At 73.9% G+C, this 57067-nt stretch carries 48 protein-coding genes and 2 tRNA genes (2 of these 50 only partly in view); 32 read left to right on the top strand and 18 right to left on the bottom strand.

Features of this window, described 5'->3' with window-relative positions; all coding sequences use genetic code 11:
* Positions 1–378, bottom strand: partial view of an ROK family transcriptional regulator gene (locus ACFYMP_RS26495; RefSeq protein WP_388862189.1) — the start only. It extends 771 nt beyond the left edge of the window; the window shows 378 of its 1149 coding nt (coding positions 1–378); the start codon lies at positions 376–378; its stop codon lies off the left edge, out of view.
* Between the two features lie 229 nt (positions 379–607).
* Entirely contained in the window at positions 608–2281 is a 1674-nt protein-coding gene (locus ACFYMP_RS26490; protein ID WP_388862179.1) for a beta-xylosidase, read from the bottom strand.
* A gap of 187 nt (positions 2282–2468) precedes the next feature.
* Between ACFYMP_RS26490 and ACFYMP_RS26485 the strand changes: the two genes are divergently transcribed.
* Both ACFYMP_RS26485 and ACFYMP_RS26480 read left to right on the top strand, forming a co-directional pair.
* A complete protein-coding gene (locus ACFYMP_RS26485; protein ID WP_388862177.1) occupies positions 2469–3266 on the top strand; it encodes a phosphatase in 798 nt (265 codons plus the stop codon).
* Positions 3267–3304: 38 nt separating this feature from the next.
* The gene (locus tag ACFYMP_RS26480; protein ID WP_388862175.1) at positions 3305–6736 is read left to right on the top strand and encodes a tetratricopeptide repeat protein; all 3432 of its coding nucleotides are present in this window, start codon (positions 3305–3307) and stop codon (positions 6734–6736) included.
* On the opposite strand, the gene ACFYMP_RS26475 is transcribed toward ACFYMP_RS26480, so the two are convergent.
* From ACFYMP_RS26475 to ACFYMP_RS26455, 5 genes are all read right to left on the bottom strand, one after another.
* Positions 6714–7793, bottom strand: coding sequence for a cation diffusion facilitator family transporter (locus ACFYMP_RS26475; protein ID WP_388862173.1), 1080 nt, complete (start codon positions 7791–7793; stop codon positions 6714–6716). The genes ACFYMP_RS26480 and ACFYMP_RS26475 overlap by 23 nt on opposite strands.
* 72 nt (positions 7794–7865) lie before the next feature.
* Positions 7866–8744, bottom strand: a complete 879-nt coding sequence (locus ACFYMP_RS26470) for an acyl-CoA thioesterase (RefSeq protein ID WP_388862171.1) — start codon at positions 8742–8744, stop codon at positions 7866–7868.
* A 5-nt stretch (positions 8745–8749) separates the two neighbouring features.
* Entirely contained in the window at positions 8750–9907 is a 1158-nt protein-coding gene (locus ACFYMP_RS26465; RefSeq protein WP_388862169.1) for an acyl-CoA dehydrogenase family protein, read from the bottom strand.
* A gap of 184 nt (positions 9908–10091) precedes the next feature.
* Complete coding sequence (locus ACFYMP_RS26460) at positions 10092–10277, bottom strand: hypothetical protein (RefSeq protein WP_388862167.1); 186 nt, start codon at positions 10275–10277, stop codon at positions 10092–10094.
* A gap of 69 nt (positions 10278–10346) precedes the next feature.
* Entirely contained in the window at positions 10347–10511 is a 165-nt protein-coding gene (locus ACFYMP_RS26455; protein ID WP_388862165.1) for a hypothetical protein, read from the bottom strand.
* On the opposite strand from ACFYMP_RS26455, the gene ACFYMP_RS26450 reads away from it, so the two are divergent.
* The gene (locus ACFYMP_RS26450; protein ID WP_388862163.1) at positions 10501–11151 is read left to right on the top strand and encodes a nucleoside/nucleotide kinase family protein; all 651 of its coding nucleotides are present in this window, start codon (positions 10501–10503) and stop codon (positions 11149–11151) included. The two genes, ACFYMP_RS26455 and ACFYMP_RS26450, sit on opposite strands and share 11 nt — an antisense overlap.
* Positions 11152–11178: 27 nt before the next feature.
* Here the strand turns inward: ACFYMP_RS26450 and ACFYMP_RS26445 are convergent, their stop codons facing one another.
* Positions 11179–11769 carry a TetR/AcrR family transcriptional regulator gene (locus tag ACFYMP_RS26445; RefSeq protein ID WP_388862161.1) on the bottom strand — a complete coding sequence of 197 codons (591 nt, stop codon included), beginning with the start codon at positions 11767–11769 and terminating at the stop codon, positions 11179–11181.
* Positions 11770–11878: 109 nt separating this feature from the next.
* On the opposite strand from ACFYMP_RS26445, the gene ACFYMP_RS26440 reads away from it, so the two are divergent.
* From ACFYMP_RS26440 to ACFYMP_RS26425, 4 genes are all read left to right on the top strand, one after another.
* On the top strand, positions 11879–13549 hold the full coding sequence (locus ACFYMP_RS26440) for a carboxyl transferase domain-containing protein (protein WP_388862159.1): 1671 nt from the start codon (positions 11879–11881) through the stop codon (positions 13547–13549).
* A 70-nt stretch (positions 13550–13619) separates the two neighbouring features.
* The gene (locus tag ACFYMP_RS26435) at positions 13620–15599 is read left to right on the top strand and encodes an acetyl/propionyl/methylcrotonyl-CoA carboxylase subunit alpha (RefSeq protein WP_388862157.1); all 1980 of its coding nucleotides are present in this window, start codon (positions 13620–13622) and stop codon (positions 15597–15599) included.
* Positions 15596–16540 (top strand): hydroxymethylglutaryl-CoA lyase, encoded by a 945-nt coding sequence (locus ACFYMP_RS26430; RefSeq protein WP_388862155.1) that lies wholly within the window; start codon positions 15596–15598, stop codon positions 16538–16540. Before ACFYMP_RS26435 ends, ACFYMP_RS26430 begins: the two co-directional genes overlap by 4 nt.
* 31 nt (positions 16541–16571) lie before the next feature.
* Entirely contained in the window at positions 16572–17744 is a 1173-nt protein-coding gene (locus tag ACFYMP_RS26425) for an acyl-CoA dehydrogenase family protein (RefSeq protein ID WP_388862153.1), read from the top strand.
* A 92-nt stretch (positions 17745–17836) separates the two neighbouring features.
* Here the strand turns inward: ACFYMP_RS26425 and ACFYMP_RS26420 are convergent, their stop codons facing one another.
* On the bottom strand, positions 17837–18730 hold the full coding sequence (locus tag ACFYMP_RS26420) for a UTP--glucose-1-phosphate uridylyltransferase (protein ID WP_388862151.1): 894 nt from the start codon (positions 18728–18730) through the stop codon (positions 17837–17839).
* Between the two features lie 330 nt (positions 18731–19060).
* Between ACFYMP_RS26420 and ACFYMP_RS26415 the strand changes: the two genes are divergently transcribed.
* The 8 genes from ACFYMP_RS26415 to glmS all read left to right on the top strand — a co-directional run bounded on the left by ACFYMP_RS26415 (position 19061) and on the right by glmS (position 28104).
* On the top strand, positions 19061–19396 hold the full coding sequence (locus ACFYMP_RS26415) for a hypothetical protein (protein ID WP_388862149.1): 336 nt from the start codon (positions 19061–19063) through the stop codon (positions 19394–19396).
* A 222-nt stretch (positions 19397–19618) separates the two neighbouring features.
* Complete coding sequence (locus ACFYMP_RS26410; protein WP_388862147.1) at positions 19619–21073, top strand: pyridoxal phosphate-dependent decarboxylase family protein; 1455 nt, start codon at positions 19619–19621, stop codon at positions 21071–21073.
* Between the two features lie 61 nt (positions 21074–21134).
* The gene (locus ACFYMP_RS26405) at positions 21135–22400 is read left to right on the top strand and encodes a lysine N(6)-hydroxylase/L-ornithine N(5)-oxygenase family protein (protein ID WP_388862187.1); all 1266 of its coding nucleotides are present in this window, start codon (positions 21135–21137) and stop codon (positions 22398–22400) included.
* Complete coding sequence (locus ACFYMP_RS26400) at positions 22397–22978, top strand: GNAT family N-acetyltransferase (RefSeq protein ID WP_388862145.1); 582 nt, start codon at positions 22397–22399, stop codon at positions 22976–22978. Before ACFYMP_RS26405 ends, ACFYMP_RS26400 begins: the two co-directional genes overlap by 4 nt.
* Positions 22975–24753, top strand: coding sequence for an IucA/IucC family protein (locus tag ACFYMP_RS26395; RefSeq protein ID WP_388862143.1), 1779 nt, complete (start codon positions 22975–22977; stop codon positions 24751–24753). Before ACFYMP_RS26400 ends, ACFYMP_RS26395 begins: the two co-directional genes overlap by 4 nt.
* A gap of 188 nt (positions 24754–24941) precedes the next feature.
* A complete protein-coding gene (locus ACFYMP_RS26390) occupies positions 24942–25823 on the top strand; it encodes a DUF4429 domain-containing protein (protein WP_388862141.1) in 882 nt (293 codons plus the stop codon).
* Positions 25824–25920: 97 nt separating this feature from the next.
* The gene (locus ACFYMP_RS26385; RefSeq protein ID WP_363144768.1) at positions 25921–26205 is read left to right on the top strand and encodes a hypothetical protein; all 285 of its coding nucleotides are present in this window, start codon (positions 25921–25923) and stop codon (positions 26203–26205) included.
* Positions 26206–26280: 75 nt separating this feature from the next.
* Positions 26281–28104, top strand: coding sequence for a glutamine--fructose-6-phosphate transaminase (isomerizing) (gene glmS, locus ACFYMP_RS26380; protein WP_388862139.1), 1824 nt, complete (start codon positions 26281–26283; stop codon positions 28102–28104).
* Between the two features lie 114 nt (positions 28105–28218).
* On the opposite strand, the gene ACFYMP_RS26375 is transcribed toward glmS, so the two are convergent.
* Positions 28219–28743, bottom strand: a complete 525-nt coding sequence (locus ACFYMP_RS26375; RefSeq protein WP_388862137.1) for a universal stress protein — start codon at positions 28741–28743, stop codon at positions 28219–28221.
* A gap of 1124 nt (positions 28744–29867) precedes the next feature.
* Here ACFYMP_RS26375 and ACFYMP_RS26370 point away from each other — a divergent pair.
* The 3 genes from ACFYMP_RS26370 to ACFYMP_RS26360 all read left to right on the top strand — a co-directional run bounded on the left by ACFYMP_RS26370 (position 29868) and on the right by ACFYMP_RS26360 (position 31905).
* Positions 29868–31109 carry a helix-turn-helix domain-containing protein gene (locus ACFYMP_RS26370; protein ID WP_388862135.1) on the top strand — a complete coding sequence of 414 codons (1242 nt, stop codon included), beginning with the start codon at positions 29868–29870 and terminating at the stop codon, positions 31107–31109.
* Positions 31110–31114: 5 nt separating this feature from the next.
* Positions 31115–31717 carry an oligoribonuclease gene (gene orn, locus ACFYMP_RS26365; RefSeq protein WP_388862133.1) on the top strand — a complete coding sequence of 201 codons (603 nt, stop codon included), beginning with the start codon at positions 31115–31117 and terminating at the stop codon, positions 31715–31717.
* 115 nt (positions 31718–31832) lie between these two features.
* Positions 31833–31905: transfer RNA gene (locus tag ACFYMP_RS26360), tRNA-His, on the top strand.
* Positions 31906–32038: 133 nt separating this feature from the next.
* Here ACFYMP_RS26360 and ACFYMP_RS26355 read toward each other — a convergent pair.
* Entirely contained in the window at positions 32039–32941 is a 903-nt protein-coding gene (locus tag ACFYMP_RS26355) for an NAD-dependent protein deacetylase (protein WP_388862131.1), read from the bottom strand.
* A gap of 122 nt (positions 32942–33063) precedes the next feature.
* Here ACFYMP_RS26355 and ACFYMP_RS26350 point away from each other — a divergent pair, with 122 nt between their 5' ends.
* On the top strand, positions 33064–33699 hold the full coding sequence (locus tag ACFYMP_RS26350; protein WP_388862129.1) for a DNA polymerase ligase N-terminal domain-containing protein: 636 nt from the start codon (positions 33064–33066) through the stop codon (positions 33697–33699).
* Between the two features lie 137 nt (positions 33700–33836).
* Positions 33837–34487 carry an endonuclease gene (locus tag ACFYMP_RS26345; RefSeq protein WP_388862127.1) on the top strand — a complete coding sequence of 217 codons (651 nt, stop codon included), beginning with the start codon at positions 33837–33839 and terminating at the stop codon, positions 34485–34487.
* Between the two features lie 19 nt (positions 34488–34506).
* Here the strand turns inward: ACFYMP_RS26345 and ACFYMP_RS26340 are convergent, their stop codons facing one another.
* Positions 34507–35559, bottom strand: a complete 1053-nt coding sequence (locus ACFYMP_RS26340) for a LacI family DNA-binding transcriptional regulator (protein ID WP_388862125.1) — start codon at positions 35557–35559, stop codon at positions 34507–34509.
* Positions 35560–35796: 237 nt separating this feature from the next.
* Between ACFYMP_RS26340 and aspT (ACFYMP_RS26335) the strand changes: the two genes are divergently transcribed.
* From aspT (ACFYMP_RS26335) to ACFYMP_RS26325, 3 genes are all read left to right on the top strand, one after another.
* A complete protein-coding gene (gene aspT / locus ACFYMP_RS26335; RefSeq protein WP_388862123.1) occupies positions 35797–37473 on the top strand; it encodes an aspartate-alanine antiporter in 1677 nt (558 codons plus the stop codon).
* Positions 37474–37540: 67 nt separating this feature from the next.
* The gene (gene aspT / locus ACFYMP_RS26330; protein WP_388862122.1) at positions 37541–39244 is read left to right on the top strand and encodes an aspartate-alanine antiporter; all 1704 of its coding nucleotides are present in this window, start codon (positions 37541–37543) and stop codon (positions 39242–39244) included.
* A gap of 30 nt (positions 39245–39274) precedes the next feature.
* Positions 39275–40924, top strand: a complete 1650-nt coding sequence (locus tag ACFYMP_RS26325) for a bifunctional aspartate transaminase/aspartate 4-decarboxylase (protein WP_388862120.1) — start codon at positions 39275–39277, stop codon at positions 40922–40924.
* A gap of 215 nt (positions 40925–41139) precedes the next feature.
* Here ACFYMP_RS26325 and ACFYMP_RS26320 read toward each other — a convergent pair whose 3' ends face one another.
* The 4 genes from ACFYMP_RS26320 to ACFYMP_RS26305 all read right to left on the bottom strand — a co-directional run bounded on the left by ACFYMP_RS26320 (position 41140) and on the right by ACFYMP_RS26305 (position 44959).
* The gene (locus ACFYMP_RS26320) at positions 41140–42600 is read right to left on the bottom strand and encodes a HAMP domain-containing protein (RefSeq protein ID WP_388862118.1); all 1461 of its coding nucleotides are present in this window, start codon (positions 42598–42600) and stop codon (positions 41140–41142) included.
* 20 nt (positions 42601–42620) lie between these two features.
* Positions 42621–43349 carry a response regulator transcription factor gene (locus ACFYMP_RS26315; RefSeq protein ID WP_388862116.1) on the bottom strand — a complete coding sequence of 243 codons (729 nt, stop codon included), beginning with the start codon at positions 43347–43349 and terminating at the stop codon, positions 42621–42623.
* A gap of 181 nt (positions 43350–43530) precedes the next feature.
* Positions 43531–44382, bottom strand: a complete 852-nt coding sequence (locus tag ACFYMP_RS26310; protein ID WP_388862114.1) for a spermidine synthase — start codon at positions 44380–44382, stop codon at positions 43531–43533.
* 67 nt (positions 44383–44449) lie between these two features.
* Positions 44450–44959 (bottom strand): hypothetical protein, encoded by a 510-nt coding sequence (locus tag ACFYMP_RS26305; protein ID WP_388862113.1) that lies wholly within the window; start codon positions 44957–44959, stop codon positions 44450–44452.
* Positions 44960–45224: 265 nt separating this feature from the next.
* Here ACFYMP_RS26305 and ACFYMP_RS26300 point away from each other — a divergent pair, with 265 nt between their 5' ends.
* Positions 45225–46691, top strand: a complete 1467-nt coding sequence (locus ACFYMP_RS26300; RefSeq protein WP_388862111.1) for a tetratricopeptide repeat protein — start codon at positions 45225–45227, stop codon at positions 46689–46691.
* Between the two features lie 164 nt (positions 46692–46855).
* On the opposite strand, the gene ACFYMP_RS26295 is transcribed toward ACFYMP_RS26300, so the two are convergent.
* Positions 46856–47467 carry a histidine phosphatase family protein gene (locus ACFYMP_RS26295; protein ID WP_388862109.1) on the bottom strand — a complete coding sequence of 204 codons (612 nt, stop codon included), beginning with the start codon at positions 47465–47467 and terminating at the stop codon, positions 46856–46858.
* A gap of 337 nt (positions 47468–47804) precedes the next feature.
* On the opposite strand from ACFYMP_RS26295, the gene ACFYMP_RS26290 reads away from it, so the two are divergent.
* From ACFYMP_RS26290 to ACFYMP_RS26260, 7 genes are all read left to right on the top strand, one after another.
* Positions 47805–48821, top strand: coding sequence for a phosphatase PAP2 family protein (locus ACFYMP_RS26290; RefSeq protein ID WP_388862107.1), 1017 nt, complete (start codon positions 47805–47807; stop codon positions 48819–48821).
* Positions 48775–49932 (top strand): hypothetical protein, encoded by a 1158-nt coding sequence (locus ACFYMP_RS26285; protein ID WP_388862185.1) that lies wholly within the window; start codon positions 48775–48777, stop codon positions 49930–49932. Before ACFYMP_RS26290 ends, ACFYMP_RS26285 begins: the two co-directional genes overlap by 47 nt.
* 1 nt (position 49933) lies before the next feature.
* Entirely contained in the window at positions 49934–51535 is a 1602-nt protein-coding gene (locus ACFYMP_RS26280) for a hypothetical protein (protein ID WP_388862105.1), read from the top strand.
* Positions 51532–52902 carry an AAA domain-containing protein gene (locus tag ACFYMP_RS26275; protein ID WP_388862103.1) on the top strand — a complete coding sequence of 457 codons (1371 nt, stop codon included), beginning with the start codon at positions 51532–51534 and terminating at the stop codon, positions 52900–52902. The genes ACFYMP_RS26280 and ACFYMP_RS26275 overlap by 4 nt, the downstream gene beginning before the upstream one ends.
* 161 nt (positions 52903–53063) lie before the next feature.
* Positions 53064–53402: a hypothetical protein gene (locus ACFYMP_RS26270; protein ID WP_363144732.1), complete on the top strand. Its 339-nt coding sequence runs from the start codon at positions 53064–53066 to the stop codon at positions 53400–53402.
* Between the two features lie 372 nt (positions 53403–53774).
* Entirely contained in the window at positions 53775–54443 is a 669-nt protein-coding gene (locus ACFYMP_RS26265) for a hypothetical protein (protein WP_388862101.1), read from the top strand.
* Positions 54434–54507: transfer RNA gene (locus tag ACFYMP_RS26260), tRNA-Lys, on the top strand. Before ACFYMP_RS26265 ends, ACFYMP_RS26260 begins: the two co-directional genes overlap by 10 nt.
* A 140-nt stretch (positions 54508–54647) precedes the next feature.
* On the opposite strand, the gene ACFYMP_RS26255 is transcribed toward ACFYMP_RS26260, so the two are convergent.
* On the bottom strand, positions 54648–55994 hold the full coding sequence (locus ACFYMP_RS26255) for a M6 family metalloprotease domain-containing protein (protein WP_388862099.1): 1347 nt from the start codon (positions 55992–55994) through the stop codon (positions 54648–54650).
* Between the two features lie 537 nt (positions 55995–56531).
* Here ACFYMP_RS26255 and ACFYMP_RS26250 point away from each other — a divergent pair.
* A protein-coding gene (locus tag ACFYMP_RS26250; protein ID WP_388862097.1) for a putative bifunctional diguanylate cyclase/phosphodiesterase crosses the window boundary here: on the top strand, positions 56532–57067 show its beginning. The gene runs 1444 nt beyond the window's last position; only the first 536 of its 1980 coding nucleotides appear in the window; it begins with the start codon at positions 56532–56534; its stop codon lies off the right edge, out of view.

Here is a 57067-nt window from a genome sequence, read left to right as displayed (position 1 = left end):
CTCGACCAGCTCCGTCACCGACCGCGCCATCCCGGCCATGACCCGTTCGGTGTCGACGCCGCGCGGGGTGGGCTCGCTGCGGCGGGCGGTGACGGTGCCGAGCAGGTCGAGCAGGACGTAGGTGATGACGGCCGGATCGAGGTGCACGCCGACGGCGTACCGCGCGCCGGGCACGACCTGGAGCAGGGTGCGGGGCTTTCCGCTGCCCATGCTGCGTTTGCCGGACTCCCGGGCGACGCCCTGGTCGATGAGGCGGCGGGTGATGTTGGAGACGGTCTGCGCGGACAGGCCGGTCGCGCGGGCGAGTTCGACCCGGCTGAGCCCCTCCGCGTGCCGGCGGATCGCGTCCAGGACGACGGACTCGTTGAAGTCCCCCATACGCGGGAGGTTGGTGCCCCGCCGGATCGACACCTTCGTGGCGTCGGCGCTCGTGCTCGTCACAGTCCGTCTCCTGGCCCCGGCAGGGGCGGGCGGCCAGTCGCCGACGCCCACGGGGATGCCTCGAATCGATGAGATGTTACCGGCTTGTCCGGAAGCGGGCCGCCCGGCGAGGGCACGGCCCGCCCTCGCCCCCGTACCTCCGCCCCGGGCCCACCCGGCGGCCGGCTCAGCCCAGTTGCTCGATCAGCACGAGCGACCAGGGGCTGAGCACGCGGTCCAGGCGCAGCACCCCGTCCGCGTCCGCCCGTACGGTGGAGACCTCGGTGGCGCGGGCGAGCCGGTCCAGGTGGGCGAGCTGCTCGCGGGTGGGGGCCGCCGGGGAGCCGAGGGCGCGCCAGGCGGCGAGGACGTCGCCGTGCCCGGAGTCGAGCACCTCGACGCGGAAGGGGGCGCCGGGCGCGAGCGCTTCGAGCCGCAGCCGCAGAGGGCGCGGGTGCCCCTTGCCCTGGGTGGCCTCGGCGGTCTCGCGGCCGTCGAAGGAGGCGGGTACCGACTTGGTCTCCTCGGCCGGGTAGTGGTGGACGAGCGCGGTGACCCGGCCGTTCGCGGAGTGCCGGCTGACGACGTGGTCCTCGCCGCGTCCGAGCAGTTCGTCGCCGAGGGCGTGCAGCATGCGGTAGGCGTGGAAGGTGGGCTTGGGTATGCCGGGCAGCGTGATCATGCCGAAGCCGCCGTGGAACAGCTCCTCGCCCGCCCCGCCCTCCTCGAAGACGTCGGTGAACGTCCAGTACGCGAGGGAGTCGACGGTTCCCAGGGAGTGCAGGACGGAGCGGGCGACGTAGGTCGCGGCGGGCAGGGTGTCGTGCGTGTGGTCGCGCGGCGAGGAGGACGAGGACCACTCGGTGAGGTGGATCTCGGCTCGCGGGTAGGGGCTCTTCGCGATCAGCTCGCGCAGCAGCGCGAGGTCGGTGGGGGTGGCGTCCTTGCCCCGGGTGAGCTTCTCGCCCTGCCCGTGCTCGTCCAGCGCCCAGTCGGTGGGGTACGGGTGGGTGGAGACGAAGTCGACGGGGAGCCCGCGTTCGGCGCAGAAGGCGAGGAAGGCGTCCATCCACACGGGCCGCCAGTCGAGTTCGTCGATGTCCTCGCGGCCCGCCACGATCCGGGCGTCGACGTCCTCCCCCTCACCGCCGAAGCGTTCGTCGGGCACGAAGTTGGAGGTCGCGGGGCCGCCGACGCGCAGGTGCGGGTCCACGCCCTTCACGGCGCGCGCGGTCGCCTCGTACAGCGCGAAGTACTCGGAGCGGGTCCCGTGGAAGAAGCCCCACAGGTTGGCCTCGTTCCACACCTCGAAGTACCAGGAGCGGACCTCTTCGAGTCCGTAACGGCCGATCCAGTGACGGGTGATGCTCTCGATGAGCGCCGACCACTTGCCGAGGTCGGTGGGCGGGGCGCCGTGCGCGCCCCACCAGAAGACGGTCTCCGTCTCCCGGGCCAGGGCGCGCGGGCTGAAGCCGAACTCGACGAACGGGCGGACACCGAGGCCGATCAGGAAGTCGAAGAGGGCGTCGACGTACTGGAAGTTGTGGACGGGGCTGCCGTCCTCGCGCTCGGTGTAGACGAACATGTCGTCGTGGAAGAGGCCGTGGAAGCGGACGTACTCGAAGCCGCAGGCCGCGTGGGCCTCGGTGAGCTGCCGCTGCCAGTCGGCGCGCAGCCCCTCGTTGGCCCGGCCCGCGCCCACGACGCGGCTCCAGAAGTGCGTCAGGGGGCTCGCGGGTCCGTCCGCGCGGGCCCGCACGGAGAGGTCGTCCCCGCCGGTGCCCGGCGCCGGGGCCGCCGGTCCTCCCGCGGTCGCCTCCGCCGGCCGGCCCGCCCTCGCGCCCACTGCCTCGCTCGCCATGTGGCCGTCTTCCTTCCGTCGGCTGGTCCGTGTCCTGCGGTACTTGTACGGCGTCATTAAATCAAAATGATGTATGTATGGCGAGGGTGGCCTCCCGGGCGGACGCCCGGGGCCGGGGGGCGCGGAGGCCGCGGCCGGTGCGCCGCGCACGCGGGCCGGTGACGGTGGCTCGCGGCACAATGGACGCATGCCGATACCGAGCCGTGCCGAACTGGTCGACCACCTGATCGAGACCCGTATCTCGGGTGAGGTGGCGACGCCGCGTGAGAACAACCTGGCGCACTACCGCCACCTGGCCAACGGGGACCGCAACTGGTGGCTGGGCCTGGAGCTGGGCGACCGCTGGAGCGACGAGCAGGACGTCCTCGCCGTGATGGCCGAGCGCTGCGGGGTGATCGACGACCCGGAGTTCCGCCAGGGGCAGGACACGATCGACCCCGAGCTGACGGTGGCGGGCCTGGACCGCATGGCCGGGCGCCTGCGGAAGGCGGCCGAGGGCGGGGAGCGGGTCCTGTTCGCGACCGGTCACCCCGGCGCCCTGCTCGACCTGCACCGCCGTACGGCGCAGGCGATGCGCGAGGCGGGCTGCGAGGTGGTCCGCATCCCGGGCGGACTGCACGCCGACGAGGGCTGTGTCGTGCAGTTCGCCGACGTCGCCGTGTTCGAGCGCGGCGCCTCCCTGTGGCACACCCACTCCCCCGAGCCGATGAGCGCGATCCTGGACGGTCTCGACCGGGCGGGCCGTCCGCAGCCGGACCTCGTCGTCGCCGACCACGGCTGGGCGGGCCGCGCCGGGCAGCGGGGCCTGGACTCGATCGGCTACGCGGACTGCAACGACCCGGCCCTGTTCCTCGGCGAGTTGGAGGGCACGATGCAGGTGACGGTGCCGCTGGACGACCACGTGACCGATCCGCGTTTCTACGAACCGATGACCGCCTACCTGCTGCACGCGGCGGGGCTGCCGGGGGCCGACCGGGCGTACTGAGCGCCGGGCGGCCGACTGAGGACGGGGAGGGCACACGCGTGGCGGGACGGGGGGCGGCGGGGCCGTCGCGGCAGGAGCTGATCCGGCGCGGCAGGCAGTCCGGTTTCGTGGGCCGCCGCGAGCAGATCGCCGGGTTCCGCGCCGCCCTGGAGCAGCCGAGGGAGGCCGCCGAGCAGTTCCTCTTCCACGTCCGGGGCCCGGCGGGCGTCGGGAAGTCCACCCTGGTGCGGCAGTTGGAGGCGGCGGCCACGGCGGCGGGCGCCGTGACGGTGTACGCGGACGAGTCGGTGACCGACGCCCTGGAGCTGATGGAGACCGTCGCGGCCGCTCTGGCCCGGTCGGGGCCGGCGCTGAGGACCTTCGAGCGGCGCCTCGCGGAGTACCGGCGGCTGCGCCACGAGGCGGCGGCGGGCCTGGTGCGCTCGGCGGCGGAACCGGAGGACGGCGGGGCCGGGGCCCAGGCCGGTCCTGCGCCCTCCGCGCTCGCGCTGACCGGGGCCCGGCTGGGCCTGGTGGGCCTCGGCCTGGTCCCCGGGGCCGGGGCCTTCGCGGGCGCGCTGGACCCGGCGCAGCTCGCGGCCGGGGCGGACCGGGTACGGGCGCTGCTCAGCGCGCGCCAGCGCGGCCACGAGGACCTGAGCCTGGTCCTGGAGCCGCTGGCCGCCCTCACCCCGGTGTTCCTTGAGGATCTCGCCGAGGCGGCCCGCGAACGCCCGTGGCTGGTCTGGTTCCTCGACACCTACGAGCGCACCGGCCCGGCCCTGGACGCCTGGCTGCGGGACGTGCTGATCACCGGCAGGTACGGCGAGCTGCCGGGCAACGTCCTGGCCGTCCTCGCCGGGCAGTCGCCCCTGGCCCCCGGCTGCTGGGGCGACTACCAGGACCTCGTGACGGACTGGCCGCTGGAGGTCTTCACGGACCGCGAGGCGCGCGATCTGCTGACCGCGCGGGGGGTCGTCGACGAGCGGGTCGTGCGGATGATCCTCGATCTCTCCGGCCGGCTGCCGGTCCTCGTCACGACGCTGGCGCAGAACCGGCCGACGGACGTCGCGGAGCTGGGCGACCCGAGCGGTACGGCCGTCGAACGGTTCCTCAGGTGGGTGCCGGGCCCGGCGCACCGCGAGGCGGTGCTGACCTGCGCGCTGGCGCGCGAGCTGGACGAGGACGTGTACCGCGCGGCGGCGGGCGAGGAGGCGGCCGGCCCGTACGCGTGGCTGCGCGCCCAGCCCTTCGTCACGGACCGCTCGGGGCGCTGCCGCTACCACGAGGTGGTGCGCGCGCCGATGCTGCGGCTGCGCCGCAGGCAGTCCCCGGCCCGCTGGCGCGCCGACCACGAGCGGCTCGCGGCGGCCTTCCGCGCCCGGCGCGAGGCCCTGGGCTCCGGCTGGCGCGACGAGCGGTGGCGCGAGCACCGGCTGGAGGAGACGTACCACCTGCTGTGCGCCGATCCGCGCGGGGCCCGGCTCGCGGCCGTGCGGGAGGTCCTGACGGCGTACGACGAGGCGCCGCGCGGCGCCTCCCTGCACTGGGCGCGCACTCTCGCCCAGGCGGGCCGGGACGCCGGGGACGCGGCGCTGGCCCGCACCGGGGCGGAGCTGCTCGCGGCGTACGAGGAGTCGGAGACGGGCGCGCTGAGCTGGCTGCTCGCGCACGGCGCCCTCGACACGGCGGGGCGGGCGCTCGCGCTGTCCCTGCGCGGCCGGGAGTACCGCGACCTGGAGCGCTTCGCGGAGGCGCTGGCCGACTACGACGAGGCGACCGTCCTCGACCCGGGGCTGGACTGGGCGTGGTCGGGGCGCGGCCGGACCTACCTGGCCATGGACCGCTACGAGGAGGCGCTCGCGGACTTCGACCGGGCGCTGGAGCTGTCCCCGGACATCCCGGTGATCGTGGGCAACCGGGGTGAGGCGCTGCGGCTGCTGGGCCGCGCGGAGGAGGCGGCGCGGGCGCTGACCCGCGCCCTCGCGCTGGACCCGGGCTTCGCGTGGGCCTGGGCCGGGAAGGGCGCGGCGCTGCGGCTGCTGGGCCGGTACGAGGAGGCGGTGCCCTGCCTGGACCGGGCGGTCGCCCTGCGTCCCGAGTACGCGTGGGCGTACCAGCAGCGGGGGCTGGTGCACCGGCTCCTTGAGCACTTCGAACAGGCCCTGGAGGACCACGACCGGGCGGTGGGGCTGAGCCCGGAGAACGCCCGGTTCCACGTCCAGCGGGGCATCACCCTGCGCTTCCTGGGCCGGCAGGAGGAGGCGTTCGCGGAGTTCGACCGGGGTGTGGGGCTACGGCCCCAGGACGGCTGGGGGCTCGCGCAGCGCGGCGAGGCGTACTGGCGGTCGGGGGACACCGATCGCGCCCTCGCGGACCTGCGGCGGGCGGTGGAGCTGGACGGGGGGTACCTGTGGGCGCGCGTCACCCTCTCCGACGTACTCCTCGCCTCCGGGAGGGCGGACGAGGCCCTGGCGGAGCTGGACGGGGCGCTCGCCGTGTCCTCCGGCACGCCCTGGGTCCTCACCCGGCGCGCCCTCCTGCACCGGGCGGCGGGCAGGCCCGAGGAGGCGCTGGCGGACCTCGGCCGGGCGCTGGACCTGGACGGGGAGAACGACCTGGCCCTGACGGTGCGCTCCTCGCTCCTCGTGGACCTCGGGCGTCTCCCCGAGGCGCTCGCGGACCTCGACCGCACGCTGCGGGTACGGCCGCGCTCGGTGCCGGACCTCATGTTCCGGGGCCGGCTGCTGCGCGTCCTGGACCGGCCCGGGGCCGCCCTCGCGGACTTCGGGCGGGTCCTCGCCCTCGAACCGGGACACACCGAGGCGCTGACGGCGCGGGCGGGCGTTCACCGGCTGGTGGGGCGGCACCGCGAGGCGGTCGCGGACCTGACCCGGGTGCTGGGGCACCCGTCGGCGGAGGACCCCGGGGTGCTCGTGTCCCGCGCCGAGTCCCTGCGCCGCCTGGGGCGGTACGAGGAGGCGCTGCGCGATCTGGGGCGGGCGCTGCGCCTGGCGCCCGACTCCGCGACGGGACTGCTGTGCCGGGGTCTGGTCCGGCTGGCGCGTAATGAGCAAGCCGCCGCCGTGGCGGACTTCGCCGAGGCGGCCCGTCTCGCGCCGCTGAACGGCTGGCACGCCTACTGCCTGGCGCTGGCCCTGCGGCGCTCCGCCCCACGCGAGTCCGCCGGGCGCCTGGCGCACGCCGTCGGGCGCTTCACCGTGGACGCCGCCGCTGCGGGGCCCACCGGGCTGATCGGCTCGGGCAACCTCGTCCTCGCGTCCTGCGTGAGCGGCCGTCAGGAGGAGGCGAGGGAGCGCCTGACCGGTTTCCTCGCGCTCGCGCCGCCCGCCCACCGCCTCGCGGAACTGGTCCACGACCTCACCGAACTGACCAGCCTCTTCGGCTTCCCGGCGGGCCCGCTCCTGCCCCACCGGGCCCGGCTGGCGCAGGCCGTGGAGGCGGCCGCTACGCGTCCTGCCACGGACTGAGCCCCGCCCGCCTGCGCTGTCCGCCGCCCGGGGTCGGGTCGAGGTAGACGCGGCGGATCTGCGGGAACCGCTCCCGCAGCCGGTTCTCGGCGTTCTCGCAGGCCCACTCGATCTGCGCGGCCGTCGAGGCGTCCCGGAAGTCGACCTTCGCGGCGACCAGGGCCTCCTCGGGGCCCTGCACGAGGGTGACGAGTTCGAGCACGGCCTCGACGTGGACGGTGGCGAGCAGTTCCTCGCGTACGGCCTGCCGCACCCGTGACGGCAGCGGGCGCCCCACGAGGAGTTCGGCGTTGGAGCGGCCGAGGACCCAGGCGACGTACACGAGCAGCAGGCCGATGAGGATCGAGGCGATCCCGTCGTAGGTGCCGTCCTTCGCGAGGTGGGAGGCGGTCAGCCCGGCGGCGGCCAGGACGAGTCCGGCGAGGGCGGCGGAGTCCTCCAGGACGACGGCCTTGACCGTCGTGTCGGCCGTCCAGCGCAGGTGGCGGCGGAACGGGACGCTGATGGCGCGGGCCTCGCCCGCCATCTGCCGCATCCCGGTGCGCAGGGAGTAGCCCTCCAGGAGGAAGGCGAGGGCCAGCACGACGTACGAGACGACCGGGCTGCCGAGCTGCTCGCCGTGGGTCAGCGTGTGGACCCCGTCGTAGACCGAGAAGACGGCACCCCCGACGAAGGTCGCCACCGAGGCGAGCAGCGCCCAGATGTAGCGCTCGTGGCCGTAGCCGAGCGGGTGTTCCTCGTCGGCGGGTCTGGCGCTGCGTCTGAGGGCGAGCAGCAGCAGGAGTTCGGTGACGGTGTCGGCGACCGAGTGGGCCGCCTCGGAGAGCATCGCGGAGGACCCGCTGATGAGCCCCGCGACGAGTTTGGCGGCGGCGATCCCGAGGTTGGCCCCGGCCGCGACGAGCACGGTGAAGGTGCTCTCACCGGTGCCGCCGGTTCCGGAGGTGCCGCCGGTCCCGGAGGTGCCGCCGGGCGGTGCGGAGCCGGGTCCGTCGGGGCCCTTTCCCGGTTCCGGACGCGTACCCTCGCCGGCCGTTCCGTTTCCCTTGCTGCCCATACTGGCGCAGTATGCCGAGCGGCCGGGGTCACGGGAGGGCGGGACACGCCTGGCGGCCGCGCGGCTCCCGGCTCAGCCCTCGCGCGGGACGCGGATCACGCCCTCCTGGATCACGGAGATCGCGAGTCTGCCGTCCTGGGTGTAGATCCTGGCCTGGCCCAGGCCCCGGCCGCCCGAGGAGCTGGGGGACTCCTGGTCGTACAGGAGCCACTCGTCGGCGCGGAAGGGCCGGTGGAACCACATCGCGTGGTCGAGGCTCGCGCCGACGACGTCGCCCACGACCCAGCCGCCGCGCCCGTGGGCGAGCAGCACGGAGTCGAGCAGCGTCATGTCGGACACGTAGGTGGCCAGGCACACGTGCAGCAGCGGGTCGTCCGCGAGTTTGCCGTTGGTGCGGAACCACACCTGGGAGCGGGGCTCGCGGGGCTGCCCGGCCGTCGCGTACGGCGGGGCGTCGACGTAGCGCAGGTCGACGGCCTCCCGGGCCTGGAGCAGTTTGCGCACGACCTCCGGGGAGCCGATCGCGTCGCCGTAGCGCGGCAGCAGCTCCTGCGCGGTCGGCAGCGTCTGTGGCCCGGGGGCGGGCGGCATGGGCGCCTGGTGCTCCAGCCCCTCCTCGTACGTCTGGAAGGAGGCGGACAGGTGGAAGATCGGCTGGCCGTGCTGGATCGCGACGACCCGCCGCGTCGTGAACGAGCGCCCGTCCCGGATGCGGTCGACGGTGTAGACGATCGGCGCGCCCGGGTCGCCCGCGACCAGGAAGTAGGCGTGCAGGGAGTGCGCGAACCGGTCGGCGGGCACGGTACGGCCGGCCGCGACGAGCGCCTGCGCCGCGACCTGCCCGCCGAACACGCGGGGCACGAGGGCGGGCCGGGACTGCCCCCGGAAGATGTCCTCCTCGATCCGCTCCAGGTCGAGCAGATCGAGGAGATCGTCGAGTGCTTCGCTCACCGCTGTCAGAGACCCATGCTCTTGGCGATGATCATCTTCATGACCTCACTGGTGCCGCCGTAGATCCGGTTGACGCGGTTGTCGGCGTACAGGCGGGCGATCGGGTACTCGTTCATGTAGCCGTAGCCGCCGTGGAGCTGGAGGCAGCGGTCGATGACGCGGGCGGCGACCTCGGTGCAGAACAGCTTCGCGCTCGCCGCCTCGGCGGCGGTCAGCTCGCGGCGGTCGTGCGCTTCGAGCGCCCGGTCCACGACGGCCTCGGCCGCGTCGACCTCGGCCTTGCACGCGGCCAGCTCGAACTTCGTGTTCTGGAAGGCGGCGACCGGCTTGCCGAAGACCGTGCGCTCCCGCACGTACTCCTGGGCGAAGCGGATGGCGGCGGCGGCCTGCGCGTAGGCGCCGACGGCGATGCCGAGGCGCTCCTGCGGGAGGTTCTGGCCGAGGTAGGAGAAGCCCTTGTTCTCCTCGCCGAGCAGGTCCTCGACGGGGACCTTGACGTCGCTGAACGACAGCTCGGCGGTGTCCGAGGTCCGCAGGCCCAGCTTGTCGAGCTTGCGGCCCACCGCGTAGCCCTCGGACTTGGTGTCCACGACCAGCAGCGAGATGCCGAAGCGGCGGTCGTCCTCCTTCGGCGGGGCGGTGCGCGCGCACACGATGACGCGGTCGGCGTGCACCCCGCCGGTGATGAAGGTCTTCGCGCCGTTGAGGACGTAGTGCGTGCCGTCCTCGGAGAGCTTCGCCGTCGTCTTCATCCCGGCCAGGTCGGAACCGGTGCCGGGCTCGGTCATGGCGATGGCGAACATCGTGCGGCCCGACACGAAGTCCGGCAGCCAGCGCTTCTTCTGGTCCTCGGTGGCGTACGCCTTGAGGTAGGGCAGGCACAGCGCGACGTGCACGCCGGAGCCGCCGAAGGACACGCCCGCGCGGGCCGTCTCCTCGCTCAGGATCGCCTGGAACTTGAAGGACTCCTCGCCGGCCCCGCCGTACTCCTCGGGCACCTCGATGCCGAAGATCCCCAGCTCACCGAGCTTGTAGTAGAAGTCGCGCGGCGCCTGCCCGGCGGCCAGCCACTCCTCGTGGACCGGGACGACCTCGCCCTCGATGAAGGCGCGGATGGTCTCCCGGAACGCCTCGTGGTCCTCGTTGTAAACGGTACGGCGCACTGACGCCACCCTCCTTCGGCGGCCGACGGGGCCGGTCCGCGCGGTACGTGCACAGGCGGGACGCCGGACATACTAAGCGCCCGCTCATCTTGAAGTTACCCGTACGTATTGCGGGTGTCCAGACCGGACGGCGGCGGCACGCGGACCCTCGGGGGCGGGCGCCCGGCGAGGGCACGCGCCCTCGTCACACCGAGCAGGCCCCGTCCCCGCCACGCATCCGCTGCGCCCGGGTGGACACCATGAGCGCGGCCCGCTCGTCCTCGTCGAACTCGTCCTCGCCGTCCACGGCGGGGTCCATCCCCACGGGCTCGGGCTCGGCCTGTGGCGGCGGACCGGCCTTCAGCTCCCCGAGCGGGATGAAAGCGGTCATGGGGCACCTCCGGGGGTGGTGAATCGGGCCGGGACCGACTCTACGCGCGGGGGCAGTCGCGGTACCCGCCTACGAGGGATCGCCCGCGCCGGGTTCTCGCGGGAGATCCCTCGTACGCGAGATCGCCCGCGCCGGGTTCTCGCGGGAGATCCGGGCCGGGGCCCCCTGCCCCGGGGCGAGCCGGACCCGGCCGTGCTGACGCGCGAGCGGTCCGGCGGGCACAATGCCGCGCATGGCCCCCTCCCCCTCTCCCTCTCCCGGCTCTCCCGACCATCTGGTGGACCGCGCCCGCCGTCTCGTCGTCCCCGGGCGGCGGCGGGTGCTGGGGATCGCCGGGGCGCCCGGGGCGGGGAAGTCGACGCTCGCCGAGCGGGTCGTAGCGCGGCTGGGCGGGGACGCGGTGCTCGTGGGGATGGACGGGTTCCATCTCGCGCGGGCCGAGCTGGAGCGGCTGGGGCGGGCCGGGCGGAAGGGCGCGCCCGACACCTTCGACGCCGCCGGGTACCTGGCCCTGCTGCGGCGGCTGCGTACGCCGGTCCTGGGCGAGGTGGTGTACGCGCCCGCCTTCGACCGCGCCCTGGAGGAGCCCGTGGCCGGGTCCGTGGCCGTCCCCGCCGAGGTCCCGCTCGTCGTCACCGAGGGCAACTACCTGCTCGTGGACGAGGGGCCCTGGGCCGGCGTGCGGGGCCTGCTGGACGAGGCGTGGTTCCTCGACCCGGAGCCGGCCGTCCGGGTACGGCGGCTCGTGGCCCGCCACGTGCGCTTCGGGAAGTCCCCGGCGCAGGCCGAACGCTGGGTCGCCCGGTCCGACGAGGTCAACGCGCGCCTCGTGGAGCGGTACCGGGAGCGGGCGGACCTCCTCGTGCGGGGGTAGGCCCGGCACCGTACGGGCGCGAGCCCCTCACACCACCCCGAAGGCCCCCCGCGCCAGCCGGTGCAGCAGGGCCGCCATCGCCTCGCGCCCCATCGCCTCGCCGCCCGCCTGGTGCGGGGTCGAGTTGAGCAGGCCGAAGACCGCGTGGACGCTCGCGCGGGCGGCGGGTTCGCCGGTGCCGGGGCGGGCCTCGCGCAGCGCCTCGACCCACAGTTCGACGTACTCGCGCTGGAGGCGGCGCACGCGGCGGCGGTCCTCCTGCCGGAGGCGGTCGAGTTCCCGGTCGTGCAGGACGATCAGGGCGCGGTCGTCCAGGGCGAAGTCGATGTGACCGGCGATGAGCGAGTCGAGGACCGCTTCGGGCGGGCCCCCGGTGGAGCCGAAGCGGGCCCGGCCGCCCGCGAGGAGGCGTTCGCTGATGCCGACCAGCAGTTCGGCGAGCATCGCGTCCTTGCCCGGGAAGTGCCGGTAGAGCGCCGGGCCGCTGATGCCCACGGCGGCGCCTATCTCGTCGACGCCGACCCCGTGGAAGCCGCGCGCGGCGAAGAGGCGGGCCGCCTCCTGGAGGATCTGGTCCCGTCTCGTCGGCGCGTCGGCGCCCACTGGCCTGGTGCTCATGAAAAGCCATCCTAGACAAGGCCGTTAGCGCTCGTTAACCTGAGCGCCGTACGTTAACGCTCACTAACCGCCGGGCGGCGCGGCCCGGCCAGCGAGGGGGCTCGACCGCATGGCGGAACAGACGACGGCAGAGCGCTCTCCTTGGGGGGGCGCCGGGGGGCGGGCCCCTGTGCTGGGCACCGCCGCCGATCCCTCCTCCGAGACCTGGCGGGCCAACGAGGCCGCGCACACCGCGCTCGTCGAGGAGCTGCGCGGCCGGCTCGCGCGGGCCAGGCTCGGCGGCGGGGAGCGGGCCCGCGAGCGGCACGTGGCGCGCGGGAAGCTGCTGCCGCGCGACCGGGTGGACGGACTGCTCGACCCCGGCTCGCCCTTCCTGGAGCTGGCCCCGCTCGCGGCCGAGGGCCTGTACGGGGGCGCCGCCCCCGCCGCCGGGGTGGTGGCCGGGATCGGCAGGGTCTCGGGGCGGGTGTGCGTGGTCGTGGCGAACGACGCGACGGTCAAGGGCGGCACGTACTACCCGATGACCGTGAAGAAGCACCTGCGCGCGCAGGAGGTGGCGCTGGAGAACCGGCTGCCCTGCGTGTATCTGGTGGACTCGGGCGGCGCCTTCCTGCCGATGCAGGACGAGGTGTTCCCCGACCGTGAGCACTTCGGGCGGATCTTCTACAACCAGGCGCGTATGTCGGCCGCGGGCATCCCGCAGATCGCCTCGGTGATGGGCTCGTGCACGGCGGGCGGGGCGTACGTCCCGGCGATGAGCGACGAGGCCGTCATCGTGCGCGGTCAGGGCACGATCTTCCTGGGCGGCCCGCCGCTCGTGAAGGCCGCCACCGGCGAGGTCGTCACGGCGGAGGAGCTGGGCGGCGGCGAGGTCCACGCGCGGGTCTCGGGCGTCACCGACCACCTGGCCGAGGACGACGCGCACGCGCTGCGCATCGTGCGCGACATCGTCGCGACGCTGCCCGAGCGCGGGGCTCCCCCGTGGGCGGTGCGCGCCCCGGAGGAGCCGAAGGCCGACCCGAACGGCCTGTACGGGGCGGTGCCCGCCGACTCCAGGACCCCGTACGACGTGCGCGAGGTGATCGCGCGGGTCGTGGACGGCTCGCGCTTCCAGGAGTTCAAGTCCGAGTACGGGCAGACCCTCGTGACCGGTTTCGCGCACGTCCACGGGCACCCGGTCGGCGTCGTCGCGAACAACGGCATCCTGTTCTCGGAGTCCGCGCAGAAGGGCGCGCACTTCATCGAGCTGTGCGACCAGCGCGGCATTCCGCTGCTCTTCCTCCAGAACGTCTCCGGCTTCATGGTCGGCAGGGACTACGAGGCGGGCGGTATCGCCAAGCACGGCGCGAAGATGGTGACGGCCGTCGCCACGACCCGCGTCCCGAAGCTGACCGTCGTGGTCGGCGGGTCCTACGGGGCGGGCAACTACTCGATGTGCGGCCGGGCCTACGGCCCCCGCTTCCTGTGGATGTGGCCCAACGCCAAGATCTCGGTGATGGGCGGGGAGCAGGCCGCCTCGGTGCTCGCGACCGTCAAGCGCGACCAGCTGGAGGCGCGCGGCGAGGAGTGGTCCGCCGAGGACGAGGAGACGTTCCGGGCCCCGGTCCGCGCCCAGTACGAGGAGCAGGGCAACGCCTACTACGCGACGGCCCGGCTGTGGGACGACGGGGTGATCGACCCGCTGGAGACCCGGCGGGTGCTCGGCCTGGCCCTGAGCGCCTGCGCGCACGCGCCGCTGCCGCGCAAGGGCGAGGCGGGGTTCGGCGTCTTCCGCATGTGACCGGCCCGGATCGCCGCGCCCCAGCCCCGCCCAGCCACCGCACGTACCCGCGAAGTCCGAGGAAGGTGCCATGTTCGACACGGTTCTGATCGCCAACCGGGGGGAGATCGCGGTCCGCGTGATCCGCACCCTGCGCTCCCTCGGTATCCGCTCGGTCGCGGTGTACAGCGACGCGGACGCGGGGGCCCGGCACGTGCGGGAGGCCGACGAAGCGGTGCGGATCGGCCCGGCTCCGGCCGCCGAGAGCTATCTGTCGATCCCCGCGCTGCTGGCGGCGGCCCGTGCGAGCGGGGCGCGGGCGGTGCATCCCGGTTACGGCTTCCTCGCGGAGAACGCGGGTTTCGCGCGGGCCTGCGCCGAGGCCGGACTCGTGTTCATCGGACCGCCCGCCGCGGCCGTCGAGCTGATGGGCGACAAGATCCACGCGAAGGAGACGGTGCGGGCGGCGGGCGTCCCGGTCGTGCCCGGCTCCTCGGGCAGCGGCCTGAGCGACGCCGAACTCGCGGACGCGGCACGGGAGATCGGGATGCCCGTGCTCCTCAAGCCCTCGGCGGGCGGCGGCGGCAAGGGCATGCGGCTGGTCCGCGAACCGGAGCGGCTGGCCGAGGAGATCGCGGCCGCCCGCCGCGAGGCGCGGTCCTCCTTCGGGGACGACACGCTGCTCGTGGAGCGCTGGATCGAACGGCCCCGGCACATCGAGATCCAGGTCCTCGCCGACGCGCACGGCAACGTCGTGCACCTCGGCGAGCGCGAGTGCTCGCTCCAGCGCAGGCACCAGAAGATCGTCGAGGAGGCCCCCTCGGTCCTGCTCGACGCGGCGACCCGCGCGGCGATGGGCGAGGCGGCCGTCCAGGCGGCCCGCTCCTGCGGCTACACGGGCGCGGGCACCGTCGAGTTCATCGTGCCGGGCGACGACCCGTCCGGGTACTGCTTCATGGAGATGAACACCCGTCTCCAGGTGGAGCACCCGGTGACGGAGCTGGTCACGGGCCTGGATCTGGTCGAGTGGCAGGTGCGGGTCGCGGCCGGTCAGCGGCTGCCCCTCACGCAGGACGAGGTCACGCTGACCGGTCACGCGGTGGAGGCCCGGATCTGCGCCGAGACGGTGACCCTGCTGGACGGGAGCGCCCAGTTCCTGCCGTCCGGAGGCACCGTGCTCGCGCTCCGGGAGCCGGACGGGGACGGGGTGCGCACCGACTCGGGGCTGAGCGAGGGCGCCGAGGTCGGCAGCGCCTACGACCCGATGCTGTCGAAGGTCGTCGCGTACGGCCCGGACCGGGAGACGGCGCTGCGCCGGCTGCGCGCCGCGCTCGCCCGTACGGTGACGCTCGGCGTGCCCACGAACGCGGGCTTCGTGCGCCGGCTGCTGGCCCACCCCCGGGTCGTGTCCGGGGATCTCGACACGGGCCTCGTGGAGAGCGAGGCGGCCGCGCTGATCCCGGACGAGGTGCCCCGGGCGGTGTACCTGGCGGCGGCGGCCGTCCGCGCGGCGGACCTCGTCCCCGCCCGGACCGGTCCGCCCGACCCGTTCGCGGCCCTGGACGGCTGGCGGCTGGGCGGCCCGGCGCACCCCCTCCTCGTTCCCCTGCGCGTCCCCGGCGAGGAGCCCGTGACGTACGAGGCCCCGGCGGACGCCGAGGTCACCGACACCGAGGTCACGGTGACCGTGGACGGGCGCCGCGTGCGTTTCGTCCGGGCCGGTCAGTGGCTGGGCCGGGACGGCGACGCGTGGGAGGTACGGGACCACGACCCGGTGCTCGCGGCGCTGCGCGCGGCGGGCGGCGGGCCGGGCACCGAGGCGCTGACGGCGCCGATGCCCGGCACGGTCACGGTGGTCAAGGCGCAGGTCGGCGACGTGGTGAACGCGGGTCAGAGCCTGCTGGTGGTGGAGGCGATGAAGATGGAGCACGTGATCAGCGCCCCGCACGGGGGGACGCTCACCGAGCTGACGGTACGGGCGGGCAGCACGGTCGCGATGGACGAGGTCCTCGCGGTCGTCACCGCCCCGGCCGAGGCCGGGAGCCGGGCGGCCGAGGAGGTGGGGGCATGAGCGGGTCCGCGCTGCCCATGACGGTCCCCGCGGCCGGGCTGCCCGCCCGGGTCCGCGTCCACGAGGTGGGCGCGCGCGACGGGCTCCAGAACGAGGGGACGACGGTGCCGACCGCGGTGAAGGCCGAGTTCGCGCACCGGCTGGCCGCCGCCGGTCTCGACACGGTCGAGGCGACGAGCTTCGTACGCCCGGAGTGGGTACCGCAGCTCGCCGACGCCGAGGAGCTGTACCCGCTGCTCGCGGATCTGGCCCGCGCCGGGGTGCGCCTGCCGGTGCTGGTGCCGAACGCGCGGGGCCTGGAGCGGGCGCTGGCCCTCGGCGCCGACCGGGTCGCGGTCTTCGCGAGCGCCACGGAGAGCTTCGCGAAGGCCAACCTGAACCGCACCGTGGACGAGTCGCTGGCCGTCTTCGCCCCCGTCGTGGAGCGGGCCAAGGAGGCGGGCTGTCATGTGCGGGGCTATCTGTCGATGTGCTTCGGCGACCCGTGGGAGGGCGCCGTGCCGGTGGAGCGGGTGGTGCGCGTCGCGCGCGCCCTGCTCGGCATGGGCTGCGACGAACTGAGCCTCGGCGACACGATCGGCGTCGCGACCCCGGGCCACGTCACGGAGCTGCTGAGCGCGCTGAACACGGCGGGCGTGCGGACCGACCGGATCGGCGTGCACTTCCACGACACCTACGGTCAGGCCCTGTCCAACACGCTGGCCGCGCTCCAGCACGGGGTGACGACGGTGGACGCCTCGGCGGGCGGCCTGGGCGGCTGCCCCTTCGCGAAGAGCGCGACCGGCAACCTCGCGACCGAGGATCTGGTGTGGATGCTGCGGGGCCTCGGCATCGAGACCGGCGTGGACCTCGACGCGCTCGTGACGACCAGCCGGTGGATGGCCGGGCACCTGGGCCGCCCCTCCCCCTCCCGCACGGTCCGCGCCCTCGGCCCCGCCTGACCGCCCCCTCTCTCCCCAAGGAGCACGCCGCATGTCCCTGGACCACCGTCTCTCCGCCGAGCACGAGGAACTCCGCCGTACCGTCGAGGAGTTCGCGCACGACGTCGTCGCCCCCAAGATCGGCGACCTCTACGAACGGCACGAGTTCCCCTACGAGATCGTCCGTGAGATGGGGCGGATGGGCCTGTTCGGTCTGCCCTTCCCCGAGGAGTACGGCGGGATGGGCGGCGACTACCTCGCGCTCGGTATCGCGCTGGAGGAACTGGCCCGCGTCGACTCCTCGGTGGCCATCACCCTGGAGGCGGGCGTCTCGCTCGGCGCGATGCCGATCCACCTGTTCGGCACCGGGGAGCAGAAGCGCGCGTGGCTGCCGAAGCTGTGCGCGGGCGAGGTGCTGGGCGGTTTCGGGCTGACCGAGCCGGGCGCGGGCTCCGACGCGGGCGGCACCCGGACGACGGCCGTCCTGGACGAGGCGAGCGGCGAATGGGTGATCAACGGCTCGAAGTGCTTCATCACCAACTCGGGCACCGACATCACCGGTCTGGTCACGGTCACGGCGGTCACCGGACGCAAGGAGGACGGCGCCCCGCGCATCTCGGCGATCATCGTGCCCTCGGGCACCCCGGGCTTCACGGTCGCCGCGCCCTACTCGAAGGTGGGCTGGAACGCCTCCGACACGAGGGAGCTGTCCTTCCAGGACGTACGGGTCCCGGCCGCCAACCTGCTCGGTGAACAGGGCCGGGGCTACGCCCAGTTCCTGCGCATCCTGGACGAGGGCCGGGTGGCCATCGCGGCGCTCGCGACGGGCCTGGCGCAGGGCTGTGTGGACGAGTCGGTGAAGTACGCGAAGGAGCGGCACGCCTTCGGCCGCCCGATCGGCGCGAACCAGGCCGTCCAGTTCAAGATCGCCGACATGGAGATGAAGGCGCACACCGCCCGCCTGGCCTGGCGCGACGCGGCGAGCCGCCTGGCCCTGGGCGAACCCTTCAAGAAGGAGGCGGCCCTCGCGAAGCTGTACTCCTCGACGATCGCGGTGGACAACGCCCGCGAGGCCACCCAGATCCACGGCGGCTACGGCTTCATGAACGAGTACCCGGTGGCCCGCATGTGGCGCGACTCCAAGATCCTGGAGATCGGCGAGGGCACGAGCGAGGTCCAGCGCATGCTGATCGCCCGCGAACTGGGCCTGCCGACGGCGGCGTAGGCGGCACGGGCGCCGCTGGTGGACGGGGCGCCCGGGGCGCCGCGCGTCGTCCCCGCCGCCCCGCCCGGACGCCGCCCCGCCCCGGCCCCCGCTCAGACCTGGCGGTGTTCGCTCTGGCGGGCCAGTTCGCGCAGGGCGGGGCCGTACGCGGGATCGGCCAGGGCGTGGGCGAACTGGGCGGTGAGGTACGCCGAGGGGTTGCCGGTGTCGTACCAGCGGCCGTGGATGACCTTTCCGTGCACGGAGTGGCGCGCCGCGCAGGTGTGGAAGGCGTCGGTGAGGTAGATCTCGCCCTCGGGCCGCTCGTACCAGCGGTCGGTCATGGTCTGGAGTTCCTCGATGACCTGCGGCGTCACGACGTATCCGCCGACCGCGGCGAAGGAGGAGGGCGCGTCCTCGGGCTCGGGTTTCTCCACGAGGCCCGCGATGCGCATCAGCCCGTTCCCGAGGTCCTCCTCCACGACGGGGACGCCGTAGCGGCGCGACTCCTCCGGCTCCATCGCCATGAGCGCGACGATCGGGCCGCCGGTCGCGTCGTACGCCTCGACGAGCTGACGGGCCCTGGGCACCTCGGCCACGAACACGTCGTCGGGCCACAGCACGAGCAGCGGCTCGTCGCCGAGGTGGCGGGCCGCGTTGAGTACGGGCGTGCCGTTGCCGTAGGGGCCCTGCTGGTCGAGGTAGGTGAGGTGGCCGCTGCGGGAGAGTTCCCCGATCTCCTCGACGGCGTCCGCGTAGTCGTCGTGCCCCTCCGCGCGCAGCCGGCCCACGAGCACCGGGTCCGGGCGGAAGTGGTCGTGCACGAGTCCCTTGCCGCCGGAGACGACGACGGTGATGTCGGTGACCCCCGAGTCGATCAGCTCGCGGACGGTGTGCTCGATCACCGGCCGGTCGCCGACCGGCAGCATCTCCTTGGGCATGGCCTTGGTGAGGGGAAGCATCCGGGACCCGATCCCGGCGGCGGGCACGACAGCTCTACGGATCATGGCGGGGAACCTACCAACGACAGGGGGGCGGCTACCGGATGCCGCGCTTTGCGGCCGGGCGATTCCCCACCACCGGAACGCATCCCTCCGGGGCCACCGGGGTGACCTGCGCGGCAGGACCGCCGCCCGCGCCACCTCCGGGGGACGGCGCGCCCTCGCTCCACCGTCGCCGTGAGCACGCTCGCCGCACGGCCCCTGGCTGACCGGGGGACGTGTGTACGCGCGGGCCCCCTCCCCGGCCCGGACGTCTGAGGTTAGGCTAACCTTCCCGGCCAGTCGCCGGCCCTCGCGAGAGGCTGTCCGCCGCACCGCACCGCAGGAGGTCCGCACTTGACCGCCACCGACCCGACGACCGCCCGCCGTCCGGCCGCCGCCGCGACCCCGGAGGCGCTGCCGCCGGGCCCGCCAGTCGACGTGTGGACCGAGGCCGGGACCGAGGCCGGGAGCGAGGCCGGCCGCCCCGCCGGGCCACGCGCCCACCGGCCGCCCGGCTTCACCCCGTGCGCGTGGAGCGCGGGCGACTGCGGCACCGCGCACGCCGCGCGCCGCCGCCCCGCGCGCGAACGCGGGCTCGGCCGGCACTCCGTCACCTTCGCCGGGCACGGGCGGCGCGGCCTGGGCGAGGAGCGGTCGCGGCTGAGCGCGAGGCGACAGGAGACCGACTAGCAAGGCCGGGGGAAGCCGCCGGGGAACCGGCGGCTTTTCGTCATGTCCCGTCGCGCGCGGGCCCGTTCGGGGCGGGTTCCGCCCCCTTTCGTCCGGGTCCACGACCGGGGGGACGTCAGGTTTCGGACGTACCCCCCGGCGGGGGCTCCGTGATCCCGATGTTAGGTTAGCCTTACCTAAGTCAACCCCCGCTCCGTCCCCTCACCCAGGAGGACCGTTTCCATGAGTCTTCTCGCGCCCAGGTCCCAGCTCCTGAACGACCTGAACGCGGAGGGCTACCGCCGCTCCGTCACCGAAGGTGTCGAGCGTGTGGCAGCACGGCTCGCCGGGACCCGCCGCCCCTTCACGGGTGCCACCCCCGACCAGCTCGCTCCCCAGATCGACGCCGTCGACCTCGAACGCCCGCTGCACGACAGCGCCGCCGCCCTCGACGAGCTGGAGACGCTGTACCTGCGCGACGCCGTCTACTTCCACCACCCCCGCTACCTCGCGCACCTCAACTGCCCCGTGGTCATCCCGGCGGTGCTCGGCGAGGCCGTCCTGTCCGCCGTCAACTCCTCGCTCGACACCTGGGACCAGTCGGCGGGCGGCACCCTCATCGAACGGCGCCTCATCGACTGGACCGCCGGGCGCATCGGCCTCGGCCCGGGTGCCGACGGGGTGTTCACGAGCGGCGGTACGCAGTCCAACCTCCAGGCCCTGCTGCTGGCCCGCGAGGAGGCCAAGGCCCACCCCAGCGCGCTGCGCGTCTTCGCCTCCGAGGTCAGCCACTTCAGCGTCAAGAAGTCGGCGAAACTCCTGGGCCTGGAACCGGAGGCCGTGGTCTCGATCCCCTGCGACCGCGACAAGCGCATGCAGACCGTGGCCCTGGCCCGCGAACTCGACCGCTGTGTCGCCGAGGGCCTGGTACCGATGGCCGTCGTGGCGACCGCGGGGACCACCGACTTCGGCTCGATCGACCCGCTGCCGGAGATCGGCGAACTGTGCGCCCGGCACGGCGCCTGGATGCACGTGGACGCCGCGTACGGCTGCGGACTGCTCGCCTCCCCCACCCGCAGGCACCTGATCGACGGCATCGAGCGCGCCGACTCGGTCACCGTCGACTACCACAAGTCCTTCTTCCAGCCGGTCAGTTCCTCGGCCGTCCTGGTCCGCGACGCGGCCACCCTGCGGCACGCGACCTACTACGCCGACTACCTCAACCCCCGCCGCACGGTCGAGGAGCGCATCCCGAATCAGGTCGACAAGTCCCTCCAGACCACGCGCCGCTTCGACGCGCTGAAACTGTGGATGACGCTGCGCGTGATGGGCGCCGACGGCATCGGCCAGCTCTTCGACGAGGTGTGTGAACTGGCTGCCGAGGCATGGACGCTGATGGCCTCCGACCCCCGCTACGACGTCGTGGTGCAGCCCACGCTCTCCACGCTGGTGTTCCGCTACATCCCCGGGTCCGTCGCGGACCCCGCCAGGATCGACCGGGCCAACCTGTACGCCCGCAAAGCCCTGTTCGCCTCGGGGGAGGCCATCGTCGCCGGGACCACCGTCGGCGGACGGCACTACCTGAAATTCACCCTGCTCAACCCCGAGACCACGGTGGCCGACGTCGCCGCCGTCCTCGATCTCGTCGCCGGCCACGCCGAGCAGTACCTGGGAGACAGTCTTGTCCACGCGTCCTGACACCGCCACCGGGTCCTTCCCCGCGCGCGAGCGCCACGACCCGGGCGAGCCCTACGACTTCATCGGCATCGGGCTCGGCCCCTTCAACCTCGGCCTGGCCTGCCTGACCGAGCCGATAGACGAGCTCGACGGCCTCTTCCTGGAGTCCAAGCCCGACTTCGAGTGGCACTCCGGGATGTTCCTGGACGGCGCCCACCTCCAGACCCCCTTCCTCTCCGATCTGGTCACTCTCGCCGACCCGACCTCCCCGTACTCCTTCCTCAACTACCTGAAGGAATCGGGGCGTCTGTACGCCTTCTACATCCGCGAGAACTTCTATCCGCTGCGCGCCGAGTACAACGACTACTGCCGGTGGGCCGCCGGGAAACTCGGCAGCATCCGCTTCGGCACGACCGTCACCCGCGTCACCTGGGACGAGAGCGACCAGACGTACACCGTGCACACCGCCGGGGGCGACGCCCCCCGCGCCCGCCGCCTCGTGCTCGGCACCGGCACACCCCCGTACGTCCCCGAGTCCTGCGCGGGCCTGGGCGGGGACTTCCTGCACAACTCGCGTTACGTGCACCACCGCGAGGAACTGCTGAGCAAGGAGTCCATCACGATCGTCGGCAGCGGGCAGAGCGCCGCCGAGATCTACCAGGACCTGCTGTCGGGGATCGACACCCACGGCTACCGGCTCAACTGGGTCACCCGCTCCCCCCGGTTCTTCCCGCTGGAGTACACCAAGCTCACGCTGGAGATGACCTCCCCGGAGTACGTCGACTACTTCCACGCGCTGCCCGAGGAGACCCGCTACCGCCTGGAGTCCGAGCAGAAGGGGCTGTTCAAGGGGATCGACGGGCAACTCGTCAACGAGATCTTCGACCTGCTCTACCAGAAGAACGTGGCGGGCCCGGTGCCGACCCGGCTGCTCACCAACACCTCCCTGGACTCCGCCTCGTACGACGAGGCAAGCGGGCGCTACACACTGGGGCTGCGCCACGAGGAGCAGGGGCGGGACTTCGAGCTGATCACCGAGGGGCTCGTCCTCGCGACCGGATACCGCTATCAGGTCCCCGAGTTCCTCGCCCCGGTCCAGGACCGGCTGCGCAAGGACGCGCACGGCCGCTTCGACGTGGCCCGCAACTACAGCATCGACGTGAGCGGGGGCGGCGTCTTCCTCCAGAACGCCGGGGTGCACACCCACTCCATCACCTCCCCCGACCTGGGCATGGGCGCGTACCGCAACGCGTACATCATCGGCGAGCTGCTCGGCCGCACCCCCTACCCGGTCGAGAAGTCCATCGCGTTCCAGGAGTTCGGCGCACCGGAGGGCACGCTGATATGAGCACCACCCCACCCCCCACCGTCTTCACCCGCACCGACCCGGCCCTCGGCGCCTTCGCGCTGCGGCCCGTGGACCCCAACACCGACGGGGAGTTGCTGCACGGCTGGGTCACCCACCCGAAAGCCTCCTTCTGGCTCATGGGCGAGGCGACGCTGCCCGAGGTGGAGCGCGAGTACCACTCCATCGCCGCCGCCGCGCACCACGACGCCTTCCTCGGCCTGCGCGAGGGCGAGCCCTCCTTCCTCGTGGAGCGCTACGACCCGGCGCACGTCGAACTCGTCGGCCTGTACGAGCCGGAGCCCGGCGACATCGGCATGCACTTCCTGACCGCCCCGGCCGGGGAGCCGCTGCACGGTTTCACCCTCACCGTCATCACCACCGTCATGGAGTTCCTGTTCACCGACCCCGGGGTGCGCCGCGTGGTCGTGGAGCCCGACGTGCGCAACACGGCCGTGCACGCGCTGAACAAGGCCGTCGGCTTCGAGGAGTCGCGCCGCGTCGCCAAACCGGAGAAGGAGGCGCTGCTCAGCTTCTGCACCCGCGAGCAGTTCGCCGCCGCCACGGGAGGAGCCCGATGAGCCTCGCCGACGCCGTCGACCACCTGACCCCCGAGCACTGGGCCGAGGCCAACCGGCACGTCGTGCGCAAGGCGCTCGCCGAGTTCGCCCACGAACGGCTGCTGAGCCCCGAGGAGTACGAGCCGGGCGCCTACGTCGTACGCGGCGACGACGGCCGCACCGAGTACCGCTTCCGCGCCGACCGCCTGGCCCTGGACCACTGGCAGATCCCCGCCGAGTCGATCACCCGGCACCGCGAGGGTGCCGAACTGCCCCTCGACGCGCTGGACTTCTGCGTCGAGCTGCGCGACTCGCTGGGCCTGAGCGAGGAGATCCTGCCGGTGTACCTGGAGGAGATCACCTCCACGGTCTCCGGGCTGTGCTTCAAGTACGCGCAGAAACCCGTCAGTTCCGCCGAACTCGCGCGCTCCGGTTTCCAGGACGTCGAGACCGGCATGACCGAGGGCCACCCCTGCTTCGTCGCGAACAACGGGCGCATCGGCTTCGGTATCCACGAGTACCTGTCCTACGCCCCGGAGACGGCGAGCCCCGTCCACCTCGTGTGGCTCGCGGCGCGCCGGGACCGGGCCGCCTTCACGGCCGGCGCGGGCATCACGTACGAGTCCTTCTTCCGCGCCGAACTGGGCGAGGCGGCCCTGGAGCGGTTCGCCGCGGTGCTCACCGGCCGGGGCCTGGACCCGGACGACTACCTGCTCATGCCGGTGCACCCCTGGCAGTGGTGGAACAAGCTGTCGGTGACCTTCGCCGCCGAGGTGGCCCGCGAGCACCTCGTGGTGCTGGGCACCGGCGAGGACGAGTACCTCGCCCAGCAGTCCATCCGCACCTTCTTCAACGTCAGCGCGCCCACGAAGCACTACGTCAAGACGGCGCTCTCGGTGCTCAACATGGGCTTCATGCGCGGCCTTTCCGCGGCGTACATGGAGGCGACCCCGGCGATCAACGACTGGCTCGCCCAGCTCGTCGAGGGCGATCCGGTACTGCGCGGGACCGGCCTGAGCGTGCTGCGCGAGGAGGCCGCCGTCGGCTACCGGCACCTCCAGTTCGAGGCGGCGACCGACCGCTACTCCCCGTACCGCAAGATGCTCGCCGCGCTGTGGCGCGAGAGCCCGGTGGACCGGCTGCGTGGCGGCGAACGTCTCGCCACGATGGCCTCGCTGCTCCACGTGGACCGCGCCGGAGCCTCCTTCGCGGGCGCCCTGATCGACGAGTCGGGCCTGACCCCGGCCGCGTGGCTGCGCTCCTACTTGCACGCGTACCTGACGCCGTTGCTGCACTGCTTCTACGCGTACGACCTCGTGTTCATGCCGCACGGCGAGAACGTCATCCTGGTGATCGAGGACGGCGAGGTGCGCCGCGCGATCTTCAAGGACCTCGCCGAGGAGATCGCGGTCATGGACCCCTCGGCGGTGCTGCCGCCGGGCGTCGAGCGGGTCCGGGTGGACGTGCCCGAGGACCAGAAGCTGCTGTCGGTCTTCACCGACGTCCTCGACTGCTTCCTGCGCTTCCTCTCCGCCAATCTGGTCGGCGAGGGGCGGCTCTCGGAGGAGACGTTCTGGGGTGCTGTCGCCCGGTGCGTGCGCGACTACCAGGAGTCCGCGCCCGGACTGGCCGAGAAGTTCGCCCGCTACGACCTGTTCGCGCCGACCTTCGCGCTGTCCTGCCTCAACCGGCTCCAGCTGCGGAACAACAAGCAGATGGTGGACCTCACCGACCCCTCGGCGGCGCTCCAGCTGATCGGTGAACTCGACAACCCGCTGGCCCCCTTCGCCCCCTGAACCGGCTGGCCCCTGTCCGGGGCGAAGGTGGCGGCGCCCCCGGGAGTCCAGAGCCTCCCGGGGGCGCCGCCGTACGCCGGGCCGAACCGCACGTCACACGTGCCCCGTCGTCGCCCCGGTGCTCTTCGCACGTCACGGCGGTCCCGGCGGCCCGGGGCACGGTCCGGGGGCGGTGCCAGAATCTCCCCATGACGGAAATCATCCAGCGCGACGGCACTTGGTCCCTCGAAGGGGACCTCCTGCGGATCGTCCCCGGCCACGACAGGAGCGTGGGGCTGCTGCGCCGGGGGCTCGGCGAGCTGCGGGTGCCGCTGGAGGCGCTGGCCGGGATCTCCCTGGAGCGGGGGCGCCGGGCGGGACGGCTGCGGCTGCGCCTGCGGGAGGGCGCCGACCCGCTGCTCCAGGTCACCGGCGAGCGGCTGCCCGAGGGCGCCGACCCGTACGCCCTGACGGTGGACGCGGACCGCACCGGGGTCGCGGAGTACGTGGTCGACGCGGTCCGCGAGGCCCTCCTGCTCGATCAGGTCCCGCAGGGGCCCTGCACGCGCTACCTGCTGCCGGGGCCGCGCGTCCCGGTGAGCGCGGCCGCCGGGGACGGCTCCGTGTCCTTCGACGGGGAGACGGTACGGCTGGAGTGGAACTGGAAGACGGAGGAGGTCAAGTCCTCGGGCGGGGCACGGGCGCTCGCGCTGCGGGACGTCGCCTCCGTCGAGTGGCAGCCCTCCAGCGGCATGGAGCACGGCTGGCTGCGCTTCGCCGTGCACGGGGCGGCCCCCTCGCTGCCCGCGAAGTACGACCCGCACGCGGTGGAGCTGTGGGGCTTCCGCAAGGACGCGACGCTGGCCCTGGTGGGCGCCGCCGTACAGGCCCGCCTGCCGCATCCGGGCGCCGCGCGCGAGCCGGCGGCAGGCGCGTCGGGCGGCGGGGCGCGCGCCCTCGACAAGGGCTCCGGCGCCGGGACGGACACGCTGCTGCGCCGGCTGCGGGAGCTGGGCGAGCTGCACCGCTCCGGGGTCCTGACCGACGAGGAGTTCAGCGCCGCGAAACAGGCGGTCCTCAAGCGTCTGTGACCGCGACGACGCCCTTATCGGCCACCGATCAGGAAGAGCTTGCCCGATATCGGGCAGATTTCTTGCGAAATTCAGATGAGCCCGTGAATATCGACGGGTGCACGAACGCCGTACGGACCAGGACCCCCTGGACGAGCTGCTCGACCACCTGACGCGGAGTACCCCGCTCAGCAGGGGCGAGGCGTCCCGGGTGGTCATGGACGTCCTGGCGTTCTTCGACGAGACCACCGAGGACTGGGTCCGCCGCCGGCACCGGGAACTACAGGCCAGGGGCCTGACCAACCCGGACATCTTCGAGCGGATCACCCAGGAGCTGCCACGCAGAGCGGTGGCCCCGCCCGAGCTGTCCCTGCGGCAGCTGCGGCGGATCGTCTACGGCTGAGCCGCCCGCGCGCGGCCGGCGGCCGGGCGCGGGGCGCCGGGCCGGTCTCACATCACCCGGAGGGGCAGAGCAGGTATGTGCGGAATTGTCGGTTACATCGGGCGACGGGACGTCGCTCCCCTGCTGCTGGAAGGGCTTCAGCGGCTGGAGTACCGGGGCTACGACTCGGCGGGCATCGTCATCACCAGCCCGAAGGCCAAGACCCCCGGCCTGAAGATGGTCAAGGCCAAGGGCCGCGTGCGTGACCTGGAGGCCCGCGTCCCCAAGCGCTTCACCGGCACCACCGGCATCGCGCACACCCGCTGGGCCACCCACGGCGCCCCCAGCGACCACAACGCGCACCCGCACCTCGACCCCGCCGAGCAGGTGGCCGTGGTCCACAACGGCATCATCGACAACGCCGACGAGCTGCGCGCCCGGCTCACCGCGGACGGCGTCGTCTTCGCCTCCGAGACCGACACCGAGGTGCTGACCCACCTCATCGCGCGCGCCGCGGCAAAGACCCTGGAGGGCCGGGTCCGCTCCGCGCTCGCCCAGATCGAGGGCACCTACGGCATCGCCGTGCTGCACGCCGGCTTCCCCGACCGGATCGTGGTGGCCCGCAACGGCTCCCCGGTGGTCCTGGGCATCGGGGACAAGGAGATGTTCGTCGCCTCCGACGTCGCCGCGCTCGTCGCCCACACGCGGCAGATCGTGACCCTGGACGACGGCGAGATGGCGACCCTGACCGCCGACGACTTCCGCACGTACACGACGGAGGGTTCGCGCACCACGCCCTCGCCGACCACCGTGGAGTGGGAGGCCGAGTCGTACGACATGGGCGGCCACGACACGTACATGCACAAGGAGATCTCCGAGCAGTCCGACGCCGTGGACCGGGTGCTGCGCGGCCGGATCGACGACCGGTTCTCGACGGTGCGCCTGGACGGGCTGAACCTCGACGCGCGCGACGCCCGCACGATCCGGCGTATCAAGATCCTGGGCTGCGGCACCTCGTACCACGCGGGCCAGATCGGCGCGCAGATGATCGAGGAGATCGCCCGTATCCCCGCCGACGCCGAACCGGCCTCCGAGTTCCGCTACCGCAACCCGGTGGTCGACCCGGACACGCTGTACGTCGCCGTCTCCCAGTCCGGGGAGACCTACGACGTGCTCGCGGCCGTGCAGGAGCTCAAGCGCAAGGGCGCCCGGGTGCTGGGCGTCGTCAACGTCGTGGGCTCGGCCATCGCCCGGGAGACCGACGGCGGCATCTACGTGCACGCGGGGCCCGAGGTCTGCGTCGTGTCCACGAAGTGCTTCACCAACACGACGGTCGCCTTCGCGCTGCTCGCCCTGCACCTCGGCCGTATCCGGGACCTGTCGGTGGCCGACGGCCGCCGGATCATCGAGGGCCTGCGCCGGCTGCCGGAGCAGATCACCGAGATCCTGGGCCGGGAGGCCGAGGTCAAGGACTTGGCCGCCGCCTACGCGGGCGCCCAGTCGATGATGTTCATCGGCAGGGTGCGCGGCTATCCGGTGGCCCGGGAGGCCTCGCTCAAGCTCAAGGAGGTCAGCTACGTGCACGCGGAGGCGTACCCGGCCTCCGAGCTGAAGCACGGCCCGCTCGCCCTGATCGAGCCGGCGCTGCCGACCGTGGCGATCGTGCCCGACGACGACCTGCTGGAGAAGAACCGCGCCGCCCTGGCGGAGATCAAGGCCCGTTCGGGCCGCATCCTCGCGGTCGCGCACCGCCACCAGGAGAAGGCCGACCACACCCTCCTCGTACCGAAGAACGAGAACGAGCTGGACCCGATCCTCATGGGCATCCCGCTCCAGCTCTTCGCCTACCACACGGCCCTCGCGATGGGCCGCGACATCGACAAGCCGCGCAACCTGGCGAAGTCGGTGACTGTCGAGTAGCCCTCGCCCGCACCGAGTTGGCGAAGGCCGGGGCGCGGTACCCACCGCGCCCCGGCCTTCACGCCGACAGGGCCTACAGGGCCACAGGGCCGACAGGGAGGACGGCCGGGCCGGTTACGGGATGACGATGACCGGGCGACGGGCGCGGCGGGCGAGACGGCCGGCGACGGAGCCGAAGATCCGGCCCACCACGCCCTGGGTCGTGCCCACGACGATCGCGTCGGCCTCGTACTCCTTGCCGACCTCCTCCAGTTCGTGGCAGATGTCCCCGCCGCGCTCCACCAGCACCCAGGGCACGTCGGACAGGTAGTCCGCGCAGGCCAGTTCGAGGCCGAGGACCTCGGTGCGGTGGTCGGGGACGTCGACGAAGACGGGGGGTTCGCAGCCGGCCCACACCGTGGTCGGCAGCCGGTTGGCCACGTGCACGATGATCAGCCCGGAGCCGGAGCGCAGCGCGAGGCCGACGGCGTACGCGAGCGCCCGCTCACTCGACGTCGATCCGTCGAAGCCGACGACGACGCCGTGCCGGAAGGCCGGGTCGCAGGAGTGACGGGTTTCTTCCACCGCCAGGGGGTCGGCCGAGGAGTCGGCGACCTGCCGTTTGCGGTCCGCGGGTTCGTAGTATTCGTGACCGGCCATCGGTGTCTCGGCGAGATAGTCCTCGTGGGAGGGTCAGCGGCAGGGGTCGGAGGAACGGGGCGGGACAACTGGGGCTGCGAGAGGGTTCACCGGGCGGTGGAGCTGTCCGGGAATCGTCTTCCCCACCGCATACCCCCCAGGGTACGGCGTCACTCCTTCTACGGCCCGTGCGTGGGCCCTGCGGCCCGGCGCGTTCCAGGGAGCATGCACGAGGCGGGGCCCGTCTGGCAATGGTCGGTGGCCTGTGCCGGGGCGGGGCGGGGCGGGCGTACGGCGTGCGGGCGGCACGGGAGGGGCGGGCGGGACGGTGCGCCCCGGCCCGTCCGGGCCTGTCCCGGGCGTACGGCCCGGCGACGGGCGCCCTGGGCCGCGGTCCCGGGGCCGGGGGCCCGCGAACGCGAGGAGCGACGGGCGGCCCCTCACCCCCTCCCCCGCACCGTTCACCGCGCCGCGCTCCGGCGGCCCGCCAGGGCGCCCCGCGACCCGGCGGACGCTCCGGCCGGCCCGGACCCCGTTCCCCCCGTCCCCGCCACTCCTCGCCCCCCTCCACGGCGTCGGAAGGGGCGGCGGCGGCGTCCCGCCGTCGCGACGTCAGCGGAACGCTCGGGCACGGTTACTGACGGGTCGGCGGGTAGCCTGCGCGGAGCGGGCGCACGGGACGGACGGGGCGCGCGGGCCAGGAGTGGGGGCGCGTCCCGGGCGCACTTCCCGCGCAGGTGCGCGCTCCGGAGGAATGACGCATTACCGCACACGCTCCCGTATCTTTTCGGCCAACTTCTGTGGCCTGCCCCCGCCCCCTGTACGAGCCTCCCCAACCCCCGTGTCACCAGGGAGGAAAGGGGTGGGCGGCACGCGCGCACCCTACGGGGATTGGCCACCGGCCGAAGGCGCACTTCCCAGCGGGCTGATGGAGTGCAACGCTTCGTGATCGAATGGTTTACGCCACGTTGCCATGTCGACATAGTGCGCGGTGCCGAACTGGTCACGCCGGCATCACGGGACACAGTAGATTCGATCATGACTGTCGTACGGCGGGGGACTCGTGCAGGACCGAGGGGAAACGTGCAGGAGCGAAACGCCCGACAAGAACGGGGTGCAACGACCACCGAGGGGGGCTTAGCGCTATGAGCCAGGACGCCATTGCCGCACCGGAGGCCCCGGCTCGGAAACTGGCGGGCCGCAGGCGCCGCGAGATCGTCGCGGTGCTGCTGTTCAGCGGCGGCCCCATCTTCGAGAGTTCCATACCGCTGTCCGTGTTCGGCATCGACCGCCAGGACGCGGGGGTTCCTCGCTACCGCCTCCTGGTGTGCGCCGGTGAGGACGGACCGCTGCGCACCACCGGCGGACTCGAACTGACCGCCCCGCACGGCCTGGAGGCCGTCGCGCGGGCCGGCACGGTCGTGGTCCCCGCGTGGCGCTCGATCACCGCGCCGCCCCCCGCGGAGGCGCTCGACGCGCTGCGCCGTGCCCACGAGGAGGGTGCCCGCATCGTGGGCCTGTGCACGGGCGCCTTCGTGCTGGCGGCCGCGGGGCTGCTCGACGGGCGTCCCGCGACCACGCACTGGATGTACGCCCCGACGCTGGCGAAGCGCTACCCCTCGGTCCACGTGGACCCGCGCGAGCTCTTCGTCGACGACGGGGACGTCCTGACCTCGGCGGGTACGGCGGCGGGGATCGACCTGTGCCTGCACATCGTCCGCTCGGACCACGGCAACGAGGCGGCCGGCGCGCTGGCCCGCAGGCTCGTGGTGCCGCCGCGCAGAAGTGGGGGCCAGGAGCGCTACCTGGACAGGTCTTTACCGGAGGAGATCGGGGCCGACCCCCTGGCCGAGGTCGTCTCCTGGGCGCTGGAGCACCTCCACGAGCAGTTCGACGTGGAGACGCTCGCCGCGCGCGCCTACATGAGCCGCCGCACCTTCGACCGCAGGTTCCGCTCACTGACGGGGTCCGCCCCGCTCCAGTGGCTGATCACCCAGCGGGTGCTCCAGGCCCAGCGTCTGCTGGAGACCTCGGACTACTCGGTGGACGAGGTCGCGGGCCGCTGCGGTTTCCGGTCGCCGGTCGCGCTGCGCGGGCACTTCCGCCGCCAGCTCGGCTCCTCCCCCGCCGCCTACCGGGCCGCCTACCGGGCCCGTAGACCGCAGCAGGAGCGGGTGGCCGAGCCGGTGGGCGCCGCGGTGTCGGTGACCGGCTCCCTGGGCAACGGGGAGGCGGGTTCGGTGCCGGCCCAGGTCAGGCGGCCCGGTCCGTCGGGCCCCGGCCTCCCGCCCCCGTATCCGGAGGACCGGGAGCGGGCCGAGGCGCTGGCCGCGGGTGGCCTGGGACGCGGCGCGCTGCCGGGTCAGCGGGAGCGCCCCGTAGGGTAGGACATATGAACGACCGTATGGTGTGGATCGACTGCGAGATGACCGGCCTCTCGCTGGCGAAGGACGCACTCGTCGAGGTGGCCGCACTCGTCACCGACTCCGAGCTGAACATCCTCGGTGACGGTGTGGACATCGTGATCCGGCCGCCGGACGAAGCACTGGAGACGATGCCCGAGGTGGTGCGCGACATGCACACCTCCTCGGGCCTCCTCACGGAACTGGCGGGCGGTACGACGCTGGCCGAGGCAGAGGAGCAGGTGCTCGCCTACGTCCGCGAGCACGTGAAGGAGCCGGGCAAGGCCCCCCTGTGCGGGAACACGGTCGGCACCGACCGCAACTTCCTGGCCCGGGACATGGCCGAGCTGGAGGGGTATCTCCACTACCGCATCGTGGACGTCTCCTCGGTGAAGGAGCTGGCCCGCCGCTGGTACCCGAGGGCGTACTTCAACGCCCCCGCGAAGGCCGGCAACCACCGGGCCCTGGCCGATATCCGCGAGTCGATCACCGAGCTGCGCTACTACCGCGAGGCGGTCTTCGTCCCGCACCCCGGCCCCGACTCGGACACCGCGAAGTCGATCGCCGCCAAGCACACCCTGCCCCCCTCCTGACCTCCCCGGACACCCCGCGCGACCGTTCACGCGCGCCCCCGGGAAAAGGTGTGCACGAGCACCCCTCATCACCCTGTACACTTTTTCTCGGCCGGTCAGAAAAACGCCGGTCATGGTGGGTGTAGCTCAGCTGGTAGAGCACCTGGTTGTGGTCCAGGAAGTCGCGGGTTCAAGTCCCGTCACTCACCCTTGAGAGGGAAAGCCCCTCACCCGCGGAAACGCGGGTGAGGGGCTTTCATCGTTCCCGGGACGCTTTCCCGTTCCCGGGACCGGCCGGACCACGACGGTCCTCGTCAGTACCCGAGCACCCGGGCCGGGTTCTCACCCCTGCGCGGCCCGGTCGGCCGCGAGCTGTTCCACGAGGGACGGGAGGACGGCCCCCAGGGGCAGTCCGACGCGTACGGTGGCCCGGTCGTCGCCCCGGGTCGCGCCCTGGTTCACGATCGCCACCGGTTTGCCCGCCTTGGCCGACTGCCGTACGAAGCGCAGTCCGGACATCACGCTCAGCGAGGAGCCGAGGACCAGGAGTCCGCGAGCGGCGTCGACCAGATCGACACAGCGCTGGACCCGTGGCCGGGGGACGCTCTCGCCGAAGAAGACGACGTCGGGTTTGAGCACGCCGCCGCAGGTGGCGCACGGGACGATCCGGAAGGACCGCACCGCCTCCTCGGGCAGTTCCACGTCGCCGTCCGGATTGACCCGCCCGCCGGCCGCACCGGCGAAGTCGCCGTTGAGGCCGCGCAGCCGTACGTCCAGTTCCTCCCGCGCGGTGATCCGGCCGCAGGCCAGGCACACGACCCGGTCCAGGCCCCCGTGCAGTTCCACGGCCTCGCGTGTCCCGGCCGCCCGGTGCAGTCCGTCGACGTTCTGCGTGATCACCCCCGACACGTACCCGGAGCGGCGCAGCGACTCGACCGCGTGGTGCCCGGCGTTGGGCTCGGCCCGCGCGATCCGCCGCCACCCGGCGTGGCTGCGCGCCCAGTACCGGCGGCGCCCCTCCTCGGAGCCCGTGAACTCCTGGTACGTCATGGGGGTGTGGTGCCGCAGCGTGCCGGAGACCCCGCGGTAGTCGGGAATCCCCGACTCGGTGGACAGCCCGGCACCGCTGAGGACGACGATGCCGCCCCCCTTGAGCACGCGGGCCAGCTCCTTTGCCCCGGGCGCGGCCGAGGCGCCGGGGACCGGCCCCGCCGAGAACGCTGAGGACCCTGAGAACGCTGCCATGCCTCCAGGCTACGGCGCCCGGCGTCGTACCACCGGGCCCCGGGCCCCGCTCCCCGCGCGCCCGCGCCCGATCCGCGTCACAGTGAAGGTGCGAACGCGCTCCCTCCGGGAAGGGGCCTCGTATGGGCCGGGCTCAGCACGGGGACAAGGACGCACGGCGGCTGTCCGTGTACCACGGCCGGCGTGACTTCGCGCGGACCGGCGAACCGGCGGGCCGTGACGCGGCGCCCGGTCCCAGCGCCCGTTTCGTCGTCCAGATCCACGACGCGCGGCGGATGCACTTCGACTTCCGGCTGGAGGTCGACGGGGTGCTCAGGTCCTGGGCGGTGCCCAAGGGGCCGTCCGGCGACCCGCGCGACAAACGGCTCGCCGTGCCCACCGAGGACCATCCGCTGGAGTACCGGACCTTCGAGGGGGTGATCCCGGCCGGGGAGTACGGCGGGGGCACCGTCATCGTGTGGGACCAGGGCACCTACCGGCCGCTGAGCCACGACAAGCACGGCAGGCCGCTGCCCTTCGACGAGGCGCTGGAGCGCGGGCACGCCACCTTCTGGCTGGAGGGCGACAAGCTGCACGGCGAGTACGCCCTGACCCGGTTCCGCACCGGCGCCGCCGGCGAGGAGGCGTGGCTGCTGATCAAGGCCAGGGACAAGGGGCGTACCGCCCGCCCGGAGCCGCACGGCACCCCCGACCCGCACCGCGCGCGCTCGGCGCGCACCGGCCGCACGCTGCGCCAGGTCGAGGACCAGCAGACGTGAGCGGAGGGGAGCACGGGCCACCCGGTGACAAGACGGTGTGACCGGCCGATGGGACAGGCCGCCCGCCCCCACTCGTACCCACCCCAAGGACCGGTCGGCCACCCCCCCACTCGTATCCACCCGAAGGGAGACCGCACGTGAGTGCTTCGCAGTCCGCCGTGGCCGCCGCTCTTCTCGCGCGCCACGGCCGCACCTACGCGAGGGACGCGGGGATCAGGCTCCAGGACACCCCGCAGCCGCTCTACCAGCTCCTCGTGCTCAGTTCGCTGCTCAGCGCCCGTATCCGGGCCTCCGTCGCGGTGGCCGCCGCGCGGGCCCTGTTCCACGACGGGATGCGCAGCCCGCGCGCGATGGCCGAGGCGAGCTGGCAGCGGCGGGTGGACGCGCTCGGCGAGGGCCACTACCGGCGGTACGACGAGCGGACCGCGACCCAGCTCGGGGAGGGCGCCGAGCGGCTGCTGGAAGCACACGGCGGTGACCTGCGGCGGGTGCGCCGGGACGCGGACGGCGACGAGGGCGCGCTGCGTTCCGGGCTGCGCGAGACCCCCGGTATGGGCCCGGCGGGCGTGGACATCTTCCTGCGCGAGGCACAGGCGGTATGGCCCGAACTGGCCCCCCGGTTCGACGCCAAGGCCCTCCAGGGCGCGGAGCGGCTGGGTCTGCCGCGCGAGCCGGACCGTCTCGCGCGGCTCGCCGGGGACGCGGGACCGGCGGTGTTGGCCGCCGCGCTCGTGCGGGCCGCGCTGGAGAAGGACGTCGTGGACGACGTCCTGGAGCACGCGGGCTGAGCCGTACGCCGCCGCGCGCTCAGCTCGACTCGCGGACTACGAGTTCCGTGGGCAGGACGAGGGAGTCGTGCCGGTCGGCGCGGGCGCGTCCCGGGGCGGGGCGGGGGGCGGCGATCTGGCTCAGCAGGAGCCCGGTCATCGCCCGGCCCATCTCCACGATGGGCTGGCGGACGCTGCTGAGCGGCGGGTCGAGGTGGCGGGCTATGGCGGAGTCGTCGAAGCCGACGAGGGCGACGTCCTCGGGGGTGCGGCGGCCCGCCGCGCGCAGCACCTGCCGGGCGCCGGCCGCGAGGACGTCGGAGGCCGCGAACACGGCGTCGACCCGCGGTTCGCGTTTAAGGAGTTCGGCCATGGCCCGGCGCCCCGACTCCTCGGTGAAGTCGCCGTTCGCCACGAGGGCGGGGTGGGCGTCCGCGTCGGCCAGCGCCTCGCGGTAGCCGGCCAGCCGCCGCTCGGCGCCGTACACGTCGAGTTCCCCGGTGATGTGCGCGATGCGGCGCCGCCCCTGGGAGAGCAGGTGCTCGACGGCGGCGCGGGCCCCTCCGTAGTTGTCGCAGTCGACGGAGGGCAGCGTCTCGGCGGCCGAGCGGGGGCCGCTGATCACGGCCGGGATGCCGAGTTCCCGCAGCTGGTCGGGGAGCGGGTCGTCGGCGTGCACGGAGACCAGCAGGGCGCCGTCCACGCGGTGTGCGCCGAGGTATCCGGCGAGCCGGCCGCGTTCGCGTTCGCCGCCCGCGAAGGTGAGCAGGAGTTGCAGCGGGGTGCGCGCGAGGCTCGCGCCGATGCCGTGGATGATGTCGGAGAAGTAGGGCTCGGCGAAGAATCTGGTCTCGGGTTCGGGGACGACGAGGGCGATGGCGTCGGCGCGGTTGGCGGCGAGGGCGCGGGCGGCGGTGTTCGGTACGTAGCCGAGTTCGGCCACGGCGGCCTCGACGGCGGCGCGGGTGCGGGGGCTGACCTTCGGGGAGCCGTTGATGACGCGCGAGACGGTGCCGCGGCCGACCCCGGCCCGCGCGGCGACCTCCTCCAGCGTGGGCCGTCCCGCCGAGCGGCCCCGCGATGTCTGTGCCATGACCTCTCCCCGCTGCTCCTGGGCCGGTCGCTCGTCTCGCCCCCGCTCCGCCCGCGCGGCCTCCATTGTGCGCACACGCCCCGGGCACCCCGTCGCCGCCTCCGCCAAGCGGCCGCCCGGTGGCCGGGCACCACGCCACGCGCGTGCCCGGCCACCGCCGCCGACGGCTGCTAATTTCTCCCCTATGCCCGTTACGCGCCTTTCCGTCTCCCCCGTCCCCCTCACCGGCTGATCCGCATGGGCCTCATCCGGGACCATCCCGAACTCGCGCTGTTCCTGTGCATCGCGGCCGGGTATCTGGTCGGCAAGCTGCACATCGGGCCGGTCAAGCTCGGTGGTATCTGCGGGACCCTCATCGTCTCGCTGCTCCTGGGGACCCGTCACATCTCGGTGAGCGACGACGTCAAGACGGTCTTCTTCGCGGTCTTCATCTTCGCGCTGGGCTATATGGCGGGGCCCCAGTTCTTCGCCAACCTCAACCGGCGCGGGCTGCGCTACGGCGTGCTGTCCCTCATCGAGCTGGTCTGTGTCCTCGCCATCGCCTTCACCCTGGCCAAGCTCTTCGACCTGGACATCGGCACCGCCTCGGGCATCCTCGCGGGCGCGGCCACCGAGTCGGCGGTCGTCGGCACGGCCACCGAGTCGATCGGGAAGCTGTCCGGGCTCAGTGCGGCGCAGATCAGCGAGTACCAGGGGCACGTGGCGACGGCGTACACCGTCTGCTACCTGTTCGGGCTCATCACCATCGTGCTGTTCACCAGCCAGATCCTGCCGATCGTGCTCCGCATCAACCTGCGGGACGCCTCCCGTGAGCTGTGGGCGAGGATGCGCGGGGACGAGAACGCGCTGGAGTCCGACGAGCGGGAGGCCCTGCCCACCACGGTGGGCCGCACCTATCTGGTGACGGACGCGGACGGCCTGACCGTCGGTGAGCTGGAGCGGGCCACGGGCGGCCGGGTCACCGTGGAGCGGATCAAGCGCGGCAGCCGGATTCTCACCCCGGAGCCGGATCTGCGGCTGACGCTGTCCGATCTGGTGCTGGTCGTGGGCCGGCGCGCCAACACCATCGACGCGGGACGGCACATCGGGCCCGAGACGCCCGCCGTGCCGGGCCTGGACACCCCCTTGGCCACGCGTCAGATCTCCGTGACGGAGAAGAGCAGCGTCGGCCGCACCCTCGACGAGCTCCAGCGCGCCCATCCGGAGTTCGTCCGGGACGGCGTGTACGTCACCGACGTGGTGCGCGGGGACCAGGACCTGCCCGCGGCACCCGACACGGTGCTGCGGCGCGGGGACGTGCTGACGCTGGTCGGCGCGCGCTCGGGACTCGACCGGCTGACCTCGAAGCTCGGCTCGGTGGTCCAGAACAGCAGCGCCGACTTCGTCTACATCGGTCTGGGCATCGCGCTCGGCGCGCTGCTCGGGCAGGTCGTGATCACCCTCGGGGACATCCCGCTGTCCCTGGGCACCGGCGGCGGCTGTCTCGTGTCGGGGCTGGTCCTCGGCTGGTTCCGCTCCCGCAGCCAGACCTTCGGGGCCTTCCCGCCGCAGGCCGCGTCCACCCTCAAGGACCTGGGCCTCGCGGTGTTCATCGCCTGCACGGGCCTGACCTCGGGCCCGCAGGCGTGGCCGCTGATCAAGCAGTACGGGGTGCTGCTGCCGCTCGCGGGCATCGGCATGGTCCTGATCCCCGCGTGCGTCTCGCTGTTCGTGGGTCTGCGACTGCTCGGGCTGGAGAAGCCGCTGCTGATCGGGGCGATCGCCGGGCAGCAGTGCTCGACCCCGGCCATCACCTCGATCACCCAGGTGGCGCAGAGTTCCGTCCCGCTCATCGGCTACACGATCACGTACACGCTCTCCAACTTCCTGCTGCCGCTGACCGGCCCGATCCTCGTCGGCGTCCTCGGCTCCTGAACGCTCCGCCGCCCCGGCACACGCGGCCCGGTGCCGTACGCGCCCGGCGGGCAGAAAGACCGGCCACATGATCGACTTCCTCAACCGCGACATCTTCCAGCCCTATCCCGAGCTGCTCGTCTTCATCACGGTCGCCTTCGGCTTCCTCGTCGGGAAGCTGCGCTACAAGGCGATCGCGCTCGGCAGCGTCACCGGCTGCCTCGTGATCGGGCTGGTCTTCGGAGCCCAGCTCAAGGTCGAGATCGACGCGACGGTGAAGAACCTGTTCTTCACGATGTTCCTGTTCGCGCTCGGCTACCGGGTGGGCCCGCAGTTCTTCCGGGGCCTGAAGAAGGACGGGCTGCCGCAGGTGCTCAACGCGATCGTGGTGTGCGTGACGGGCCTGCTGGTCTGCTGGGGCTTCGCGGTGCTGCTCGGATACGGGCCGGGGCTGGGGGCGGGGCTGCTGGGCGGGGCCCTCACGCAGTCGGCGGTCATCGGGGTGGCCCAGGACGCCATCGGCAACCTTCCCGGCCTGTCGAAGAGTGAGGTGAAGTCGCAGTCCAATCTGGTGCCGATCGCGTACGCCGTGACCTATCCGCTCGGCACGATCCTGTGCGCCCTGCTGCTGTCCAGCTTCCTGCCCAGGATCTACCGCAAGGACATGGCGGCGGAGTCCGCGCGGCTCGCCGCCGAACTCGACGCGCCGAACGAGGACCCGGACCTGGCCGAGGGCTACTACGAGGTCGTGCTGCGCGCCTACCGGCTGGAGCGCCCCGACCTCGTGGGCCGCTCCGTCCAGGACTTCGAGGACCAGCAGGCGCACCTGGGGCGGCGCGTCTACCTGACCCGGGTACGGCGCGCGGGGAAGATCCTCGACCACGACCAGCAGCTCAAGCTCCGCCACGGCGACGTGCTCGCGGTCAGCGCCCTGCGAGGCGCCCTCGTCGACTACGACCCGCTCACCCACATCGGCCCCGAGGCCGACGACGCGGACCTGCTGACGTACCGCACCGAGAACCTGCACGTCGTCGTCTCCGAGAAGGACCAGATCGGCCGGAGCGTCGCCGACCTGCGCAAGGAGCCCTTCATGGTCGGGGTCTACATCGACAAGGTGTACCGCTCGGGCGCCGAGTACCCCTACCGCCTGGCGAGCACGGTCAACCGCGGCGACACCCTGGTGCTGACCGGTCCGCAGCGGCTCGTGGACCCGGCCGGGCGCAGGCTCGGCAAGCCGGTCCCGACGAGTTTCGCGACCGACATGGTGTGGGTCGGGCTCGGTATCTTCCTCGGGGGCTGCATCGGCATCCCGGCGCTGACCCTGGGCGGGGTCCCGATCTCGCTGTCCACCTCGGGCGGGGCGCTCATCATGGGCCTGGTCTTCGGCTGGATCAGGGGGCGCTACCCGACCTTCGGCAACGTCCCGCCGGGCGCCCAGTGGTTCATGGACACGCTCGGGCTGTGCCTGTTCGTCGCCGTCGTCGGCATCAACGCGGGACCCAGCTTCACCAGCGGACTGTCCACGGCCGGCTGGGGACTGCTGCTGTTCGGGGCGATCGCGACGGTCGTCCCGCTCCTCGTCGGCTTCCTGTTCGGCCACTACGTGCAGAAGATGCGCTTCCCGATCCTGATGGGCGTCCTCGCGGGCGGCCAGACCACGACCGCCGCGATCGGCGCGATCAACGAGACCTCCAGGAGCCAGGTCCCCACCTTCGGCTACACGATCCCCTACGCGGTGGGCAACGTCCTGCTCACCATCTGGGGCGCCGTGATCGTCCTGCTCAACCACTGACCGCCCCGCCCCCACCCGGGAGGAAGCCCCATGCCCAAGACCCGTTTCACCCGAGAGCAGATCCAGCGGTACGCGGGGCTGAGCCCCTTCGAGCTGAAGAACGTGTTCATCGACCTGGCCGAGGAGAAGCAGGCCGACGAGCCGGGCCAGAAGGGCAAGTCGCAGGCGCAGATGCTCAACGCGGGCCGCGGCAACCCCAACTGGGTCGCGACCGGGCCCCGCGCGGCCTTCCACGCCCTCGGCTACTTCGCGCTGGAGGAGTCCGGCCGGGTGTGGACCGCCGACAACCTCGGCGGGATGCCCGAGAAGGAGGGCTCCGGCGAGCGCTTCGACTCCTTCGTCCACCGCCACCCCGAACTGCCCGGCGTGGAACTGCTCGTGAGATGCGTGGACGAGGCGCTGCGCCGCTTCGGCTTCGACAAGGACTCCTTCCTGCACGAGCTGAGTGACGGCATCGTCGCCGACAACTACCCGGTCCCGGACCGCGTTTTGCCGCACACCGAACGGATCGTGCGCGAGTACCTGAACGAGGAGATGTTCGCGGGCGACGCGCCCGAGGGGAACCTGAGCCTGTTCGCCACCGAGGGCGGCACGGCGGCGATGTGCTACATCTTCGACTCGCTCATGAAGAACGGCCTGCTCGCCAGGGGCGACCGGATCGCGCTCATGACGCCGGTGTTCACCCCGTACATCGAGATCCCCGAACTCGACACCTACGACTTCGACGTGGTGTACGTGCGCGCGAGCCTGTTCGCGGAGAGCGGGGTGCGCGAGTGGCGCTACCCGCCCGAGGAGGTCGCGAAGCTCGCCGACCCCTCGATCAGGATGGTGTGCCTGGTCAACCCGAGCAACCCGCCCTCGCTCGCGCTCAGTCAGCGGGTCGCGGACCAGATCAAGGGCATCGTCGCGAAGGACAACCCGGATCTCGTCCTCGTCACCGACGACGTGTACGGCACCTTCGTGGAGGGCTTCCGCTCGCTGGCCGCCGACCTCCCGCACAACACGCTGCTCGTCTACTCGTACTCCAAGCACTACGGGGCCACCGGCTGGCGGCTCGGGGTCATCGCGCTGCACGACGACAACGTCATCGACCGGCGGATCGCCGAACTGCCCCAGGAGTGGAAGGACCGTCTCGCCCGGCGGTACGGGACGATCACCCTGGAGCCGGAGAAACTGCGCTTCGTCGACCGCATGGTGGCCGACTCGCGGCAGGTCGCGCTCAACCACACCGCCGGCCTCTCCACCCCGCAGCAGGTGCTGATGTCGCTCTTCTCCCTGTTCGACCTGCTGGAGGAGGGTCAGGCGTACAAGCGGCGGGTGCGGGGCATCGTGCGCGACCGCCTCGACCTGCTGCTTGAGGGCGTCCGCATGAAGATCGCCGAGGACCCGCTGCGGGCCGGGTACTACGTGGAACTCGATCTGCTCGCCGAGGCGGAACGCACCCACGGCAAGGACTTCGCCGACTACCTCCGGCAGAACTACGAGGCCGTGGACCCGCTCTTCCGCCTCTCCGAGCAGACCAAGGTGGTGCTGCTCAACGGCGGCGGCTTCGAGGGGCCCGAGTGGTCGGTGCGGGTCTCCCTCGCCAACCTGGACGACCTCGACTACCTGCGGATCGGCCACCACCTGCGCAAGATCTTCGACGACTACGCGGCCGAATGGCGGGCCGCGGGCTCCTGACGGCGGGCCCGCCCCGGCCGGGTGGGGGGAAGAGGACCGGCCGGGGCGCGCGTTCCCTGAGAGGCTCCCGGCGGGGAACCCCGTGGGGTCCCGCACGGTCCCGGACGGGGCCTGCGGGGACTCCCCGTGGGGGAGGGGAGCGAGGGCGACGCTAGTGCGGCGGGCCCGCGAGGCCCAGCCTCTTAAGGCGCGCTTAACGCGCCGGTCGGCCCGCGTTAAAGACCGTCACCGAGGGACCGGGCCAAGGAGCCGCGCCGCCGGCCGGCGGGGACGGCCGGCGGGGAGGCGGGCAGCGCCCCGCCGGCCCGGTGGCCACCACCGTGCGCGGCGCACGCGGAGCCGGGCTCCCCCGCCTCCCCGGCGCCCGTCCGCAGTCGCAGCCGCACCTCGGCGCCGCCCAGCGCCGAACGGCCGATCCGCAGGTCCCCGCCGGTGGACTCGGCCAGCCGGCGGGCGATGTCCAGGCCCAGCCCCGTGGAGCCCGCGACCCCGGCCCCGCCACCGCGCCGCAGCGCCCTGCCCGGGTCGCCGATTCCCGGGCCCGCGTCCGAGACCACCACGAACACCGCTCCGCGCGCGGCGCCCTCGACGACGTCGACCGCGAAGGCCGTGCCCTGCCCGGTGTGGCGGAACACGTTGCCGAGCAGGGCGTCGAGCACGGCGGACAGTTCACCGCGCGCCACCGGGACGGACACCGTCCGGCCGACGCCCGAGACGCGGGTGTCGCGCCCCTCGTCCTCGGCGAGCGCCGACCAGAAGGCCATGCGCTCCCGTACGGCCTCGGCGACATCGCAGTACGCCCGGCCGGGCCGCTCGTCCCCGCTGTGCGCGGAACGCGCCGCGCGGATCAACGTGTCCACCTCGCGCTCCAGTTGCTCGACGGCGCTGCGGGTCTGCTCGGCGGCCGGGGAACCGCCGAGCGAGGCCGCGTTCAGCCGCAGCGCGGTCAGCGGGGTGCGCAGCCGGTGCGAGAGGTCGGCCGCCAGCTCGCGTTCGGCGGCGAGCAGTGCGGTGACCCGGTCGGCCATCGAGTTGAAGGCGGCGGCGGCCATGCGCAGTTCGGCCGGCCCCCGCTCCGCGACCCGCACCCCGAGCCGCCCCTCCCCCAGCTCCCTCGCGGCGCGGGCGAGTTGCCGGGCCGGGCGCACCATGCGCACCCCGAGCCGGTCGGCGACCGCGACCGCCCCGACGACGAGCAGGGCCCCGGCCGCGCCCAGCAGCAGCCAGGTCCCGGCCACCCCGCGCCCGGCCTCCCCGCGCGGCACGTACACCTCGACGACGGCGATCTGCCCGGTGCCCAGCGCGGCGGGCCGCAGCAGCGCACGGCCCCCGGGCACCGGTACGGAGGTGGTGTGCCCGGTGCGGCGCACGGTGTCGATGTCGCCCCGCGCGGCCCGCCGCCGCCCCGCCTCCTGCGCGGGGGCGCCCGCCCCGGCGGGGATGTGCACCGCGAGCCGGTCCGGGCCGCCCTCGGCGACCGTCGCCATGGCCCGCTCCAGCGGCTCGCGTGCGGTGGTGACCGAGAGGGTCGGGGCGATCGCGGCGGCCGTGCGTTCGGCCCGGGTGATGGCCCGGTCGTGGGCCGTCTGCTCGACGACGAGGCCGAGGGGGACGGCGAAGGCGAGGACCACCAGCGTGGTCGCGAGCAGACACACCTTGACCAGGGCCCAGCGCATCGCGGACGTCCGCCCCCCGGTCAGGCCGTCGGGCCGGGCAGCACGCCGCCCGCCCCGGCCTGGGTCACCGGGGCCTCCAGCTTCACGCCGACCCCGCGCAGCGTGTGCAGGTAGCGCGGGCGCGCGGCGCTCTCCCCGAGCTTGCGGCGCAGCCAGGACAGGTGGACGTCGATGGTCTGGTCGTCCCCGTACGACTGCTGCCACACCTCGGCGAGCAGTTCCCTGCGCGGGACGACGACCCCGGGGCGGCCCGCGAGGAAGGTCAGCAGGTCGAACTCCCTGCGGGTCAGCTCCAGGGCCACGCCGTCGAGTTCGGCCTTGCGCCGCCGCGGGTCTATGCACAGCCCGCCCACCTCGATGAGGCGCGGGGGCTCCGCGGCGCCGCCGGACCGGGATCTGCGCAGGACGGCGGTCATCCGGGCCGACAGGTGCGGGGCGGAGAAGGGTTTGACGAGGTAGTCGTCGGCGCCGTCGTTGAGCAGGCGCACGATCTCGCTCTCCTCGTCGCGCGCGGTCGCGACGATGACGGGCACGTCGCTCAGGCCGCGCAGCATCTTGAGCGCCTCCGCCCCGTCGAGGTCCGGCAGCCCGAGATCGAGTATCACGAGGTCGAAGCCCTGGTGCGCCACCTCGCGCAGCGCCTCCAGGGCGGTGCCGACACTGCGCACGGCGTGCGCGGCGTCCGTCAGGTGTCTGATCAGCGCCGAGCGTACGAACGGGTCGTCCTCCACGACGAGCACACGTGCCATGACCGGCACCGTAACCCATGCCCGGCGCCCCCGACCCCGCCGGACGGGAAGGCGGTTGGGGAGATCGCGTGACGGGGGGCGGGCGCGTGGGGCGCGCGGGCGCGGGGCGCGGCGGGTCCCGGCGGCGCGGGCGCGGGGCGCGTCACGAAGGCCGTTCGCGGGCCGCGGGACGCCCGGACCGCTACGAGAAGGCGGAGGCGGGCGGGGGCGGGGAGTCGACCGCGCCGGCGTCCCGTACGGGCTTCGCGCCGCCGGTGAAGCCGGCCAGGCCCCGCCCGTGTTCGACGCGGCCGGGGTGCGGGTCGGAGGCGATGCGCCGGGTGAGTTCGGCGACCGGGAGCGGTGCCCGGGAGGCGAACAGGACGGCGTTGCCGAAGCGTTTGCCGCGCAGCACCGCCGGGTCGGCGGCGAGGGCGAGTTCGGGGAAGACGGCGGCGGCGGTCGCGACCTGCCCGCGCAGGAAGGCCAGCGGCGGCCCGTCGGTGAGGTTCGCGGCGTACCGCCCCCGCGGCGCGAGCACGCGGCCGATCTCCTCCAGGAACTCGGTGCTGGTGAGGTGCGCGGGGGTGCGGGCGCCCGCGAAGACGTCGGTGATGACGAGGTCGGCCCAGCCCTCCGGCACCTTGGCGAGCGCGGCGCGCGCGTCGAGGGAGCGCACCCTGATCCGGGCGCCCGGGTCGAGCGGCAGCTCCTTGCGGACGAGGGCGACGAGCCCGGCGTCGACCTCGGCGGCCTGCTGGGTCGAGCGGGGCCGGGTCGCGGCCGTGTACCGGGCCAGCGTGAGGGCCCCGCCGCCCAGGTGCAGGGCGTGCACGGGCTTGCCGGGCGGCGCGAGCAGGTCGACGAGGTGGCCGATGCGGCGCTGGTAGGCGAAGTCGAGCCGCGTCGGGTCGTCGAGGTCCACGTGCGACTGGGGGGCGCCGTCCAGGGTCAGCGTCCAGGAGCGCGGCCGGTCCCGGTCGGGCACCAGTTCCGCGAGCCCGCCGTCCACCGGTACGGCGACGTCCGGCGCCGCGCTCTTCTTCCGTGCCACCCGCCCATTGTAGGAAGGGGCCGGGGCACCGCGCCGCCCGCGTCCGCCCGCCGCGTGCGGCACGGCCTCAGTGGCAGCGGTCGACCGCCTCGATGGTGCGGGCCGCCTCGCCGAGGGCGCGGCGCAGTACGGCCGGGTCGGTGACCTCGCCGCCCTCGCCGGGGGGCAGCAGCCACGCGCTGTGCCCGGTGCCCGTCCTGCCCCCGTCGGCGTCGAGCGACGGCAGCGTGATGCCGCGGCCCGCCGTCTCCGTACAGGCGCTGCCGGGCACGTCCCACGCGTCGGCGGTGCCCTGCGGGACGAGGAAACCGAGGGTCGCGCAGGTGCCGTCGTGGACCACGGGGCCGACCGAGGGCGCGCTGCGGCGCAGGATGTCGACGGCCTCCAGGCCGTAGCGCGCGGGAACGGTCACCAGATCCCAGGGGACGGCCCCGGCGCCCTGCTCGGGCCCCCCAGGGGCGTCCTCACCGTCCGTGACGGTCGCGGTGACGGTGGTGGCGCCGGTGCTGACGACCGCGTTGACGGCGGCGACGGCGGTAGCGGTGGACGAAGCAGACGTTGTCGTGGACTCCGACAAGGGAACCCCTCCTTGATCGAATCGGAGCCGTCCGGCGGCTCCTCACTCCCCACAGCGTTCAACGCGTCAACGCGTCAAGGGCTACGGCGGCACGCCGCCGCAAAGGATGGCGTTTCATGGCAGATCGAGGGTGAGATATCCGGTTTGTACGCAAACTCAGCGTGTCGGCACCGTCACAGCGGGTACCTTTCTGCTCCGTCGGAACAGGCCGGTCGCGGGGCAGCGGCCGGCCCGGCCCGCACGAACCGCACGAGAGGGCTCGGCCATGGCGTCGTCGGCACCACTGTCACCTTCGTCAGCCTCACCGGGGAGTCCCGCGACGACTCCCCGGCCCAACGCGGCCTTCCGCGCCTTACGGGGGTCCCTCTCCCCCGGCGAGTTCGCGGCCTCGGTACGGCGGGCGGCGCGGGAGATCGGCGAGGGCGTCTCGTGCGACGCGCGCTACATCGGCCGCGTGGAGTCCGGAGAGATCCGCTGCCCCAACTACGCCTACGAACGGGTGTTCCTGCACATGTTCCCGGGCAGAACCCTGAGCGACCTCGGTTTCGCGCCGCGCTCTGCGGTCCGGGGACGGAGGGCGGCCGGCGTGGGCACGCAGTCCGCGCAGCCCGCGCACCCCGCGAACAACTCGCGGTACGAGAAACAGAGTGACGAGGAGAGCGACGTGCGGCGTCGCGCATTCATGACCTCAGGCGCCTCGGTCGCCGCCGCCTCCGTCGGCGCGCTGGGCGGCCCGGCCCACGCCGCGCTGCCCGCGCAGCGCTCCGGCGACCCCGCGCCCCACGAACTGCCCGACCCCTTCGCGGAGGTGACCCCCCGGCCGGGCCACCACCCCGGGGAGCGGGAGGCGCGCGCGGTCGAGGAGGCGGTGCGGCAGATCCGGGTCCTCGACGACCGGCACGGGGCCGAGGGACTGTACCAGCGCGCGGCGGGCCCGCTGCGCACCGCGTACGAGCTGCTCGACACGGGCGCCGTCCGGCAGTCCACCACCGACCGGCTCCAGGCCGGGGCGGGCGAACTGTCCATCTCGGTGGGCTGGCTGGCGCACGACTCGGGGCACTTCGGCGACGCCCGCTCGCACTACGCGGAGGCCCTCGCGGGCGCCCGGATGGCGGGCGACGACGCGCTGGAGGCGCACGCCTTCTGCAACACGGCCTTCCTCGCGCGCGACGTGGACCGGCCGCGCGAGGCGGTCCGCGCCGCGCAGGCCGCGCAGCGCGCGGCCCGCCACCTCTCCTCCCCCCGGCTGCTGTCCCTGCTCTCGCTGCGCGAGGCGGGCGGCTGGGCGGGGCTGGGCGACCGCGGCGCGTGCGAACGCGCCCTCGGTGAGGCGCACACCCTGTTCGGCAGAGGCGACGGCGACGCGGACCCCGAGTGGATGACCTTCTACGGCGAGGCCGAACTGGAGGGCCTGGAGGCGCAGTGCTGGTCGGCGCTGGGCGACTGGTCGCGCGCGGCCCGGCACGCCCGCCGGGCGGCGGCCGTCGCGGCCTCCCGCACCCCGGGGTTCACCCGGAACATCGCGCTCTACACGGCGGAACTGGCCGACGACCTGACCCGCGCGGGCCACCCCGAGGAGGCGGCCGCGGCGGGCAGCACGGTGCTGACCCTCCTCGGCGAGGTCCGCTCCCCCCGCATCCGCGCGATGCTGCACCGCACCAGCCGCGCCCTGACCCGCCACCGCAAGCTCCAGGGCGTCGCGCACTTCCTGGACCGCTGCCCGGCCCCCTGAACCCGTCCGGTTCTCCGCGCCCGTCGGGCGGTTGGGGGCCCGCCCGGAGGACGGAAGGACCGCCGGGAGGACGGAAGGCCCACACCGTAGGGGCCGCGCCCGCCCCGGACACGGCCCCGGCGCCCCTCACGGAAAGAGCGCCCCTCACGGAAAGACGCGCCCCCTCACGGGAAAAGATGACCCGTCTCGTTCCAGGCCGCGATCGCCGGCCTCCCGTAAGCCCAGTCCAGTACCGACAGTGAGGCCGGGCTCAGCCGCAGCCGCGCCCCGAAGTCGAGCGGAAGCCCCAGCCAGCGCGCGGCGACGGCGCGCAGGATGTGCCCGTGCGCGAAGAGCAGCACGGTGTCCGTGTCCTCCTCCTCGGCCGTCTCCTTGAGCAGCCGCACCACGGAGTCGGCCCGCGCGGTGAGTTCCCCGACGCTCTCCCCGCCGGGAACGCCGTCGCGCCAGATGTGCCAGCCGGGGCGGCGCTCCTGGATCTCGGCCGGGGTCAGCCCCTCGTAGTCGCCGTAGTCCCATTCGCGCAGCGCGTCCCACGCCTGGGCGCGCGGGCCGAAACCGGCCAGCTCGCAGGTCTCGGCCGCGCGGGAGAGCGGACTGGTGCGGACCACCGCGCCCGGCAGCCCCTCGTACGGCTGGGCGCGCAGCCGGTCGCCGAGCAGCTTCGCGCCCTGCCTGCCCTCGTCGAGCAGCGGTACATCGGTGAGCCCGGTGTGCTGGCCGGACAGGGACCACGCGGTCTGTCCGTGACGGGCGAGCAGGACGCGCGGCGCCATGAGGGGGACCTTTCGTCGTACGGGCGCCACCGGGCGTGCGGCCGGGGGCGCCGGGTTACCGGTGCGCGCGGCCCGCGGAGGGGGCCCGCGCACGCGTCCCCATCATCCCGCACGGTCTCCGTCCGTCTCTCCTGCCCCGGGGCAACCCGCCCGCCGCCTCTCGCGTCCTAGCAGTCGGCCGCCCGGGGGATGAAGCCGGCGTGAAGCGGGGCAGGCGAGGGCGTGACGTGCGAGGTCGTGCGGGCGCCGGTACCAGCCCCTGGCGTACAACCGCATACGTCGTAAAGTGGGGCGCCGCAGTCGGCCGCCGCCGGCCAGGGATAGGGAGTGCGATCGGATGCAGCGGACCGAGGCACCGGTCGCCGACACGGGGCCGGCCGGGATGACCCGGCTGCGCTGGTGGACGGAGATACCCCTCCTGCTCCTCGTCTACGGGGCGTATTCGGCCGGCCGTCTCGTCGCTCGCGGGGACGTCGCCGGGGCCGTGGACCACGGGCTGACGATCCTGCGGATCGAGAAGTTCTTCCGGATCAACGCCGAGCACCCGCTGAACCGGCTGTTCACCCGCGAACCCTGGCTCGGTATACCCGCCGACTTCTGGTACGCCTCCCTGCACTACGTGGTCACCCCGGCCGTCCTGGTCTGGCTGTTCCGCTACCGGACGGCGGTGTACCGGGCGGGCCGCACCTGGCTCATGACCTCGACCATGATCGGGCTGGTCGGCTTCACCCTGCTGCCCACCTGCCCGCCCCGGCTGCTCTCCGCCGGGTACGGCTTCGTCGACACGATGGCGCACTACAGCTCGTACGGGTGGTGGGGCGGCGAGGCGAGCGCCCCCCGGGGCCTGGGCGGGATGACCAACCAGTACGCGGCGATGCCGAGTCTGCACGTGGGCTGGGCGCTGTGGTGCGGGGTCATGCTGTGGCGGCACGGGCGCGGCCGCTGGGCGCGCGCGGCCGGGATCGTCTACCCCCTGATCACGACCCTCGTGGTGATGGGCACCGCCAACCACTACCTGCTGGACGCGCTCGCGGGCGCGGCCGTGATGGGCGTGGGCGCGCTGCTGAGCCGCCCGGTCCTGCGCTGGGCCGCCCGGCTCCGGGTCCGGCTGGGCGGCGCCGCGGAGCACAGCGTGCTCGTGGCGCGCTCCCCCGGGGAGGACGACGCGGCGGACACCGGGAGGGGCCGGGGGGCGTCCCCGGTCGCGGTGCGCGGACCGGTTGTCGGTGGCGGATGCGAGACTTCGGCGGGTGAGCGAATACCCCAGCAGCATCCCCTCGCCCCAGGAGCCGACCGGGGGCGCGAACCTGCCCCGGCAGAGCGACCGGACGGGGCTCCGGCGGCGGCTCGCTGAGCTGCGCGGACCGGAGGTCCCGGCCCGGCCGCTGGACGCCCGCGCCCTCGCCGCGCTCGCCGCGAACCCGGGCTGCGACCGGCGGGCCCTGCTCGACGGGGCGGGCGTCGACAAGGCGGAGCTGGCCCGCGCGCTCGGTGCCCCCTCGGACGCGGGCCAGTCCCAGTTCGCCTTCATGCGCGGCAACGCCTTCGAGGCCCGGGTCAAGGCGGACGGCGGCGCGGAGTTGCTGCGTTTGACGCACGCGCGGCTGGGCGGCGGCCCCGAGCCGGTGCCGGGCCGGGCGCGGGTGCCCGATCTGTCGGCGGCGGGACCGGAGGGCCGGGCGACGCGTACGGAGCTCGCGCTGCGCGAGGCGGTCGCCGAGGGCGGCTGGACCCTGCTCGACCACCCGATGCTCGCGCTGGACGTCGCGGGCTCCCCCGCCTTCCTGGAGCCGGACGCGGTGGTGGTCGCCCCGGACGGTTCGTGGGCGGTGGTCGAGATCAAGTCCTTCCCGATGATCGACGGGGCGGCGGACCCTGCGAAGGTGGGCGCGGCGGCGCGGCAGTCGGCGGTGTACGTCCTGGCGCTCCAGGAGGTCGCGGCGCGACTGGACCCGGTGCCCGAGGTGCGCGAGCGGGTCCTGCTGGTGTGCCCGAGGGACTTCTCGAACCTCCCGGCCGGGGCCGCCGTGGACGTACGCAAGCAGCTCGCGGTGACCCGCAGGCAGCTGTCCCGGCTCACCCGGGTCGAGGACATCGCGGGCGCCCTGCCCGAGGGCACGGCCTTCGACACGGGACTCCCGGTGGGCGAGCTGACGGCGGCGGTGGAGGCGGTCCCCGCGGTGTACGCGCCGGAGTGCCTGTCCGCCTGTGAACTGGCCTTCCACTGCCGGTCGCGGGCGCGCGGGGCCGGGGCGGTCACGGCGCTCGGCCGTTCGGTGCGCGGCGAACTGGGCGGTCTGACGACGGTCGCGGACGTGCTCGCGGCGGCCCACGGCGAGGCGGGCGACCCGGCCGACCCGGCCGACCCGGCGGTCGCGGCCCTGCGCCGGGCCCAGGAGCTGCGCGCGGAGGCCCTGGCGGGGGCCGCCGCCGCGCCCGGCTCCGGCCGGGAACGGGGGGTCTGAGATGTCGCTGATCTCGACGCTGGCCCGGCTGGAGGCGGTGCACACGGGGCGGGCCCAGGCGCTGACGACGGTGCGCCACCGGCACCTGTCCCCGCGCCCGCTGGTCCTGGTGCCGCTCGTCACGGCCGGTGAGGCGGGTGCCCCGCTGGGCGCGCTGGTGGGCTGCGACCGGGAGGAGCCCCGGCTGCTGTTCGTCCCGCAGCCCCGCGACCGCGAGCTGCGCTTCGGCTTCCTGTCGGCGCTGGCCTCGGTGGTCCTGCCGTACGTCGACGGGTTCGCGGGCGACGTGGAGGCGGTGGAGCGCAAGGAGACCGATCCGGGGACGGGCAAGCGGGTCACCGTGGAGACGGAGCTGTGCAAGGACGCCCCGCAGCTGATCGTCCCGAGCCGGCCGGGCGTGGAGTTCCTGCGGCTGCTGGGGCGCTCGATGCGGTTCCGGCGTACGGCCGAGCAGGACCCGGAGGCGCCCTACCCCGCGCCGCCGCACGTGCCGCTGCTGGGCCGCTGGCTCACGCACTTCGGGGAGCGCTCGCGGGTGCCGGGCTCGGCGCTGCTGCTGCCCATGACGGAGCTGCTGTCGCGGCACTGGGCGACGGGGCAGAGCAATCTGGAGGACCAGCATCTCGGGGCGCTGCTCGCGTGGCTGGACCCGCCGGAGGGCCTGAGCGGCGCGGAGGCGGCGCTCGCGGCGGAGCTGGACCGGGACGCCGAGGGCCAGTTGCGGCTGCCGCCGGCCGGTCCGGCGACCGACCCGGCCTTCGACAACCGGTTGCTCGCCCCGGCGATCGAGCGCTGGGACCGGGCGCGCGCGGCGCTGGCGGCGGCCGAGGAGGGCGGGGAGGCGGACCGTCTGCTGGGCGCCCTGTCGGCGGCCGAGCGGGAGGTCGGCGAGCTGGTCCTCAGCCGTACCCGGCCCACCTGGGACGCGGTGTGGCGCGGCCTGGACCTGCTGCGGGAGCTGCCGGAGGGCGGGTACGCGCGGGAGCGGTGGACGAGGGACCGCTGGTCGTACACCGCGCACCGGGACCGGATCGCGGCCGGTGAGCCGCCGCAGCCGCGCCGGGACGACGCGGTGACCGCCGCCCGCAAGCTGGCCGCCCGCGAACGCGAGCAGGCCCGGCTGGACGCCCAGGAGGCGCTGGACGACCCGCTGGTCATGGCGGCCCGGCGGCTGTCCGGTGAGGCCTTCGTCGGCGAGGTGACGGGCGTCGAGATGACGTACACGGACAGCAAGCGGCCCAGCCCCCGCCCGCTGCTCACCCTGCGCACCGGCGACCGGCCGCAGGTGGCCGAGCGGACGAAGGTGTTCCGGGTGCTCGACGGGAAGCCGCAGACCGCGCAGTACGTACGGACGGACGAGGAGGGGTCGCTCGTGCTGAGGCTCCTGGACCGGATGGGCCGCGGCAGGGAGCCCGCCGAGGGTTCGGTGCCGGAGGTCGGCGCGGCCCTGTGTTTCACGCTCTTCGCGCACGACCAGCGGCCGGGGGCGGCCCTGCCGGAGGCGGAGGACACCCCGTGGACGCACGGCGGCCCGCCGTCCGGCCCGCAGGACGTACCGCTGCCGGAACCGCCGGACCCGGTCACCGAGGAGGACCTGCTGTGACGACGACATCGGCCGCGACCGCGGCGGGGACCGGCGGGGGTTTCGACCCCTCGGCGCTCGCCGCGCGGGCCACCGGGGCGATCCTCGCGGACACGCTGTACGGGACGGAGCGCGGGGTGGTGGTGGACTCGCCGCCGGGCGCGGGGAAGTCCACGCTCGTCGTGCGGGCGGCCCGGGAGCTGGCGGCGGCCGGCCGCCGGCTGATGGTCGTGGCGCAGACCAACGCGCAGGTCGACGATCTGGTGCTGCGGCTCGCCGCGAAGGACCCGGAGCTGCCGGTGGGGCGGCTGCACAGCAGCGACCAGGACGCGTACGACCCGGCGCTGGACGCGCTGGAGCGGGTGCAGACGTCGAGCGCGGTCGGGGACCTCACTGAGCTGCCCGTCGTGGTGTCGACGGCCGCGAAGTGGGCGCACGTCAAGGACGTCGAGCCGTGGCCGCACGCGATCGTGGACGAGGCGTACCAGATGCGTTCGGACGCGCTGCTCGCGGTGGCCGGGCTCTTCGAGCGGGCGCTGTTCGTGGGGGACCCGGGGCAGCTCGACCCGTTCTCGATCGTGGGCGCCGAGCAGTGGGCGGGGCTGGCCTACGACCCCTCGGCGAGCGCGGTGGCGACGCTGCTCGCGCACAACCCGGGGCTGCCGCAGCACCGGCTGCCGGTGTCCTGGCGGCTGCCGGCCTCGGCGGCCCCGCTGGTGAGCGCGGCCTTCTATCCGTACACACCGTTCCGCAGCGGTACCGGGCCCGGGGAGCGGACGCTGGGCTTCGCGGTGGCGGGGGACGGTTCCGCGCACGACCGGGTGCTGGACGAGGCGGCGCTGTCCGGATGGGGGCTGCTGGAGCTGCCGGCCCGGCACACTCCGCGTACCGACCCGGAGGCGGTGGCGGCGGTGGCGCGGGTCGTGCGGCGGCTGCTGGAGCGGGGCGGGGTCGCGGCCTCGGCGGGCGAGGAGGGCGGTCCGCGGCCGGTGACGGCGGCCCGGGTGGCGGTGGGCACGGCGCACCGCGACCAGGCGGCGGCGGTCCGGGCGGCGCTGGCCGCCCTCGGGATCACCGGGGTCACGGTCGACACGGCGAACCGGCTCCAGGGCCGCGAGTACGACGTGACGGTGGTCCTGCACCCGCTGTCGGGCCGCCCCGACGCGACGGCCTTCCACCTGGAGACGGGCCGGCTGTGCGTCCTGGCCTCCCGGCACCGGCACGCGTGTGTCGTGGTGTGCCGGGCGGGCGTCGCCGAGCTCCTGGACGAGCATCCGTCGACGGAACCGGTGCAGCTGGGCGTCACGCTGCGCTTCCCCGACGGCTGGGAGGCCAACCACGCGGTCCTCGCGCACCTCGCGGAACATCGGGTGCCCCTGGATTGCTGACAGCACGGGGGGCCGGGGCGCTCCCCCGCGCCGCCGAGCTTGGGCCAAGGCTCCTCCTTGCGGTGCGGGGGACAATGGTGGGTGGTCCACCGCCCGGCCGCACACGACCAGCGGATTCCCGCGGGACCGCACGAACCGTACGCGCACGACAGGAGGACCTCATGGCGGAGCCCGAACGGCAGCCGCGGCCGCGTCCCGCGCCGCTGCTCTTCGAGCCGAAGGCGGCGGCCGCCGACCCCGAGCACTTCTTCGACCTGGAGGACATCGACGACCCGCGTCTGTTGCTGGACCGGGCGACGGAGCTGACCCACGCCTTCCGCGCCGCGGCCGACCGTTCGCTGGAGTACCAGGCGCTCGCGGCGGCCCAGCTCGCCGACCCGCGCCGCTTCGACCGGCTCACCCCGGCGGCGATCGCGGAGCGCGCGGAGTGGACCGAGGACTACGCGAAGAAGATGATCGAGTTCGGCCACGACCTGCTGCGCGGCGCGGTCGAGAAGTAGCCCCGCGCACCGGTCCCGCCGGGGGGGGCGGTCCCGCCAACCCCGCGCGCTTCACCCCGCCCGCCTGTCCGCCGCACCGGGTGCGGGGGGCCGGTCCCGCGACCCCGGCGTCCCCCTCACTCAGCGCGCGCCCGCCCCACCGGGTGCGGGGCACCGGACCCACCACCCCCGCGCGTCCGCCCCGCCCTGCCCGCGCGTGCGCCGCCACAGTGCCGCGCCCCTGTCCCACCGGCCTCGCGTGTGCGGGTGCCCGGGGCCGTCCGCATCCGGCATATGCCGGGTGAGCGCGCACGGTACGCCTTCCCCCGTCCTTCTGTCCCTGTTTCCGCCAAGTTCGTCGCACACGGCCTCCGTCGGGGAGACCGTAGGGGTATGAGCAGCGTGGATCTCGACATCATCGGCAGCAGGACCGGGCGGCGCACCGCGGAGGTGCCGGGCGGCGCGGTGGACGACTTCGGGGGTACGCCCCTGGCGGGCGGCGACGACGCGGGGCGGATGACGCGGGCCGGGGCCGGCTGGCTCGCCTCGGCGACGGCGTGCCCGCCGGAGACTCTGGCGCTGTGGGACGCCCGGCCCCGTTCGCCGCTCGTCGTGCCGTGCGGCACGGCCTTCGACCTGATCAACGCCCCGGCCCTGTTCGGGCGCCGCATGGTGGACCGGCTGTGGGCCCAGGGGCCGGGCTGCGGCCCGCTCGCCGTCCGCAGGGACCGGGTCCTGATCTTCGCGGCGCCCGGCACCGGGGGCCGGCTGCTGTCCCTGCTGCGCTGGGAGGAGTGGGGAGGCCGCCACCGGTACGCCGTGCCGCCGCTGCTGTGCCACGGCGCCGGGGACGTCGTGACGCTGCCCGCCGTGGAGCCGGACCCGGACGCCGGTCAGGAGACGCGCTGGCTGGTCGCCCCGGACTCGTCGGCGCCCTGGCTGCCGGGCCCGGAGGTGCTGATGTGGGCGGCCTCCCGGGCGGCCAGGTCGGGGGTGCGGATATCGATTTTTCCTCCCGCCGACCAGGGTGCTAATGTCTACGACGTCAGCAGGCGCCGCTAGCTCAGTTGGTTAGAGCAGCTGACTCTTAATCAGCGGGTCCGGGGTTCGAGTCCCTGGCGGCGCACCGACACGGAAAGGCCCCTCGCGCGAGCGGGGGGCCTTTCCGCATGCCCGCGCCCGTGTACCGGACGTGTACCGGCCGTGTGGCGGACTCGGTACGCCCGCATCCGTAGGCCCGCGTCCGCCCCCCTGACGAAGACGTCCTCAGGGGGTGCGGGTGATGCGGACGGTCCACTCCCCGTCCGGCCCGGTGCCCTCCACCGCGACCTGGAGCGGCTCTCCCGGCACGGAGAAGGTCTCGCCGACACCGACGGGGGCGTCCGCGAGGGCGGGCAGGACGGAGGTGCCCTCGCAGGCGGCGCTTGCGGGGTGGGCGTCCAGGACCTTGACGGGGCCCTCGGCGGACGCCGTGTCGGTGTGCACCTCGTACAGCAGCAGGCCCTCGGCGCACGTCGTCCGGTCGTTCCCGGCGGCGGTGCGGATCTCCATCGCGAGGGCGCTGTACTGGCCGGTGCGTACGACGGCGAGGCGGGGCGCGCCCCGTACGCCGGGCGGGGTGGCGGGCGCGGACAGCGGGGCGAGGCTGAGCCGGGTGGTGCCGGTGCCCCGCAGGCAGGACACCTGGGTGTCGCGCAACCAGCCGAGCTTCCACTTGTGCCAGCCGAGGAAGTCGGGGGAGAGCGCGAACTGGCTGCCCATGAGGTCCCAGTCCCCGACGTGGGTGTCCCAGTCGCCCTTGCCGTCGGCGGGGCGGCGGTAGAGGTCGGGCAGGTCGAAGACGTGTCCGGTCTCGTGGGCGAGGACGTTGTGGTCGGGCGGGTGCTGTTCGAAGACGGTGACGACACGGCGCAGGGCCTTGCCGTCGGCGTGCAGCGGTTCGCCGAGGTTGACGACCTTGGTCGCGTCGGAGTTGACGCCGGGCGCGTCGGGGTCGGCGACGAAGTACACGAGGTCGTAGCGCGCGAAGTCGGTGCCGGGGTCGGCGGCGGCGAGGGCGTCGCGCAGGTAGGCGGAGCGCTGCCCGCCGTTCCAGTCCCGTTGTATCGCGTAGGCCGAGGCGGGTTTCGGCATGCGGACCCAGTCGGGGCGCACGTGCGGCACCAGCCGGGTGCGGCCGTAGGAGGCGGTGTCGTAGAAGCGGCTGGTGGCGGGGAAGTAGTCGCCGCTGAGCTGCCGGGGGCTCGCCCCGGGTTCGGCGCCGGGGAACGACAGGTAGACGAGGACGGCGTCGAGGCGCCCGTCGGGCCTCGGGTAGGACCCGTTCCAGGTGCTGAGGCCCTCGGAGTGGTGAGCGGCGGTGCGCGGCAGGGCGCAGGGCCCGGCACGCAGGTCGGCGAGGGCGGGGGCGGCGACGAGGGAGCAGGCGGCCAGGGCGGCGAGCGCGGTCACGGCCGCCGCGGCGCGCCGGGGCCAGGACAGCCGGCGGCGGGCGGGCCCGCCCGGGTACGACTCGGGCTCGCGGGGCGCGGGCGGCCCGGCGAACCCGGACGGCCCCGGGGGTCCGGGCGGGATCGGGGGAAGGCCGGGAGGCAGGGCGAGGCCGCCCGTCACGGGGCGGCCCTCCGCACCTTCGGGGGAGCCTCCGGGGAAGGGGGAGCCTCCGGGGAAGCCGCCCGGGTGACCGCCGGGGAAGCTGCCCGGGGGGCTGCCCCGGTGGGCGCCGGACCCGCTTCGGCCGGAATCGCGCGGGACCGGTCCCGGCCGCGCGCGACGCCACCACCGACGGCGCCGGGGGCGGGTCCCCGGAGGCAGTTGGCGCGGTACACGGAGGTGCGGGCGCGAGGGGCGGAACACGTCCACCACCTTGCGGAGGTTTATTTACTCATGCCCTGTTTATCTGACCCGGGCGAGTGAGCGGGCACGCGGGCGAGCGAAACCCTCCCTTTTCACGCTGTGTCACATCCGGTCGGGGAACGACTGATTCACGCCCTCGACGGACAAGGCCGGGAGTCAAGTGAACATCGGCGATCGGACGTGGAGTTCCGTGCGCTCCACACGCCCCCGAATCACTGGAACGGCCCTCCGGTCGGCCTCTATGATCGGCACACTTTCCAGTACGGACACCCTGGCGAACGGCGGGAGCGAGCGGTGAACGGAACGTCCGAGGGACCGTCAGTGGCGGCCGGTGCGGACCTGCCGGGGGAAGACGGCACCGGCCTGCCGGCGGCCTTCGCCGCGCGTCCACCGGCCCCGGGCGACGAACCGGGAGGCCACCCCCTCGGCCTCACCGAGTGTGACGATCCGGGGGCGTCACCCGGGGTCGGGTGGCGGGCCGTGTTCGCGAGCGCTCCCCTGCCGATGGCCGTGGTGGACGCGGCGGGCCGGATCGTCTCGGCGAACGCCTCGCTGCGTGAGCTGTTCGCGGTGGGCCCGGAGGGGCTGACCGGGCGGTCGGCCGGGGAGCTGACGGGGCTGGTCGCCGATCCGCGTTCCGCGCGCGGGTACCAGGACCTGTTGCGGGGCCGCAGAACCCGCCTGTGCTGTGTGCGCCGGCTGCGGCTGCCGGCGGGCCGGGTGGTGTGGGCGCAGGTGTCCGTGGACCGGGTGGCGGGCGAGGACACGGTGCTGCTCTCGGTGCACGACGTGAGCCTGCGCCACGAGTTGCGTACCCGGCTGCGCCACGC

Source organism: Streptomyces sp. NPDC007088, assembly GCF_042869355.1.
Taxonomy (GTDB): Bacteria; Actinomycetota; Actinomycetes; order Streptomycetales; family Streptomycetaceae; genus Streptomyces.
The sequence above is the reverse complement of the archived record's forward strand: the minus strand, read 5'-3'. Positions and strand labels throughout refer to the sequence as shown.

Coding starts and splice junctions, on each gene's coding strand:
- ACFYMP_RS26490 (WP_388862179.1), bottom strand. CDS start 2,281: ATGGCGAGCGAGGCAGTGGGCGCGAGGGCGGGCCGGCCGGCGGAGGCG.
- ACFYMP_RS26485 (WP_388862177.1), top strand. CDS start 2,469: ATGCCGATACCGAGCCGTGCCGAACTGGTCGACCACCTGATCGAGACC.
- ACFYMP_RS26475 (WP_388862173.1), bottom strand. CDS start 7,793: ATGGGCAGCAAGGGAAACGGAACGGCCGGCGAGGGTACGCGTCCGGAA.
- ACFYMP_RS26460 (WP_388862167.1), bottom strand. CDS start 10,277: ATGACCGCTTTCATCCCGCTCGGGGAGCTGAAGGCCGGTCCGCCGCCA.
- ACFYMP_RS26450 (WP_388862163.1), top strand. CDS start 10,501: ATGCCGCGCATGGCCCCCTCCCCCTCTCCCTCTCCCGGCTCTCCCGAC.
- ACFYMP_RS26455 (WP_388862165.1), bottom strand. CDS start 10,511: ATGCGCGGCATTGTGCCCGCCGGACCGCTCGCGCGTCAGCACGGCCGG.
- ACFYMP_RS26445 (WP_388862161.1), bottom strand. CDS start 11,769: ATGAGCACCAGGCCAGTGGGCGCCGACGCGCCGACGAGACGGGACCAG.
- ACFYMP_RS26440 (WP_388862159.1), top strand. CDS start 11,879: ATGGCGGAACAGACGACGGCAGAGCGCTCTCCTTGGGGGGGCGCCGGG.
- ACFYMP_RS26435 (WP_388862157.1), top strand. CDS start 13,620: ATGTTCGACACGGTTCTGATCGCCAACCGGGGGGAGATCGCGGTCCGC.
- ACFYMP_RS26430 (WP_388862155.1), top strand. CDS start 15,596: ATGAGCGGGTCCGCGCTGCCCATGACGGTCCCCGCGGCCGGGCTGCCC.
- ACFYMP_RS26425 (WP_388862153.1), top strand. CDS start 16,572: ATGTCCCTGGACCACCGTCTCTCCGCCGAGCACGAGGAACTCCGCCGT.
- ACFYMP_RS26420 (WP_388862151.1), bottom strand. CDS start 18,730: ATGATCCGTAGAGCTGTCGTGCCCGCCGCCGGGATCGGGTCCCGGATG.
- ACFYMP_RS26410 (WP_388862147.1), top strand. CDS start 19,619: ATGAGTCTTCTCGCGCCCAGGTCCCAGCTCCTGAACGACCTGAACGCG.
- ACFYMP_RS26400 (WP_388862145.1), top strand. CDS start 22,397: ATGAGCACCACCCCACCCCCCACCGTCTTCACCCGCACCGACCCGGCC.
- ACFYMP_RS26395 (WP_388862143.1), top strand. CDS start 22,975: ATGAGCCTCGCCGACGCCGTCGACCACCTGACCCCCGAGCACTGGGCC.
- ACFYMP_RS26390 (WP_388862141.1), top strand. CDS start 24,942: ATGACGGAAATCATCCAGCGCGACGGCACTTGGTCCCTCGAAGGGGAC.
- glmS (WP_388862139.1), top strand. CDS start 26,281: ATGTGCGGAATTGTCGGTTACATCGGGCGACGGGACGTCGCTCCCCTG.
- ACFYMP_RS26375 (WP_388862137.1), bottom strand. CDS start 28,743: ATGGCCGGTCACGAATACTACGAACCCGCGGACCGCAAACGGCAGGTC.
- ACFYMP_RS26370 (WP_388862135.1), top strand. CDS start 29,868: ATGAGCCAGGACGCCATTGCCGCACCGGAGGCCCCGGCTCGGAAACTG.
- orn (WP_388862133.1), top strand. CDS start 31,115: ATGAACGACCGTATGGTGTGGATCGACTGCGAGATGACCGGCCTCTCG.
- ACFYMP_RS26355 (WP_388862131.1), bottom strand. CDS start 32,941: ATGGCAGCGTTCTCAGGGTCCTCAGCGTTCTCGGCGGGGCCGGTCCCC.
- ACFYMP_RS26350 (WP_388862129.1), top strand. CDS start 33,064: ATGGGCCGGGCTCAGCACGGGGACAAGGACGCACGGCGGCTGTCCGTG.
- ACFYMP_RS26340 (WP_388862125.1), bottom strand. CDS start 35,559: ATGGCACAGACATCGCGGGGCCGCTCGGCGGGACGGCCCACGCTGGAG.
- aspT (WP_388862123.1), top strand. CDS start 35,797: ATGGGCCTCATCCGGGACCATCCCGAACTCGCGCTGTTCCTGTGCATC.
- aspT (WP_388862122.1), top strand. CDS start 37,541: ATGATCGACTTCCTCAACCGCGACATCTTCCAGCCCTATCCCGAGCTG.
- ACFYMP_RS26325 (WP_388862120.1), top strand. CDS start 39,275: ATGCCCAAGACCCGTTTCACCCGAGAGCAGATCCAGCGGTACGCGGGG.
- ACFYMP_RS26320 (WP_388862118.1), bottom strand. CDS start 42,600: ATGCGCTGGGCCCTGGTCAAGGTGTGTCTGCTCGCGACCACGCTGGTG.
- ACFYMP_RS26315 (WP_388862116.1), bottom strand. CDS start 43,349: ATGGCACGTGTGCTCGTCGTGGAGGACGACCCGTTCGTACGCTCGGCG.
- ACFYMP_RS26300 (WP_388862111.1), top strand. CDS start 45,225: ATGGCGTCGTCGGCACCACTGTCACCTTCGTCAGCCTCACCGGGGAGT.
- ACFYMP_RS26295 (WP_388862109.1), bottom strand. CDS start 47,467: ATGGCGCCGCGCGTCCTGCTCGCCCGTCACGGACAGACCGCGTGGTCC.
- ACFYMP_RS26290 (WP_388862107.1), top strand. CDS start 47,805: ATGCAGCGGACCGAGGCACCGGTCGCCGACACGGGGCCGGCCGGGATG.
- ACFYMP_RS26280 (WP_388862105.1), top strand. CDS start 49,934: ATGTCGCTGATCTCGACGCTGGCCCGGCTGGAGGCGGTGCACACGGGG.
- ACFYMP_RS26270 (WP_363144732.1), top strand. CDS start 53,064: ATGGCGGAGCCCGAACGGCAGCCGCGGCCGCGTCCCGCGCCGCTGCTC.
- ACFYMP_RS26265 (WP_388862101.1), top strand. CDS start 53,775: ATGAGCAGCGTGGATCTCGACATCATCGGCAGCAGGACCGGGCGGCGC.